A 57,671-nucleotide genomic window follows, 5' to 3' on the forward strand; every position below is an offset into this window, starting at 1 on the left:
GAGAAATTTCGATGAACGTCCGACATACATTTTTCGATCTGAGCGGTCGCCACGCCGTCCTCACCGGTTCGAGCCGCGGCCTCGGCCTTGCCATGGCACGCGGACTTGCGTCCGCCGGAGCTCGGGTCACGCTGAACGGACGCGACGAGGCGACGCTTTCCGCAGCGGTGAACCAGTTGAAGACGGAGGGGTACGAGGCCTCCGGGCTGGTCTGCGACATCACCATGGCCGATGAGACGGAGGCAACGTTCGCCGGCCTCGACGGCGTCGATATCCTCGTCAACAATGCCGGCATTCAAATCCGCGCACCGTTCCTCGAGCACAGTGCCGAAACGTGGCGGCGGATGTTCAACACCCACGTGATGGGCGCGGTGTTTCCCTCGCAAGCGGTGCTGCCTGGGATGATCGAGCGCGGTGGCGGCAAGATCATCAACATCTGCTCGCTGATGAGCGAAGTCGGCCGCAAGACCGTCGTGCCCTACACGACAATGAAGGGCGCGCTGAAGATGCTGACCCGCGGCATGGCGACGGAACTGGCTCACCACAACATTCAGGTCAACGGCATCGGCCCTGGCTATTTTGCCACCGAGATGAACCGCGCGCTGATGGACGATCCGGCATTCGACGCCTTCGTGAAGAACCGCACGCCCGCCGCCCGCTGGGGCCAGCCGGAGGAACTTTCCGGTGCAGCGATCTTTCTGGCCTCTCCAGCATCGGATTTCGTCAACGGCCAGGTGCTCTATGTCGATGGTGGCATCCTTGCGGCTCTTTGAGCCGCTTCGCTTCCGCAATGTCCGGTGGGCGTTGAAGCCGCCAGGCGTCAGTTCTTTGCAGGCTGGTAGCCGAGCCCGGCGGAGGCGGTGAGCCCTGCCGTGCGCAGGAGGTCGACATATTCGGATTTCCTGCTTTCATCGAAGCGGAACATCGGAAAGGAAATCGACAGCGCAGCAATCGGTTTTCCGAGGTAGTTGAAGATCGGCGCCGCCATGCATCGCACGCCCGCCTCGCTCTCTTCCACCTCTTCGGCAAAACCACGACTGCGCGCCATCTGCAACTGGGCAAACAATTCCTGCGGATCGGTAATAGTGTGCGGCGCGAGCTTCGTCAGTTCCATCTTGCTGATCCGCTCCCGGATCTCGTCGTCGTCGCGCCATGCAAGAAGCGCCTTCCCAAGCGAGGTGCTGTGCAGCGGATTACGCAGCCCGAGCGTCGATTTCATCGAGAGACTGTAGGCGGAATCGTATTTGTGAATGTAGACGACCTTCTGGTCGCGATCATCGAGAATGCCCAGATTGACGGACTCGCCGGTCACCCTGGAAAGCTTTCCCATGGCCTGATCCGCCACACGCAGCAGATCCGTCTGCTCGGTCAGCGATCGCGCGCCGAGGCTGAACAGCTTCAGCGTCAATCCATATTTTTCCGTCTCCGCATCCTGCTCCACATAGCCGAGTTCAACCATGGTCTGCAGCAACCGATGCGCCGTGGTCTTCGACGTCATGGCTCGTTGAGCGAGATCGGCCAGGCTCACCTTCTTTCCCTCGACCAACGCCTCCATCACGGCGAAGACCTTAAGAACGGCGGCGACATTTTCGGTTTTTGGGTTCAGCTCTGACATAGCATGTTCTATTTTTTTTGAAACCTCATTCTGGAATTTGCAGAAACCCGTGTCAAGATAAAGGATGGGCGTTAGGAGATCCTGCCTCGCCAGAAGAAAACACGGAAAAACACAGTTGAAAAGCCGCATGGAGTGTGATTTCCTAAAATCCGGAATAACGTTCCGAATATTTGGGAGGACGGCGGCATGCATCCGCTGCTGCGGCAAAAGCAACACCTGATCCAGCGCAGCGACGTCTGCGGTCTCATCGATCGGCTGATCGATAACCTTATCCATATCGAGGATCGCACCGGTGAGTTCCTTCTGCGCCTCGATGACGGCCGGGTTATCGACACCAAGGGCTGGGCGGGCTGGGAATGGACCCATGGCGTCGCGCTGTTTGGCCTTCTCAAATATTGGCAGCTGACCGGCAATCAGAAGGTGATGGAGATCATCGTCGACTGGTTCGAAGCCCGGCTTTCCGAAGGTACCCCCACAAAGAACATCAACACGGTCGCCCCGTTCCTGACGCTTGCCCATCTCTATGAACTTACGGGGGATCCTCGGTGGCGGCCCTACCTGGAAACATGGGCCGAATGGGTGATGCACGAGATGCCGCGGACCCGCGAAGGCGGGCTGCAGCACATCGTCTATAACAGCGTCAATGACCAGCAGATGTGGGACGACACGCTGATGATGAGCGTGCTGCCGCTTGCCAAGATCGGCCTCGTGCTCAAACGGCCGGAGTTCGTGGAAGAGGCAAAATACCAGTTCCTGGTCCACGCCCAATATCTCTGCGACACGCAGACCGGCCTCTGGCTCCACGGCTGGACGTTCGACGGCAATCATAATTTTGCCCGCGCCAGATGGGCACGCGGCAATAGCTGGATCACCATCGCCATTCCGGAATTCATCGAACTCCTGGACCTTGCCGAAAACGATCCCCTCCGCCGCCATCTCGTGTCCCTGCTCGGCCGGCAGGCAGCGGCGCTGAAACTCCACCAGCACCCATCGGGCCTGTGGCACACGCTGGTCGATGATAGGTCGAGCTATCTGGAAGCTTCGGCGACCGCCGGCTTCGCCTATGGTTTGATGAAGGGCGTACGCAAGCGGTATCTGGGCATCGAGTATCTGGAAACCGCCGAGCAAGCCATGAAAGGCGTGATCGACAACATCAGCCCCGAGGGAGAGCTCCAGCAGGTCTCTTTCGGCACAGCGATGGGCGGTGATCTCGATTTCTACCGGCAGATCAAGCTGACGTCCATGCCCTACGGGCAGGCGATGGCGATGCTCTGCCTGACCGAGCTTTTGCGCAGCTTCATCTAGCGAGCTGCGCCGAGGAAGAATGGGCGTGTCCGGCAGGAGGAGCCGGCATGCAACAAGCCATGAACAACCGCATCCGGCGCCCACGAGGCGATACGGGTTAGAAGGAGGAGGACGAAATGACCAAACTGACAAGACGAGCATTGTTGGGCACCATGGGAGCGACTGCCGCCGCTGCCACGCTTCCGGCCATGCCGGCGTTTGCTGCCGATCGCTCGATTCGGCACTATTGGTGGGGCAATCCGGAGCGCGACAAGCGCACCTTTGCCGTCATCGACACATTCCAGAAGAAAAACGCCGGCATCGCAGTTTCCGGCGAAACGATCGGTTGGGGCGACTACTGGACCAAAATGGCGACCCAGACCGCCGGCCGGAACATGGCCGACCTCGTGCAGATGGACTACCGGTTCCTGTTCGAATACGTCAATCGCGGAGCGCTGAAGCCCCTCGACGAATTCGTCGGCAAGAGCCTGATGATCGCCGACTTCGACAAGGGGCCTCTTGATGGCGGCAAGGTCGATGGAAAGCTTTATGCTCTCAACATCGGCTCGAACAGCCAGGTCATGGTCCACAATAAGCGCGCCTTCCAGGAAGCGGGCATCGATGCCGACCTGATCAACTGGACCTGGGACGACTTCGCCAAGGCATGCGAAAAGATTACCGCCAAATCCGGCGGCAAGATGAAGGGGTCGGACGATCTGTCCCTGATGATCGAGACCTTCGAATCCTGGGTTCGCCAGAACGGTCGGGAATTCTACAGCCCCGACGGCAAGGTCACGGCGACAGCCGGCGACGTCACCAGCTGGTGGCAGATGTGGGCCGATCTGCGCAAGGCGGGGGTCGTTCGCGACAAGAACAAGACCGTCATTCTCGATCCGCCGATCGCCGAGTCGGGCATTGCCGTCGGCGACACCGCCATGTCTCACTACTGGTCCAACCAATTGGTCGGCATCCAGGCTGTGGCAAAAGACAAGATCGGCGCCGCCATGGTGCCCCACAAGGCGGGCGGCAAGCCTGGCCAGTTCATCAAGCCCTCGATGTTCCTGTCTCTCAGCCGGGACGCCAAGGATACGGAGGCCGCAATTGCCTATATGAATGCCTGGGTCAACGATCCTGAAATTACCGGTATTCTCGGCCTCGAGCGCGGCATTCCTTGTTCGCCGAAAATCCGTGAAGCGCTGGCCCCGAAGCTCACGGAAGTCGAGAAGCTCTCCGTCGACTATTTCACCGCGATCCAAAGCAAGGTCGGCCCGCTGCCGGTCCCCGCCCCCAAGGGAGCGGGAGAGGTGCGAGACGCCTTCATGCGTATCGGCACCGATGTCGTGCTTGGCAAGGTGGAAGTCGCGAAAGCCGCCAGCACCTTCATCGAGGATGCCCAGGCAATCATCGAGCGCGCCCAGTAATCGGCGCGGGAATATCAAGGCCCCGGCGGCACCTGCCGCCGGGGCCTCTCTTCCGACAACAAGGTCGTTTCGATGAAACGTTTTTTTGCCCGCAATGCACCGGCCTATGTGTTTCTTCTTCCATGGCTGATCGGATTTTTCCTGCTCGCGCTTGGGCCTATCCTTGCGTCGCTTTATCTTTCCTTCACCCGTTATGACATGGTGAGCGCGCCGCGATGGATCGGCTGGGGCAATTACGAATACATGTTCACGCGGGACCGGCGCTTCTGGAAAGCGCTGGAAGTGACGTTTACCTATGTTGCGCTGGCCGTGCCCGCCCGCCTGATCATGGCTCTCGGTGTCGCAATGCTGCTCGACAAGGGCCTGCGCACGATCGGCCTTTACCGAGCCATCTTCTATCTGCCGTCCCTGCTGGGCGCTTCCATTGCCATCGCCATCCTGTGGCGCCAGCTTTTCGCTGCCGACGGTGTGGTCAATCAGGTTCTGGCGATGGCGGGAATTCAGGGAGCCTCGTGGATCACCGATCCCGATACCTCGCTTTACACGCTGGTGGTGCTGGCCATGTGGCAGTTCGGCTCGCCGATGCTGATCTTCCTGGCGGGCCTGCGCGGCATACCGCGCGATCTTTACGAGGCAGCGGAAATCGACGGGACGCCGGGCTGGCGGCAATTTACCCGCATCACCTTGCCGCTTCTTGCCCCGGTGATCTTCTTCAATCTGGTGCTGCAGACCATCGATTCCTTCAAGACCTTTTCCAGCGCCTTCATCATCTCCAACGGTACCGGCGCTCCGGCGGACAGCCTCCTGTTTTATACGGTCTACCTGTTCAACGAAGCCTTCAAATTCTTCCGCATGGGTTATGCATCGGCGCTTGCCTGGTTCCTATTGGTCATCATAGCCACCTTCACCGCGATCGCTTTCTTCACTTCCAAATATTGGGTGCACTATGAAAACGAGCGCGACTGATCTGGAGCTCGCCATCCAGATGGACGAGGCCGCGGGCGTAGCTCACGAGCTGCGGCTGAAGCGCGACCGACAAAACCGCAACGGCCGGATCCTCAAGCATATCTTCCTGATCATCGTGTCATGCGTCATGCTCTATCCGCTGTTCTGGCTGCTCGCGTCCTCCTTCAAGCCGGAAAACGAGATCTTCGGCAGCCTGACGCTCTGGCCTTCCGAGTTTCGGTTCGAGAACTACACCAAGGGCTGGTACGCCCTGCCGATCTCTTTCACCGTCTTTTATGTGAATTCGGCGATCGTCACGGGCCTGTCGGTGATCGGAAATCTGGTTTCCTGCTCGTTCGCGGCCTACGCCTTTGCGCGATTGAGTTTCACCGGGCGCAGCTTCTTCTTCGCGCTGATGATGATGACCCTGATGATCCCCTATCACGTGGTTCTCATCCCTCAATATGTTCAGTTCCTGAACCTCGGCTGGGTCGACACCTATCTGCCCTTGGTGGTGCCGCGGTTCCTCGCCTCCGATGCCTTTTTCATCTTTCTGATGGTGCAGTTCTTTCGGCAATTGCCGCGCGAGCTGGATGAAGCGGCCATGATCGACGGCTGCTCGCCCTTCAAGATCTATTGGGCAATTATATTGCCGCTTTCGCTGCCGGCCATGGGCACGGCCGCGATCTTTTCGCTGATCTGGGTTTGGGAGGATTTCCTCGCCCCGCTCATCTACCTCAACGACATCAAGAGCTACACCGTGCCCCTGGCGCTTCGCCTCTTCCTCGATCAGGAAGGCCAGTCCGCCTACGGCCAGATGTTCGCGATGTCGGTTCTTTCACTGGTCCCGGTCGTCATCTTCTTCGTCCTGTTCCAGAAACTCATCGTGCGCGGCATCGCCACCTCCGGAATGAAATAGGGAACAAGACGCATGGCAGGATTGACGCTTCGAAACGTCGGCAAGCGCTATGGGGCGCTGTCCATCATCCAGGGGCTGAATCTGGACATCCACGACGGCGAGTTTCTTGTTCTCGTCGGTCCATCAGGCTGCGGAAAGTCGACGCTCCTTCGGATGATCGCGGGCCTCGAAGACATCAGCGAAGGAACGATCTCGATCGGCGGAAAGGTCGTCAACGATCTGCCCGCCTCGAAGCGCGAGCTTTCCATGGTCTTTCAAAGCTACGCTCTCTATCCCCATATGAGCGTTCGCAAGAACCTGGCCTTCGGTCTTCAGAACTTCAAGGTCTCGCGCACCGAGGTGGAGCGGCGGGTGGCAGAGGCCGCGCGCATCCTGCAAATCGAGCAGCTCATGGACCGCAAGCCCCGCCAGCTTTCCGGTGGCCAGAAGCAGCGGGTGGCAATCGGCAGGTCGATCGTGCGCGAGCCGCAGCTTTTCCTGTTCGACGAGCCGCTTTCCAATCTGGACGCTGAATTGCGCGTGCAGATGCGGGCGGAACTGGCCTCGCTCTACGCCCGCCTCGGCACCACCATGATCTATGTGACCCATGACCAGGTGGAAGCAATGACCATGGCAAGCCGGATCGTGGTCCTGCGGGGTGGCCAGATCGAACAGCTCGGCACACCCCAGGAACTCTATACCCGGCCGCAAAACCTCTTCGTAGCCGGCTTCATCGGCTCTCCGAAGATCAACATGCTGCAGGCGAAAGCAACGCGCCAAGCGGGCAGGACCGTGGTGTCGGTGGCCGGCATGCCCGATTTTGCGATTGCCGAGCTTCCGACCGACGATCAGGCGCTGACTTTATGCGTGCGGCCTTCGTCTCTGCGCGTCGGCAATGGCGATGTCACAGGCGAAGGCACGATCCGGCTGGTGGAATACCTTGGCAGCGAGACCTTGCTGCATATCACCCTGTCTTCAGGCCAGGTCCTGCTGGCCAGCGACAATGGGCGAGTGCCCTACCGGATGGGTGACCCGGTCAGCATCGGGTTCGACCTCTCCGACCTCCACTATTTCGATGGCGCAGGCAAACGCATCGAACCCACTCAGAAGGAAAGCCAGGCAAAGTGAAGATAGCCATTGTTGGATGCGGTTCACGGCATCAGATGTTCCGCAATTCCGTTGTTGAAGATTATGCCGACAAACATGAGATCGTTGCACTTTGCGACAGCAACGCGCATCGCCTCAGCGAAGCGGCGCGAGCGGCTTCAAAGCCCGGAACGAACGGCGTCGCCACCTACCTCGCCGCCGATTTCGACCGGCTGATTGCGGAGCAGAAGCCGGATACGATTGTCGTCGCGACGCCGGATTTCCTGCATGCCGATTATATCGTTCGTGCCTTCGAGGCCGGCTGCGACGTCATTTGCGAAAAGCCGCTGACGATCGATCTCAGCCGTCTCAAGCAGATCGTCGATGCCCAGGCGCGCACGGGCCGGAAGGTGACCGTGACCTTCAACTACCGCTATTCGCCGGCGCGCACCCAGATCAAGGAACTGATTTCGTCCGGGGCGATCGGCATGGTGACGGCGGTCGATTTCCGCTGGCACCTCGACCGGGTTCACGGCGCCGATTATTTCCGCCGCTGGCACCGCCAGAAGGAGAATTCCGGCGGGCTCCTGGTCCATAAATCAACCCACCATTTCGATCTTCTCAACTGGTGGCTGGGGACCGCGCCGACGGAAGTGCTGGCCTCCGGCCGTCGGGTCTTTTATCGACCGGAAACGGCGGTCGAACTTGGTCTCGCGGGCCGTGGGCCACGCTGCAGCGACTGTCCCGTGGCCCACAAGTGCGATTTCCGGCTCGACCTTGCCGCCGACGAAAACCTGCGTAATCTCTACGTCGAGGCTGAACACGAAGACGGCTATTTCCGCGACCTTTGCGTATTCGACGAAGATATCGGCATCGAAGATACGATGCAGGCGCATATCCGCTATGCGTCGGGCGTCACCGCCAATTACACCCTGACGGCCTATTCACCCTGGGAAGGGTTGGAGATCAAGTTCCAGGGCACCAAGGGCGACATCACCCATCGCCATGTCGAGGTCCATGGGGTGTTCGGCGGCAAACGCGCCCATGCAGATGAAGACGCGATCACCACGGAACTTCACCTGGCCGGCGAGCCTCCGCGCCAGCTTGCAGTTCCGAAGGCTGCCGGGGATCACGGCGGCGCGGATCCGGTCATGCTGGGTTATATCTTTGATCCGGAAAGCATGCAGCCCGATCCCTACGGCCGTGCCTCCGATCATGTTGCCGGCGCCTGGTCCATCCTCACCGGCATCGCCGCCAACGCTTCCATAGAGACGGGTTCGCTCGTCAACATCCAATCCATGCTTCGCGCTCGCGGCATCCACCTGAACGGGTAGTTCCCATGGCTTTTAACCTTCGCATCGGCGTCATCGGTATAGACCACGGCCATATCTACGGCATGATCAACGGCATGCTGGACGCCGGCGCCACGCTCGTTGCATGGACGACCGGCGACGAGACGCCGGAGGCGGTCCGCAAGACATTCCAGGAAACCTATCCGGATCTGCCCGCCCGGCCGATGCAGGCCATCCTCGAGGACGAGAGCATTGGCCTTGTCCTGTCGGCCGCAATCAACAGCGAACGCGCCGATATCGCAGTGGCAGCAATGGGCCATGGCAAGGACGTTCTGGTCGATAAACCCGGCTGCACCAGCCTGGAACAGCTGGCAGACATCCAGCGCACCGTCTCGGAAACCGGGCGGCGCTGGGTCGTATCCTTTTCCGAACGCGTCTCCGTCGAGAGCGCCACCCTGGCGGATCAGCTGGTCGCCGAAGGCCGGATCGGCAAGGTCGTTCAGACGGTCGGTCTCGGACCGCATCGCTTGAATGCGCATCTCAGGCCGGATTGGTTCTGGGACAGGACCCGCTGCGGCGGGATTCTTGCCGATATCTGTGCCCATCAGTTCGACCAGTTCCTGCATTATACCGGCTCGACCGACGCACGCGTTGTTTCCGCCCATGTGACCAATGTCGCAAATCCCGACCGGCCCGGATTTCAGGATTTTGGCGAGGTGCTTCTGGAAGGCAATGGCGGCCGGGGTTATGCCCGGGTGGATTGGCTGACGCCCGACGGTCTTCCCGTTTGGGGCGACGGCAGGATGACCATTCTGGGGACGGAAGGTTATATCGAGTTGCGCAAATACATCGATATCGCCGGTCACGACGGCCAAGACCACGTTTTTCTGGTCGATAAAAGGGGCGTGCAGCGTTTCGAGGCGAAAGGCGCCGGAAAACCCTTCTTCGCCCGTCTGGTTGCCGATGTGGAAAGGCGCACCGAGGTAGCCATGCCCCAGTCCCATGCGTTGCTTGCGACGCGGTTGGGACTGCAGGCGCAACTCCTCGCCGAAGAGAAAAAAGACCGATGACGAAGCGCATCCGTGTCGCCGTCATCGGCGCGGGTATAGGCAAGGCCCATATCGCCGCTTATGTGCAATTGGCCGATCTTTTCGAGGTCCGTTACGTCTGTGATCTCAACCGGCCTCGCGCCGAGGACGCGGCGCAACAAGCTCCGGGCAGCCGGGTGGTTGCCGACATCAGCGAGGTCTTCGCCGACCCCTGCGTGGATCTGGTCGACATCTGCCTGCCGCCACAGCTGCATGCGCCGATGACGCTTGCCGCACTGGAGGCAAGAAAGCACGTGGTCTGCGAAAAGCCGCTTGCCGGTTCAATAACCGAGGTGCGCCGGATCGCTGAGCTTGCCGCACGAACGGGGCGGCAGGTCTTTCCCGTATTCCAGTACCGTTATGGCGCCGGCTACCGGGCAGCACACGAATTGAAGGTCCGGGGTCTCCTGGGCCGGCCTTACGTGGTGGCACTGGAGACACACTGGCAACGCGGATCCGATTATTACGCAGAGCGCTGGCGGGGCACCTGGAAAGGCGAGCTCGGCGGCGTGCTCGTCAGTCATGCGTGCCATATCCACAACCTGACGACCCATCTCGCGGGAGACGTCGTGGAGGTTGCCGCCTTCCTCGATACGCGCGTCAATCCCATCGAGACCGAAGATTGCGCCGTGCTTTCGATGCGCACCGCAGCGGGGGCGCTGATCACGTCCTCGGTCACCTTGGGTGCGGCCGGAAACAGTTCGCGGCTGAGGATGTGTTTCGAGCATGTCACGGTCACCTCGGGCACGGAACCCTATCAGATAGGGGCAGGACCGTGGAAGTTCGAAGCCACCGCCCCGTCGCGGCAGCCCGAGATCGATGCGGTAACACGAGATATACCCGACATCCTTCCGCGATTTCCGGGACTATTCGCGGATGTCCATGCACGACTTGCCGGCGAACCTGACCTTTACCTGCCGTCGCTTCAGGAAAGCTATCACTCGATCGAGCTTGTCACGGCGATCTACGCATCGGCAAGGGAAGGCCAGGTCGTACGCCTGCCGCTTTCCGCAGATCACCCCCTCGCCGCGGGCTGGCTGCCGGCCTGAACAGGACAGACAGTCGCGAAGCCCGAAAGGGTCGCTCAGGCGGCCGTCGCCCGCTCAGCCACCGCGCGATGCACTGCCGTCTGAAGTTGCTCTTGAGTGAAGGGCTTCATCATCCGCGGCAGATCTGAAAGCCCGTGATCTTCGTGCAGTTCAACATATCCGGAGGCGAGGATCACCGGCAAACCCGGATAGGAGGCGAGGATCCGGCGCGCCAGTTCCGCGCCTGTCATGCCCGGCATGGCGTGGTCCGTGATGACAAGGTCGAACTTCTGGTCAGAGCCAAGAATTTCGAGCGCCGCGGCGGCCGAGGATGCCTCCGTGGCGACATGGCCAAGATCTTCCAGCATTGCCGACGTTCCCATGCTGACAAGCGTATCGTCGTCGACCACAAGCACCGTCAGCGCATGCGGCACATTGGGAGCAGCGTCTGGCGGTGTAGCCTCCGGTGACACCGCCGCCACCGCAATATTTTCGGCGACCGGCAGCCACAGCGATACCGTCGTTCCCTCTCCTTTCACGCTCGACAGATCCAGGATGCCACCCGATTGAGCCGCCAGGCCGTGCACCATGGAGAGGCCCAGACCTGTCCCCTTTCCAGGCCCTTTCGTTGTAAAAAACGGCTCGGCCGCGCGGGTGACGGTCGCTTCGTCCATGCCCTCTCCGGTGTCGGAAACCGAAATCCGCACGTATCGACCCGCGGCCAGGCGGCCGTGCCTCGATACATCTTTCTCTTCTGCGGACACCATGATCGTGCCGCCCTCGATCATGGCGTCGCGCGCGTTCACGAACAGATTGAGGAGAGCAAGTTCGAGCTGATTGCTATCGACCAACAACTGTGGAAGCCGTGGCGGAATATCTTTTCCGATATCGACCCCAGGTCCCAACGCCTTGCTCAGGAGGTCCTGAATGTTTTCGAAAAGTTCGGCGAAATCGACCGCGTGCGGCTTCAATTCCTGGCGGCGCGCGAAGGCCAGCAGCCGTTGGGTCAAAGCCGCGCCGCGCTCGGCTGCCTGTATCGCATTGGCGATCAGCCGTTCGCTTTTCTCATCGATTGGAAGCCGCTTCTTCAGGAGGTTCAAGCTACCCAGCACCGCCATCAGCAGGTTGTTGAAATCGTGGGCGACGCCGCCGGTCAGCTGGCCGATCGTGTCCAGCTTTTGCGCCTCGAACAATTGCGCAAGCGCTTCTTCGCGCTCGCGCGTCCTCTGGTCGATCCGCTCTTCGAGCTCTTCATTGAGCTGACGGAGCTGGTTCGAGGACGCTTCGAGTTCGGCGGTGCGTTCCCGAACCCTATCCTCGAGTTCGGCATTCAACCGCTCCAGTTCCCTCGTCTTCCGGTACAGGTCGGCGAATACCCGAACCTTGGCCCGCAGAACCTCCGGAACGATGGGTACGGAGACATAGTCGACGGCACCCGCCGCATAGCCCCGCAGCCGGTCCGGTTCCGCCATCATGACGGCCGACACAAAAATGATCGCCGTATGCTGGTATCGGGGATGTTCCCTGATCATGCTGACGAGCTCGAAGCCATCCTGCTCCGGCATGCAGACATCCACGAGAATGACCGCGATATCGTTGCGCAGGAGATGCTCCAGGGCCTCCCTGCCCGACTGGGCCTTGATCAGGTTTTCGCCAAGTTCCTGCAGCACGACTTCATAACTCAGGAGCTTTGCCGGCTGATCGTCCACGAGAAGGATATTGACGGGGTTCATGGCCATATCCCTAACGATGCAGCCACATGCGGAGCGCGGAAAGCAATTGCTCCGTATTGACCGGCTTTGCCAGATAATCCGACGCACCCGCCTCCAGGCACTTTTCGCGGTCTCCCTTCATCGCCTTTGCGGTCAGCGCAAGAATGGGCAGGCGCCGGAACCTGGGGTCTGAACGGATCACCTGCATTGTTTCGTAACCGTCCATTCCAGGCATCATGATGTCCATCAGAACGATCGCAACAGCCGGCTCCCTGTGAATGACGTCGATGGCTTCGCTGCCGGTCGTCGCTGTCAGAACCCTCATTCCGCGCCGCTCCAGAACGCTGCTGAGAGCAAAGATATTGCGGGCGTCGTCGTCCACCAGCAGAACGGTCTCACCAATCAGATCCTCGTCGGAACTGTGAAGTTCTTCCAGCATCGCTTGCTTGGCGGCCGGCATATCGGCAACGACCCGGTGGAGGAACAATGCAGTCTCATCCAGGAGACGCTCGGGCGACTCCACACCTTTCACGACGACGCTGCGCGCCATCGTGTGTAGCTGGGCGTCCTCTTCTAGCGAAAGCTCGCGGCCCGTGAATACCACGACCGGAACCTCGGCAATGTCACTGTCGTCGCGGATTTTTTCGAGAACTTCGAAGCCTGACATGTCCGGTAGGGTAAGATCGAGAACGACGCAGTCGGCCGGGTCCTGCTTGAGCGCAGCCAGCGCTTCGGCGCCCGAGCCTACACTTTCGATGTCGATGTCATCATGGCTGAGCAGGGCAGTCACGCTCAGCCGCTCCGCCTCGCTGTCTTCCACGAGCAGAAGCCGCTTGCGACGAGGTTCGGCATAGTTCTTCAGCCGCAGGAATGCCTTCCCGAGGCTGTCGGTAGTTGTTGGCTTGCTCATGAAGGCGAAGGCGCCGCGCGTCAGGCCATGCTGACGGTCTTCATCAAGGCTGATGATCTGGACCGGAATATGCCGCGTCGCCGCGCTCTGCTTGAGCTGGCTCAGCACCGTCCAGCCGAGCATGTCCGGCAGGAAGATGTCGAGGGATATCGCGGCGGGTTTGTATTCCTGCGCAAAATCCAACGCTTCGCTGCCGCGCGCGGTCACCAGGACCTTGAACCCGCTGTCATGAGCCAGATCGACAAGCACGCGGGCGTAATGAGGATCATCCTCGACGATCAACAAAACCGCGTCCCCGGGGTTTATTGCGCCACGATCGTCTTCGACCTGTTCCATGGATTTGTCGGCACGCCGTGCCGCGGCCGCTTCCGCGAGCTGAACCACGTTGCTTTGTGCCGGCAGGTATTTTGGCGCGGGGGAAGCGCCGACATATGTCAGCGGCAGGAAGAGTACGAACGTGCTGCCGACGCCGGGCGTGCTGCGCAGCTGGATTTCGCCGCCAAGCAGGCTCGCGAGCTCGCGGCTGATCGCAAGACCTAGCCCGGTGCCTCCGTATTTCCGGCTGGTCGAGGCATCCGCCTGTTGGAACGCCTCGAATATGATGCGCTGCTTTTCGGGCGGGATGCCGATACCGGTATCGGAGACTTCGAAGGCAATCACCGACGGGGCATGTTTGAGAGAAGGATGATCCGGAGACCACCCTTCCGTGACCGGAGCGACTTTCAGCGTGACGCCGCCCTGCGCGGTGAACTTGAAGGCGTTGGACAACAGGTTCTTGAGGATCTGCTGCAGCCGCTTGGAGTCGGTGATGATGCTTCTCGGCACCTCTTCGCCGATCTCGACCATGTAGCTGAGATCGCGGTTTTCCGCCTCATGCCTGAACGGCCTCGACATCATCTCCAGCAAGTTGGTGATGAATATCTCCTCCGCATCGACCGAAACGGTCCCCGACTCGATTTTGGAGAGGTCGAGAATATCGCTGATCAGGTTGAGGAGATCGGTGCCCGCCCCATGGATCGTCTTTGCAAACTCCACCTGCTTGGCGGAGAGGTTGCCGTCGGGATTTTCTCCCAGCTGCTGGCCGAGGATCAGAATCGAGTTGAGCGGCGTGCGCAGTTCGTGCGACATGTTGGCGAGGAATTCGGATTTGTATTTCGATGTCAGCGCCAGCTCGGTCGCCTTTTCTTCGAGTGCGCGCCGCGCTTGCTCGATTTCCTGGTTCTTCGCCTCGACCTCGACATTTCGTTCTTCGAGCTGCTGCGCCTTTTGCTCAAGCTGCTCGTTGGTCTGCTGCAATTCCCTCTGCTGCGTCTGAAGCTCGGTCGCAAGCTGTTGAGACTGCTTGAGCAGGCCTTCCGTCTGCATCGTCGCCTCGATCGAGTTGAGCACGATGCCGATCGAGGTCGTCAACTGGTCGAGGAAGGAAAGCTGCAGCTCGGTGAATTCGCCGGCCGAAGCAAGCTCGATCACCGCCTTGACCTGTCCTTCGAAGTGAACCGGCAGAACGATGGCGCTCTTGGGAAGGGCCGAGAAAACCCCCGAGCTGATGGGAACGACGTTGTCGGGAAGATTGGTAACCAGAATGCGACGGGCATCGATCGCGCACTGCCCCACCAGGCCCTGACCGAATTCCAGGCGCCGGGGATGGGCCGCACCGACCCCGTCCGCGTAGCTGGACAGGAGAGACAGGGTTGGCTGGCGATCCTCCGCGTCCACCTGGTAGATCACGCCTTGATGTGCCCCGACGAGGGGTGCCAGTTCCGAAAGCAGCATTTTCCCGACCAGCGTCAGGTCGCGCTGCCCCTGGAGCATGTTGGTGAACCTCGCCAGATTCGTCTTCAGCCAGTCCTGTTCGGTATTCTGCTCCGTCGTCAGGCGCAGGTTGCCGATCATCGTATTGATGTTGTCCTTGAGTTCGGCAACTTCACCGCGCGCTTCCACCTGGATCGACCGCGTCAGGTCGCCCTTGGTCACGGCGGTTGCGACCTCGGCGATAGCCCGGACCTGGGTGGTCAGGTTGGCCGCCAGCAGGTTGACGTTGCCAGTCAGGTCTTTCCATGTACCGGCGGTGCCCGGCACGTTCGCCTGACCGCCAAGGCGGCCTTCCACGCCCACTTCGCGGGCCACCGTGGTGACCTGGTCGGCGAAGGTCGCGAGTGTATTGGTCATGTTGTTGATGGTTTCCGCAAGCGCGGCGACCTCGCCCTTGGATGCGACGGTGAGGTTCTGCTTGAGGTCGCCGTTGGCAACCGCCGTCACCACCTTGACGATGCCGCGCACCTGTTCGGTCAGGTTGGCGGCCATGACGTTGACCGTGTCGGTCAAGTCTTTCCACGTCCCCGCGACGCCCGGCACCTGCGCCTGGCCGCCGAGCTTGCCCTCGGTGCCGACTTCGCGGGCCACGCGCGTGACTTCGCCCGCAAAGGCGTTGAGCTGGTCAACCATCGTGTTGATGGTATTTTTGAGTTCCAGGATTTCGCCCTTCACATCCACCGTGATCTTGCGCGACAGGTCGCCTCGCGCGACGGCAGTCGTCACTTCGGCGATGTTGCGGACCTGTGTGGTGAGATTGGCGGCAAGCAGGTTGACGTTGTCGGTCAGATCCTTCCAGGTTCCCGCGACGCCCGGCACGACCGCCTGGCCGCCAAGGCGCCCGTCGGTGCCGACCTCGCGCGCCACGCGCGTCACTTCACCCGCGAACGACCGTAGCTGGTCGACCATGGTGTTGAGCGTGTCCTTCAGCAGGAGGATTTCGCCGCGAACGTCGACGGTGATCTTGCGCGACAAGTCGCCATTGGCGATCGCGGTGGCGACCTCGGCGATGTTGCGGACCTGGGCGGTCAGGTTGCCGGCCATCGAGTTCACGCTGTCGGTCAGGTCCTTCCATGTGCCGGCGACACCCGACACCTGCGCCTGGCCGCCGAGCTTGCCTTCGGTGCCGACTTCGCGCGCCACGCGCGTCACTTCACCGGCGAAGGCGTTGAGCTGGTCCACCATCGTGTTGATGGTATTCTTCAGTTCGAGGATTTCACCCTTCACGTCGACGGTGATCTTGCGCGACAGGTCTCCTCTTGCGACCGCGGTCGTCACTTCGGCGATGTTGCGCACCTGACCGGTGAGGTTGGAGGCCATCGAGTTGACGTTCTCGGTCAGATCCTTCCAGGTGCCGGCAACGCCCGGCACCTGAGCCTGGCCACCGAGTTTGCCTTCGGTCCCCACTTCGCGCGCCACACGGGTCACTTCCGAGGCGAACCGGTTGAGCTGATCCACCATCGTGTTGAGTGTTTCCTTCAGCTGAAGAATTTCACCCTTCACGTCGACGGTGATCTTGCGTGACAGGTCGCCGTTGGCGATCGCCGTCGAGACCTCGGCGATGTTGCGGACCTGGGCCGTCAGATTGCCCGCCATCGAATTGACCGAATCCGTCAAATCCTTCCAGGTGCCGGCAACACCAAGAACGTTCGCCTGGCCCCCAAGTCGCCCTTCCGTCCCGACCTCGCGCGCGACACGCGTCACCTCGCCGGCGAAGCCGTTGAGCTGATCCACCATCGTGTTGATGGTTTCCTTCAGCTCCAGTATTTCTCCGGATACCGTCACGGTAATCTTCTTCGACAAGTCGCCCTGGGCGACGGCGGTCGCGACTTCGGCGATGTTTCGCACCTGGCCCGTGAGGTTGGAGGCCATCGAGTTGACCGAGTCGGTCAAATCCTTCCAGGTTCCGGCGACACCGCGCACATTCGCCTGGCCACCGAGCCGACCCTCGGTCCCCACTTCGCGCGCGACACGCGTTACTTCCGATGCAAACGCATTGAGCTGGTCGACCATGGTGTTGATGGTCTGCTTCAGCTCCAGGATTTCACCCTTCACATCGACGGTGATTTTCTTTGACAAGTCGCCATTGGCAATTGCCGTAGAGACCTCGGCGATGTTACGGACCTGTGCCGTCAGGTTCCCGGCCATGGAGTTGACGTTCTCCGTCAGGTCCTTCCAGGTGCCGGCGACGCCGCGAACGTTGGCCTGGCCGCCGAGTCGTCCTTCCGTTCCCACTTCGCGGGCGACGCGCGTTACTTCCGAGGCAAATGCGTTGAGCTGATCCACCATCGTGTTGATGGTTTCCTTCAGCTCCAGGATTTCTCCCGAAACCGTGACCGTGATCTTTTTCGACAAGTCGCCATTGGCGATCGCCGTCGACACTTCTGCGATGTTGCGGACCTGGGCCGTAAGATTGGATGCCATGGAGTTGACGTTGTCGGTCAAGTCTTTCCAGGTTCCGGCGACGCCCGGCACCTGGGCCTGGCCGCCCAAGCGGCCTTCAGTGCCGACTTCGCGGGCAACGCGCGTCACCTCGCCGGCAAAACCGTTGAGCTGGTCCACCATCGTATTGATGGTTTCCTTCAATTCAAGGATTTCGCCGGACACATCGACGGTGATCTTGCGTGAAAGGTCGCCGCGGGCGACGGCGGTCGTGACCTGGGCAATATTTCGCACCTGCGCCGTCAGGTTACCGCACATTGCGTTGACCGAGTCGGTCAAATCCTTCCAGGTGCCGGCGACACCCGGCACGAGCGCCTGGCCACCCAACTTTCCTTCCGTACCGACCTCTCGGGCAACGCGCGTCACTTCCGATGCGAAGGAACGGAGCTGGTCGACCATCGTGTTGATGGCTTCCTTCAGCTGCAGAATTTCACCGCGAACGTCGACGGTGATCTTTTTGGAAAGATCGCCGTTGGCGACTGCAATCGTGACGTCTGCGATATTGCGGACCTGAGCGGTCAGGTTGGAGGCCATCGAATTGACGCTCTCGGTCAGGTCTTTCCAAACGCCGGTGACTTCCGGAACCTGAGCCTGCCCACCCAATTTTCCGTCCGTCCCGACTTCGCGGGCGACACGCGTCACTTCGGACGTGAACACGCTCAGCTGCTTGATCATCGTGTTGACGATCTCGGCCGAACGCAGGAACTCCCCTTTCAGCGGGCGCCCATCGACGTCAAGCGGAACCGTTTGCAGCAGGTCGCCTTTGGCGACCGCCGTGATCGTCCGGGTAACCGCCGTCGTCGGCCACAGCAAGTCGTCGATCAGGGTGTTGATCGACCCTTCCATGTCCGCCCAGGCCCCATCGGAAAGGCCAAATCTGACGCGCGTGCTGGTGCGTCCATCCCGCCCGACCACCTGACCGACATTTTCGAGCTGCGCCGCCATCTTCTGGTTGGCCGCGATGATATCGTTCAATGTATCTGCAATTTTTCCGGTGACGCCGGTCATGTCGGACCGCATCCGCACCGAAAAGTCTCCTCGCCTCATCGCCAGGAGGGCTTCAAGCAGGGCGCGGGCGTCTTCGTCCGCCATCACCGCCACATCTACATCCGAAAGGTCATCCGAATCCACGCCGCTGCGCTGAAGGTCATTGCCCTGTCTACTCACCGAAGCCCCCTGCCTTAAAGTGCAATTTAATCTAGCGCAGGATTTCAAAAAGACTACAGGCCGGGCGCACCCCGGCCCCGTTGTCAAACGGGAAATTTCGCACCGTTGAGGGACACCGAGTTGCAGCACGGGAAGACCTCGGGAAATATGGCTTGGCCAACCCATCCCGGCGCGCGAGCCACCGCAAAATTTGTCAGACACTGCAGTTATACAATTGACAATACGAGCAAATTCGGCTCAAAAAGATAACAACAGATTATGTGGTCCATTATGCTGGTTATTCTTGCCGACGATCTGACTGGCGCGCTTGATTGCGCGGCGCCGTTTGCCGGCAGGGGCTTGCATACCGAAATCGCGTTGAGCGTCGAGGCTATCGAGTCGGCCTTGCAACTGAGGCCCGCGGTTCTTTCAGTTAACCTCGGATCTCGGGAAGTCGGGGCGGAGGCTGCGCGACAGGCGACCGCTGCGGCCCTGTCGTCCCTGCCGTCGGACATCGTTCTGTTCAAGAAGATCGATTCCCGCCTCAAGGGCAATATCGCCGCCGAACTCGACGCCACACCTTTTCATCTGGCGCTTGTCGCACCTGCGATACCTGATTTCGGACGGAATGTCCGAACGGGATTTGTTGAAGGTTTCGGCCTGGACAAGCCGCTGAATGTCGCCTACGCGCTTGGCGTTCACGCGGAACGCGCCATCATTCCCGATACCCTTTCACAGGAAGACATGTCTGCGGCTCTGGCAACTGGCCGCGAGGTTGGGGCAGATCTTCTTGTCGGCGCCAGGGGTCTCGCCGAGGCGCTGGCCTTTCACATGACCGGCCGCCAACGCGCCGAACCGGCCCTCCCTGAACCCGGCCCTGCCCTTTTTGTCATCGGCTCGAGAGATCCGATCACGCTGGCGCAAGTCGAGGAATTGCGGCGGGCGATCGTGCCTGACTACATTGCCGCGCCGAACGGGCGCCTGGAAAGGATAGCACGGCCCCAGCATTCCGTGACGCTTATTCAGGCCACGCCGGATGGAAAGGACGATCCGCCGCTTCTGGTATCGGACCGGCTGGCGGCGAGCATAGTCCCGGTCATGACTGCGCCGGTCGCCACTCTGCTTCTGTCAGGCGGCGCGACTGCCGAGGCTGTCCTGAAGGCAATGAATGTCTCGAGATTCCAGCTTCTCGGCGAATGTCTGCCAGGCCTTGGCTTGGCTTATGTCGATGGCCAATGCATCATCGCCAAATCCGGCGGATTCGGCACACCGGGCACATTGTGCGAGATAGCAAGAATAGCCATGGGCGAGAAGGTTTGAACGATGGGGCTTGAGAGCGGCACTGCCCGCAAGGGCCTTCCCGATATCGTCTTTGAGCGGATGTTGCGCGCGATCAAATCGGGGGCGTACAGGCCGGACGAACGGTTGCCGACCGAACATGAACTGGCCAACGAATTCGAAGTGTCTCGGCCGATCATTCGGGAAGCGCTGAGACGGTTGCGCGAGCAGGGACTGATCTATTCGAGACGCGGTGCCGGCAGCTTCGTGCGTGCGCTCGGCCTGCGTGAGCCGCTCGGATTCGGCCAGTTGGAAAACGTTGCCGATCTCCTCAACTGTTATGAGTTTCGCATGACGCTTGAACCTGCGGCTGCGGCAGCAGCGGCAGTGCGTCACGACAAGGAAAGCCTGGCGGCCATAACGCGGGCCCTGGAATTGCTGCGCGATGCCACGAACCGCCAGGCCCATCGCGAAGACGCCGACTACCAGTTCCATCTGGCTATCGCGCGAGCGGCTCAGAACAACTACTTCTCGACGGCGATGGAGGCCCTGAAGGATCACATTGCCGTGGGGATGAAATTCCATGGCGCCTCCGTGAAAAGAGAGGCAACCGGGCTGGCGAAAGTGTTCGGCGAGCACGAGGCGATTGCCGATGCAATCACACGCGGAGACCAGGAAGCGGCGCGGCAGTTGATGCTGGACCACTTGAAAGGTTCACGCGAACGGCTGTTTCAATCGTCGCACCGGTGAAACCCGTAGATGTCATCCGGCAACTCGCAGCCGGATGATCGGCACTTCAAAATGCCGCCTCGTAGATTCCCAGCACATCGCCGACACTCATTTCGGCCGGGTTGTTATCCATCAGCCGACGGATCGCATGCGCCTCCGAAGCGTAGAGGTGAAGCTCCTCCTGCCTGGCGCCATGAGCCGCCAGCGACATCTGGATGCCAAGCGCTCCGCAAAAATCGCATGCTGACGACCGCAATTCGTCGGAGGAGAGATTGTCACCGAGCCCGAGTGCTGCAGCCACTTCCGCAGTCTTCGCGGCAGCGACAGACTGGTTGAAAGCCAGTACATGCGGGAAAACGATGGCATTCGCCAGACCGTGCGGCAGGTTGAGCCGCGTCCCCAGTGGATAGGCGATTGCGTGGCCAGCCGCCGTATTGACCGGACCGAGGCAAATGCCGCCGTAATAGGAAGCAAGCATCAGTCCTTCGCGAGCCTCCGTGTCCTCCCCGTCCTTCACCGCCCGCGCCAGATATCGGCCGACAAGCCCGAATCCCATGCGCGCAAAGCCGTCGATCATTGGGTGGGCGCGGCGGTTGGTAAAGGCTTCGACGCAATGCGCCATGGCATCGACACCCGTCGCGGCGGTCACGGCCGGAGGTACCGAATGGGTCAGCTCAGGGTCGAGCACCGCGAAATCCGCAATCATATGCTGGCTTTCGACCGCGATCTTGGTCCGCTTGACCGGATCGGTGATGAGCGAACGGATGCCCGCCTCCGAGCCGGTACCCGCCGTGGTCGCGACCTGCGCAAGCCGCGTGCGGCGACCGGCGACGCGATTGGGACCGGCAACGTCTTCGAGGGTCTGCTCGGAATCCCACAGCACCGCGACAAGCTTGGCGACGTCCAGCACAGATCCACCGCCGAGGCCGACGATCAGTTGCGGTCGAGCCTTGCGGGCAGCCGCCAGCGCAGCGTCCAGCGTCAAGGTATCCGGCTCGCCCGGAATGGCGTCGAATACGGAAAATCGGCCGGGTAACTGCAGACGGTCGGCGAAACCAGCCGTGATCGGCGTCGCGATGACCAGGGTCGAGGCGACGTCGCCAGCCCAGACGCCAACGTGGCTGATCGTGCCGGCCCCGACGGCGAGGCGCAGCGGCTGGTGGAGTGTGATGGGTGCAATGGCCATGACGCTTTCCTTACCGGGCTCCGGCCACGAGCTTGCGCGCGTAGGCGATGGCAGAATTCATGTTGCCGTGATTGGCGATCCCCTTGCCGGCGATATCGAACGCGGTGCCGTGATCGACGGAGGTGCGGTCGATCGGCAGATCGACAGAAACGTTGACGGCCGTGTCGAAGGCGACAAGCTTGATCGGGATATGGCCCTGATCGTGATACTGCGCGACGACCAGATCGAAGGCGCCGGAATAGGCCCGGTGGAAAACCGTATCGGCGGAAATCGGACCCTGAACCTCGATGCCTTCGGCGCGGGCGGCCGCCACGGCCGGGGCGATCTGATCGTCGTCCTCCGTGCCGAAAAGGCCGTTTTCGCCGCAATGGGGATTGATGCCGGCAACCGCAATGCGCGGACGTTCATAACCGATGCGTTTCAGATGCGCGTCACCGGCGCGGATCGTCGCCAAAACCCGTTCCGTCGTGGCGCGCCGGATAGCCTCCTGCAGGGAAACATGCGTGGAGACATGGATCACCTTCAGACGGTCGGACGCCAGCAGCATGTATGCCGCTGCCGAGCCGGTGAGGCTGCGCAACATGCCCGTATGGCCATCGTAGTGATGACCTGCAAGATTGAGGGCTTCCTTGTTGATCGGCGCCGTGACGATGCAACCGATCGAACCGGCCTCGGCATCGCGTACGGCGCGCTCGATGAAGCGGAACGCCGCATCGCCGGCGACCGCTGACAACTGCCCCCAGGGCAGAGGCGCTCCCTCCACCGGGAGATCGACCACGTAAGGCGTGAGGTCGAGCGCGACCCCGACCGCATCGCGGGCCGCCTCCAGCGTCAGCAGATTGCCATAGACCCGTGTTGCGGAGCGATCGGCGTCGGACATCTCGGCCAGCGCCTTGACTGTTACTTCCGGACCGACGCCACAGGGGTCTCCCATGGTGATACCAATGATATTGCTCATCAAATTCTCCCGTCAGTCGCGTCTGCCCAGCCCGAAGCCAGGCTCACGTATTTGATTGCCCGCCTGTGATAGGTATAGGTGATATGCAGGGTCCCGTCCGGCGCTTCCAGTAGCCACGGATAGGACATTTCCTTGTTGCGGCCATCGGTGGAATCGTTGGACAGGCAGGTGCCTGGTCCATCTTCAATCAGAATGCGGACTGGGAAGCTTAGACCACCATCACTCGAAATACAGACACTGACCGGCGCGCGCGGCACGCCCCAGACGGGCACGCAACCGCCCGTGGGATCGGCATCGGGTCTTTCGTCACTCTCACCGAGTTCATCGTAAAGCGAAGCACGGCGATCGCCGGACTGAGCCGCGCTTACCGGATTGCAGATCATCGCCAGCCGGCCATCGCTCAGGCGAACAACCGCGATCGAGGAATTGTTGTTCGGCACATCCGTTGTCTCGGGCACCGACCAGGATCGGCCGCCATCGGCGCTTTCGCTCCGGTAGACGAAATCCGCCTGCCTCCGGCGAAAAAATGCCGCATGACCGCCTGCCGGCAAGGCGACGGGACTCATGTGGACGCAGCCGGTCGATTGCGGCAATTCTTCGAGGCGCCAGGTTCTCCCGGCATCTGTGGATATCCCGATTGCCGCCGTGTCATGGCTTCCATTCCACTTCTGGCCCGGCCGCTGAACGCAGCGGAAGATCGGCAGAAGCCATGCGCCGTCATCCCGCACCGTCAGCGGAGCCCGGACAAAACATCCTTTCGGCAGGTCGAGATAAGCCCCCGCCTCCGCGGCCAACCGTGTCGGGTGGCTTTGATTGCGCCGGATCTCGGCCATGCGGATACGGCATTCGTCCTGGTTGCCGGAAGGCTGCGACGTGTGGAAAAGCCAGAGCCGGCCGTCGGGCGCGGCAAACAGAACCGGGTTCTGCTCGGAATGCGCGTCATCGAAGCTCAACCTCTGCGGCGAACCCCAGAGGTCCGAGCCCGGCACCAGGACGGACGCGAAAATGGATATGTCGGACTTGCCTTCCAGCGAGCCCCCAAACCAGGCGCAGATCAACGCGCCGTCAGCCAGGAGATGCAGGAAACTTGCATGGTTCTGCACCATGGGGGAAGGCAGGAAGGCTTCGTGCCTGCCGGCGGTCATTCGTACCTTGCCGGTCATTGCTGCCGCTATTTCATCAGGGCTCATAAAGCTCTCCTCTCGGCGCTGAGAATTGCCAGAAACACAAAGTTGTCAAGTTTTATAATATGCATCAGCCGCAGGCTTCGAGCATCTGGACCAACATAACAATCTGGAAAATAACGGTATTTTTACGAATGAATTTTTCTCGAAAAATTACATTGCAAAATAATTTGACAAAGTGTGCGGGACAGAACATGGTTTGGAGGAGAATAGCACAGGAGGAGGAGGCGAACGCGGTGCAGCGAATATATGGCCCTGCCGTCGGGAAAAATTTTCGGTCCAAGGCCCGAACGCCCCACGATAGAGCCTCTAAATCGCCATCGGTCTTCCTTTGCGGGTCGGCTCGCCAGTCACCAAATCAGCCGTTCATCCACCGGGCCACGGCAGGTCGATAGGAACGGTGTCTGATCAATTTATATTCACTTGGGAGGTGAACCACATGAAGAAGATGCTGATGACCGCGCTGATCCTTGGATCTGCGCTCGCGCCGGCTTACGCGGGGTCCGGTCCTATCAAGATCGTGCTGCCCGAAGAAGCCGATCTGCTGGAGCCTTGCATGGCGACCCGTTCCAATATCGGCCGTATCATCATGGAGAATGTCAGCGAAACCCTGACCGAGCTCGATGTGCGCGGCAAGAAGGGCGTCATGCCGCGCCTTGCCGAAAAATGGGAGCAGACCCAGGACGGCAGCTGGCGGTTCCATCTCCGCCAGGGCGTCAAGTTCTCCAACGGGACGACGTTCGACGCCAAGGACGTGAAGCACAGCTTCGATCGCGTGATGAGCGACAAGAACGCCTGCGAATCCCGCCGCTATTTCGGCGGCATGAAGATCAGCGCCAATGTCGTCGATCCCTACACGATCGATTTCAAGGCCGACCCGGCTCAGCCGATCCTGCCTTTGCTGATGTCGCTGGTGACGATCGTTCCGGAAGAAACTCCGCTCGCATTCATTCGCGAGCCGATCGGAACCGGCCCCTATGCGCTGAAGAACTGGACGCCGGGTCAGCAGATCGTGCTGGCCGCCCGCAGCGACTATTGGGGCGCCAAGCCGCAGGTGACCGAGGCGACCTATCTCTTCCGCTCCGATCCGTCCGTGCGTGCGGCGATGGTGAAGGCCGGTGAAGCGGACCTTTCTCCGTCGATCTCGCAGCTGGACGCAACCGATCCGAAGACCGACTTCTCCTATCTCGACAGCGAGACGGTCTATCTGCGTCTCGACCACAACATTCAGCCGCTGAACGACGTGCGGGTTCGCAAGGCGCTCAATCTGGCCATCGATCGTCAGGCGTTCATCGGCACGCTGGTGCCGGATGGTGCCGTGTTGGCGACGGCGCTGGTTCCGCCGACCACGCAAGGCTGGAATCCGGACGTCAAGGTGTTCTCCTATGATCCGGAAGGCGCCAAGAAGCTTCTCGCGGAGGCCAAGGCCGCCGGCGTGAAGGTCGACACGCCGATCACGCTGATCGCCCGCACGGCCAACTTCCCGAACGTCACCGAAATCATGGAAGCGGTTCAGTCACAGCTCCAGGAAGTCGGCTTCAAGGTCGATCTGAAGTTCGTGGAAGTGGCCGAGCACGAGAGCTACTATTCCAAGCCCTTCAAGGAAGGTCGTGGCCCGATCATCGTCGCCGCCATGCACGACAATTCCAAGGGTGATCCGTCCTTCACCATGTTCTTCAAATACGCATCGCAGGGGACGCAGTCGGGCTTTTCCGACCCCAAGGTCGACGACCTGATCAAGCGCGCCTCGGCAGCAGTCGGCGACGAACGTGCGAAGCTCTGGTCGCAGCTGATCGCCTACCTGCATGACGACGTGGTTGCAGACGGCCTTCTCTTCCACATGGTCGGCTTCTCGCGCGTTTCGCCGCGTATCGAGTTCAAACCGACCATCGCTACAAATTCGATGCTGCAATTGTCCGAGATCGGCATCAAATAGTCAGCGGAAACCGCCTGCCGGATTTCCAATCACGACCCAAAGGCGGCGGGTACCCATCCGCCGCCATAATAGTCGAGGGCGACATGCTCAGTTTCATTCGTAAGCGCTCCGTGGCGAGCTTGATTTCACTGGTCGGGCTGCTCGTGCTGGTGTTCTTCCTGTCCCGCCTGACAGGCGATCCGGCCGCTCTTTTCCTGCCCGTCGAGGCTTCGGCCGAAATGAAGCAGCAGTTCCGCGAGCTGCACGGGTTGAACGATCCGCTGATGGTGCAGTTCGGACGTTATGTCGGCGACGTGGTAACCGGGGATCTCGGTGAATCGCTCCGCAAGGCACGGCCAGCGCTGGGTGTGGTGACGGAAGCCTTCGTGTGGACGCTCTGGCTTGCCGTGATCACCATGTCGCTCGTCACCGCGGCGGCCATCATCGTCGGCTCGCTCGCCGCCTTTCGTTCCGGCGGCTTCTTCGACCGGCTCTCCTCGATCATCTCACTCGTTGGCGCGTCGGTCCCGGATTTCTGGCTGGCCATCGTCGCGATCGTCGTCTTCTCCGTGAACCTCGCATGGCTGCCGACCTCCGGAACCGGCTCGATCCTGCACTGGATCCTGCCGATCGGCGTGCTGTTCGTCCGTCCCTTCGGCATCATCGTGCAGGTGGTGCGCGGCTCGATGATCGGCGCGCTTTCCTCCGCCTACGTGAAGACGGCGCGCGCAAAAGGCGTCAAGGCCGGCCCGATCATCTTCATCCACGCCCTGCGCAACGCCATGCTGCCGGTCATCACCGTCATCGGGGACCAGGCGGCGAGCCTCTTGAACGGCGCCGTGGTGGTCGAGACGATCTTCGGTTTTCCCGGTGTCGGCAAGCTGATGATCGACTCGATCCTGCAGCGGGATTTCAACGTCGTCCTTGCCGCGATCCTGGTGACCGCGCTGGCGATCTTCCTCATGAACCTGCTGATCGACCTTGCCTATGCGCTTCTCGATCCGCGCATCCGTCATTGAGGAGCGCAACGATGAGTGTTTCCACCTCCGATACGACGATCACCCACGAGCCCCCCTTCCCGGTCCGCATGGCGCGGATGCTCTGGGCCGACAAATTCGCGCTCTGCGCAGTAATCTTCCTGCTCGCCATCATCGTGCTTGCCCTGATCGGGCCATCCTGGCTCGGCGAGCTCGCCACCAAGCAGAACCTGCGTGGCCGCAACCTCGCGCCGTTCGACTGGAGCCGTGAATGGGTATGGTGGATGGGGGCCGACGCTCTCGGCCGGCCGCTGCTCGCCCGCATCATCGTCGCGACGCAGAATACGATCATGGTCGCCGCCGGCGCGGTGATCCTTTCGTCGGTCACCGGCACACTGCTCGGCCTCGTCGCCGGCTTTTCTTCGCCGCGCGTCGGGCAGGTGATCATGCGTCTGGCGGACGTGATCATGTCCTTTCCCTCGCTGCTGATCGCGGTGATCGTCCTTTATCTTCTGGGTTCCTCGATCCTGAACCTGGTCGCCGTCCTGTCGATCACCCGCATCCCCGTTTATCTGCGCACCACCCGCGCCGAAGTGCTGGAAATCCGTGAGCGGATGTTCGTGCAGGCGGCGCGGGTGATGGGCGCTTCGCAGAACCGCATCCTGTTCCGTCACATCCTGCCGGTGGTTTTCCCGACGCTCACGACGCTGGCGACGCTGGACTTCGCCTATGTCATGCTTTCCGAAAGCGCGTTGTCCTTCCTCGGTATCGGCATCCAGCCGCCCGCGATCACCTGGGGGCTGATGATTTCCCAAGGGCGCCAGTATCTGACCAATGCCTGGTGGCTCTCGTTCTGGCCCGGACTGGCGATCATCATGACCACCCTGTCGCTCAACCTTTTGTCGAACTGGCTGCGCATCGCGCTCGACCCCGTCCAGCGCTGGCGCCTGGAAATGAAAGGCCGAAAGAATGGCTGAGCACCTGCTGGAAGTCCGCAACCTCTCGGTCGAGTTCCACACGGCCGCCGGCGTCGTGCATGCCGTGCGCAACATCTCCTATCATCTCGACCGCGGCGAGACCCTGGCGATCCTCGGCGAAAGCGGATCGGGCAAGTCGGTTTCGTCAGCGGCGATCATGAACCTCATCGACATGCCGCCCGGGCGGATCAGTGCCGGGCAGATCCTGCTTGACGGCAAGGACCTGCTGACCATGCCGCCCCAGGCCCGCCGCGAGGCAAACGGCCGGCGGATCGCGATGATCTTTCAGGACCCGCTCAGCCATCTGAACCCGGTCTATACGGTCGGATGGCAGATCCGCGAGGCGATGACGACCCATGGCATGCCGGCCGAACAGGCCAGGAGCGAAGCGGTGCGCCTGTTGACGCGGGTCGGCATTCCCGATCCGGAAGGCGCCATGGGCAAATATCCGCACGAATTTTCCGGCGGCCAGCGTCAGCGCGTGATGATTGCGATGGCGCTTGCACTGCGCCCCGACCTGCTGATCGCCGACGAGCCGACCACCGCGCTCGACGTGACCGTCCAGGCCGAGGTGCTGGCGCTGTTGAAGGAGCTGCAGCGGGAAACCGGCATGGGCGTGCTGATCATCACCCATGATCTCGGCGTGGTGGCGGAAATCGCCGATCGCGTCGTCGTCATGGAAAAAGGCGAGCTGGTCGAGACCGGTACGGTTCGCGACGTCTACAAGAACCCGACGCATCCCTATACCAAAAAGCTGATCGGCGCCGCCCCTGGAAAGGGCGAGATGCACATCGCGCAGCTTTCGGGCGAACCGCTGCTCAGCGTCCGGGACATACGCAAGCGCTACGGCTCCTTCGATGCGTTGAAAGGCGTCTCGTTCGATCTCAGGGCCGGCGAGACCATGGCGATCGTCGGCGAAAGCGGCTCGGGCAAATCGACGCTCGCCCGCGTTCTCCTGAGGCTGGACGAGCCGGACGCCGGTACGGCGCACTGGAAGGGGCGCGATCTTTTTCAGCTTTCGCCATCGGAACTCTACAAGCTCCGGCGCGACCTTCAGATGGTGTTTCAGGATCCCACCCAGTCGCTCAATCCGCGAATGACGGTGTTCCAGCTCGTATCGGAAGCATGGGCCATCCATCCCGACATTCTGCCGAAGCGCCAATGGCGGGAACGGGTCGCGGAACTGCTGGTGCAGGTAGGCCTTTCGACCGAACACATGAGCCGTTATCCGCACCAGTTCTCAGGCGGCCAGCGGCAGAGGATTGCAATTGCCCGGGCGCTTGCGCTCGAACCGCAGCTGATCGTCTGCGACGAGGCGGTGTCGGCGCTCGACGTGTCGGTGCAGGCCCAGGTCATCGCGCTTCTCGACAAGCTGCGCCGGGACATGGGCATCTCCTTCATCTTCATCGCCCACGACCTGCCCGTCGTTCGCGACTTCGCGGACTACGTCATGGTCATGCAGAAGGGTGAAGTGGTGGAATTGGGAACGGTCCGGGAAATCTTCGAGACGCCCCGCGAAGCCTATACAAGGTCGCTCCTGGCAGCGAGCCTCGATCCGGACCCGGACGTTCAGGCCGAACACCGGGCAGCCCGTCTCAAACGTGCATGACACACCGCCGAGCGGCGGATAAGCGGAGTTGATTGAATGACTAGAAATGCCTTTGTCGCACTCGTGACCTGCTTCAACGAGGACGAGACGATCAATTTCGAGGCGACCCGCGCCCAGGTGCGCCGGCAGGTGGCGGCGGGCAACAACATCATGTGCGCCGGCACCAATGGTGATTTCACGGCTCTCACCCACGAAGAGAAGATCCGCCTGACCGAACACGTGGTCGAAGAGGTTGCGGGTCGCGCCAAAGTCATCGTCAATGCCGGGATGCCTGCCACCTTCGAAACGGTGCAGCTCGCCAAAGAGTTTGACCGGATCGGCGTCGACGGCATCGCCGTCATCACCCCCTTCTTCATCGCCTGCACGCAGGACGGGCTGATCCGCCATTTCTTGACGGTCGCGGATGCGGTCAAGACGCCGGTCTATCTTTATGACATCCCGGCCCGGACCCAGAACCACATCGAGCCGGCGACGGCCGCAAAGCTTGCCGGGCACGGCAATATCACCGGCATCAAGGATTCTGGTGGCGCTCAGGAAACGCTGGCAGCCTACCTCCAGGTCTCGAAAGAAAACCCGGGCTTCGAGGTCTATTCCGGCCCCGACCATCTCGTCTTGTGGTCGCTCCAGAACGGTGCGGCAGGCTGCATATCAGGCCTCGGAAACGCCCTGCCGCACGTGCTCGCCGGCATCCTTGCGGCCTTCAATTCCGGCGACATCGAGGAAGCGGAGCGTCAGCAGGCGATCTATACCGCCTTTCGTACCGAGCTTTATGCGCTGGGCTTTGCGCCCGCCATGGTCAAGCGCTCGCTTTACCTGCAAGACAAATCAGTCGGCGCGAGCAGGCAGCCTGCCCTGCTTCCAGACGAGGCTCAGGACGAAAAAATAAGAGAAATCCTGAAAAGATACGAGCTGCTGTAGGGTTTGCTGACCTAAGGTGTCGCCAAGTTTACGACTCGCTTCGAGTGCAATCTATTTGGTGATCACGAAGACCGCGTCCGGCGCCCAGCTGATACAGCATTCCTCGCCTTCCTTGATGATCACCACATCGGCCCCGAGCACCCTGACGCGCATCGGAATATCCCCTGCCCGTCCGATCACGAGCGCGTTGTCGCCGTAGTTGACGATCGTCTCGACGATCATGCGGGCGTTCTTGCGGCCCTCGATCGGGCTGCGTGACAGCTTGATATGCTCAGGGCGGATCAGAAGCGTCACCTTCTGGCCGTCGGCAAGAGCATTTACTTCCGAGTATTGGAAGGCTCCAAGCGTCGGGTTTTCGGCCGTTTTGCCGGCCCCGCTGGTAATGATTGCCGGGATCAGGTTGCTTTCGCCGATGAAGGCGGCGACGAACGAGGTCTGCGGGCGATGGTAGATATCCAGGGGTGCTGCGACCTGCTCGATGCTCCCCTTCTCGAATACCACGATGCGATCGGACATCGACATGGCTTCCGACTGGTCGTGGGTCACGAAGATGGTCGTGACGCCGAGGCTGCGCTGGATGCGCTTGATCTCGATCTGCATCTGCTCACGCAGGTTCTTGTCGAGCGCGCCGAGCGGCTCGTCGAGCAGAAGCAGCGAAGGCTCGAAAACCAGGGCGCGGGCAAGTGCTACCCGCTGCTGCTGACCGCCGGACAATTCCTTCGGATGGCGATGACCAAAGCCCTTGAGGCCGACGAGAGACAGCATGTCCTCTGCCTGCCTCAAGCCCTGCGAGCGGCTGACGCCACGCATCTGCAGCGGGAAATAGACGTTTTCGACCGCTGTCTTGTGCGGAAACAAGGCATAATTCTGGAACACGATGCCGATATTGCGCTCGTGTGGCGCAAGCTCGGAGATCGATCGGCCACCGACTTCCACCTTGCCGCCGCTCGCCTTTTCGAAACCGGCAATGATCATCAGGGTCGTCGTCTTGCCCGAGCCGCTCGGGCCGAGGAAGGTCACGAACTCCCCTTTTTCGACCGACAGGCTCACGTCGTCGAGCGCCGTGAAATGTCCGTAGGTCTTGGTGATGTTGGAGAGTTGCAGATAGTTCGTCATGGGAAGTCCTTGGGGAAGTCCTTGCGAGGATCAATGTGCGCCGGCCGGCCGGCTCGGCTTGGGGGCGCGGCTGCGCAGCGCGCTGGCGAAATAGGGAGCCGCTATGCCGAGCAGCACGACGAAGAACAGCAGCGTCGAGATGACGGCGATCACCGGATCGGCCTCCTGGCGGATGCTGTCGAACATCTTGCGCGGCAGGGTCTCGGCATCGCGGCCCGAGATGAAGATCGCCACCACGGTCTCGTCGAAGGACTGGATGAAGGCGAAGAGCGAGCTGATGACCAGCCCCGGTCGCAGGATCGGCAGGGTGACGTGCAGGAAGGTCTTCGCCGGGCTGGCGCCGAGGCTCTGCGCGGCCCGTTCAAGGTTTCGGTCGAAACCCTTGAGGTTGGCCGAAAGGACGAGGAAGGCGATCGGGACCGACAGGCAGGTATGCGCCAGGATGACGCCGAGATGGCTGTGCACCAGCCCGAGATCGCCGAAATAGGAATAGTAGCCGACCGCCATGACGATATGCGGCACCGCCATCGGCATCAGCATCATCAGGTCGGCGAACCCCTTGCCTCGAAACTTGTGGCGCACCAGGGCGAAGGTCGCAGGCACGACCAGGGCCATGGTGAGGATGGTCGTCGCGGTCGCGATCAGGATGCTGTTCCAGGTTGGTATCAACCAATCCATGCTGGTGAAATAAGCCCGATAATACCCAAACCAGTAACCCGGCGGCGGGAATTGCAGGGAGCTCGCGTTCGAAAACGACATCGGCACGACGATGACGAGCGGTGCCGCAATGAAGAGCACGACGATGAAACCGGCCCAGCGCATGAACGTGTTCATGTTCGCTCACCCCCAGAGTTTGTCGAGGCCGAAACGGCGGTGATAGATGGTGAGGATGATGAGTGTCACCACGAGCAGGATCATCGCCATGGCGGAGCCCAGACCGAAGGCGAGAAACTCCTCGATCTGGTGTCCGATCAGGCCGGCGACCATTTGCTCGCGCGGGCTGCCGAGCAGAACCGGCGTCACATAGAAACCGAGGCAGATGACGAAGACCAGGACGGAACCGTTGGCGATACCGGGCGCCGTCAGCGGCAGGTAGACATGCCGGAACAGCGACCAGCCTTTGGCGCCGAGACTTTCCGCCGAGCGGATCAGCGCCGGATCGATCTTCTTCATCACCGAATAGACGTTCATGATCATGTAGGGCGCCAGGATATGCACCATGGCGAGCGTCGAGGAGAAACGGGTAAAGAGAAGTTGCGGTGGTTTGTCGACGCCGATCATCTGCAGCAAGGCAATCAGCGGGCCGTTATTGCCGAGCAGAACCATCCAGGAATAGGTGCGGACGAGGAAGCTCGTCCAGAAGCTCATCGTGACGAGCAGCAGGATCAGCATTGCCGTGCGCGGCTTGGAATGCGCCATCAGATAGGCCAGCGGATAACCGACCAGAAGGCAGCAGAGCGTCACGAAGGCGGCCGTCGTGAAGGTGTTCAGAAAGACGCGCTGGTAAAGCGCGCCGGTGACGACCTTCTGGTAGTTCGCAAGCGAGACCTTCGGTTCGGTGAAGCTCATGATCGCCACTTCGGCAAGCGGCACGGCGAAGAAGATAAGCATGTAGATGCCGAGCGGCGCCAGCAGCAGCCAGGGCCAGATGTTCGTCTTTTCCGTCAGTTTTGAAAGGCTGATGCCCATTGCCGTTCCCTTTTTATGGCAGGCAGGGTCGTTGCGGCATCGCGCGGTCGTTCCGCGCGATGCCGGCCAGCGGGTCAAGTTGATCCAGGAGAGCGGATCAGCTCGCGACCCACTCCTCGAAACGTTCGGCGAGCTCCGCCGGGTCTATGCCCAAATTCGCCATGTCCTGCTCGAAGGTCAGCTTGTAGTTGTCTGGCGAGGTCGGCATGCGCTTGGCATCCGCCGGATCGACGAACTGGTTGGATGCCGGGTTCAGCGCGCCGTAGTCCGCAGCCTTGGAGAAGCCGGCGAGCGGCTTGGCACTGGTCGCGAACTCGACGAATTTCCTGGCGTTCTCAAGGTTCGGCGTTTTTTTGGCGACAACCCAATAGGCGCGTTCGATCTCGCCCTGGTTCCAGGTCATGGCAACCGGAGCGCCAGCCTTCTCCGCCTCGAAATAACGGCCGTGCCAGATGCCGATCATGTCGATCTCCCCGTCACGCAGGATCTGCGTCGACTGGGCGCCGGCAGTCCACCAGACGCGGATATGCGGCTTGATCTTGTCGAGCGACTTGAAGGCCCGGTCCACATCAAGGGGATAGAGATCCTTGACCGCGACGCCATCGGCCAGAAGCGCAATCGGGATGACCCGCGACGCATATCGCTGCAGCGACCGTCCGCCGGGAAACTTCTCGACGTTCCAGAAATCGGCCCAGGTCTTCGGAGTGTCCTTATATTTATCCTTGCGCCAGGCCATGACGGTGGCGAACGCGTGCGAAGCGACGCCGTTTTCGAAGAGGCCGCCTTTGTAGGGCTCGGTGAGCTTTTCGATGATGCCGGCCTGGTTGGCGCGCACCAGTTCGCCGCCGCCGAGCGTGGTGACGTCGAATTCGTAGGTGCCGGTCTTCACCTGCTGGGCGAGTTTGGCGAAAGAGACCGGGGAGACGGTCTTGACCTGAATGCCGGTTTCTGCGGTGAACGGATCGATCAGATGCGCCTTTGCCGCAGCCTCCCAGGGACCGCCCCAGGTGTTCACGTAGAGGATCTTTTCCTGCGCGCGAGCAAGATAGGGGGCGGAAAGCGAAGCAGTCACCGCAGCGCCGGCCGTCTTCAGGAAACGGCGGCGGTCAGGCATGAGAAATGTCTTCATTCCAGTCATTGCAGTTCTCCTCTTTATGATTTTCTGAAGGTGGCTTCGTAGAGCCGCAGCCAGTTCTGGTGGGTGATCTTCGCGACTTCTTCCTTCGAGAAGCCCACGGCGCTGAGACCGTCCGGGATTACCCTGATGTCCTCGACCTTCTGGAACCATACCGGCGGCGCGGCCTTCAGCGGCTTGCCCGGAGCGCTGGCACCATAGTCCTCGCCGCGGGTCCAACGGCCTTTACGCATCCACGCATAATCGGGAGCGCTGAAATTGTGGCTCTTGTCGGTGCCGATGGCGACGGAGTCGATGCCGGCAATATCCACCGTGCGCGCAACCATCGTGCACCAGGCCTCGATCGAGGCGCAGAAGTCGTCGCCGGTGATGTTGCGATAGGCGGCGCAGCCGATCACGCCGCCGGTATCCTTCAGCGCCTTGATGACGTCGTCCGACTTGTTACGCTTGTGCATGAAAAGCGATTGGGCGTTGGCATGGGTGACGGCGATCGGCTTTTGGGAGACCTTGATCGCATCGAGCGTCGTGCGGTCGCCGACATGGCTGCAATCGACCAGAATGCCGGCGGCATTCATCTCACGCACCACTTCCTTGCCGAAGCGCGCCAGGCCCGAATCCTCGGCCTCATAACAGGAGCCACCGAGTTCGTTCTGGTTGTTGTAGGTGAGTTGCACGACGCGCACGCCGAGTTCGGCAAACATCTCGACGAAGCGGATCCGCCCTTCGAAGAGGTTGGCGTTCTGGAAACCCATGATGACCGCGACCTTGCCCGCGCTGGAAATGCGGCTGATGTCGTCGGCGGTAAGGGCGATCTCGGCAATGTCGGAGTTTTCGCGCACCAGGTCGCGCCAGCGGCCGATTGAGTCCATGGACTCGATGGTGCCCTCCCAAAATCCGCAGGTATTGACGACCCCGCCGACATCCCCTGCCCTCAGAGATTCAAAGGCGGCTCGATCGAAATGCCCGCATTGCAAACCGTCGATGATCATGATCTCGCGCCCTCTTTCATACGTTCGGAAATGCTGGACGACAGGAAGGAGACGTCGGTCTCGTCGTCATTGTCCTTGCGGCCGATGACGGTGCCGTCCTCGTTGACGATCATCGGGCCGGCATGGCGGCGCGAGACGACGCTGTCGGTCGCGAGTGCCCGCTTCGCCAGGTGGTAGATGCGCCACCAGAGGTCGCTCTCGATCTCGGCGCCATTCTCCAGAAGCGACCAGAGAAGAGGATCGTCCTTGCGAACGTCGCCGGTGACAGCTGCCGGAACAGCCTTCAATACATTGCCGAATACGGAGATCGAGAGCCCCGATCGACCGCCAAAACGCACAGCAAGCGCAAGTTCCTCGGCATCGGTGGCCCCTGTTATGGTCAGCTCCACCGACCCGAACCGGGCCGTCAGCTCACCGAGAAGATCGATCGCCGTCGGCAGCACGAACCATGCGTGTTCGCCGCAAGCATCGAGCGTCATGCGGTTGCCGGCTTCGGCGGCGATCGCGATACGGGCGGGAGCCGCCGACTTGAAGCTCTCGAACCGCTGGTCGAGCAGCTTGAAGCCGCCAAGACCAAGCTTTTGCGAATACATAGGGATGTCGCCGACTGTCAGGAAGAAGCCCTTGGGCAGGCTGCTCAGCGAAAGGATCCGCTCCGACATCAGCCGCATTTCGCGAGGCATGACACGCATGGATGGAGATGAATGCGAGGATGTCATAGAACAGGCTCCGCCGGGTAATACCAGGTGCCGGTGTAGCCGGCGCGAAGGTCGTCGGGGGTCGGTGCGCCGTGATAGAGCACGCCGCGCAGGTTGCGGTTCAGGAAGTCACGGGTCTTGTCGATGCCGTGGATCCCGACATTCATCAGCCGCACGAGATCGATCGGCACAAAAGCCTCCGCGTTGATGTTGGCGCGCGGCGTATGATAGTCCCGCCCGCGCAGGCTCTGAATGCGCGCCACCATGTAGCGGTGTTCGGGATGTTTCATCAGGAAACGGGCGATGCTGAGCGAACCTTTGGCCCTGCCGAGATCGGCAAAAAGGGATTGGATGCCGCCGCAGACATCGAGGCCGAGGTCGAGCGCATCGGGGACCTCCTCGCGGGCGCCTCGGCGCGGTTCCTCCGCCGTCTCCGACTTGTACCAGACATATTTATAGGCCTCGGGGCCGGCCATGTCGGTGTCGAGTGCCCATCGATATTCGTCCTGGACGAGCGCCTTGAGCTGTTCGACGGTCTCGGCCGGCGAGATGCTGAATTCGTCGGGAGCATCAATGGCTGCCAAGAGCCGGTCGGCTTCTTCCGGCACCAATTCGATCAGCAGCGACAGGAAAGTCTCGAAGGCTTCCGGGATGAGGTCCTCTTCGAATTCTGCGGCAAGCACATCAAGCGGGAAATCCGTGGCACGGCCAAACACCGTTCCGCTTCGGCGGAGCTCTTCGAGCGCCGCCACCACCTTCTCGAGGTCGGCTGCCACGTCGGCGCTGGAGGCAAACGTCTCGTAGACCATCTGGTCCTGGTTGCGGAACACGATTGCCTGGCGGAGAAGTCCGAGCAGCCTGGCGATGCGGGAATCCGACCCATCGAGCTTCAGCGCGCGGGCCATGGCAATGGCGGCTTCGCGTGCGGACAGAAGCCCGTCGATCAGGCGCGGATGTTTGTGGACGAAGAAGATAAGGCCGAGCGCCGAACCATTGCCGACGCCGATATAGCGGCGAAGCTGCGGGTCGAGGCGCACGGCGGTCTCCGACTTCTTGGCAGCCAGATGCTCGACGAGGTCGCAGGAGAATTCCCGCATCAGGTAGGCGGTCAGCAACTGGGCCTGCAGGGCACTACCGAGCGCATGGCGGGCACCGAGCGACGGAAAGGAGCGCGTCCCGAACGTGCCGTTGCCGTCGAGGCCGGTATTGCGCATCAGGTAGCAGACCTTGGAAAGATCGGCGACGGAGGGCTGGCGGCCTTCGGCAAGCGCTTCGAGCGTCTGGTCGAAGACCCGCATCGACCGGTTCGAGCGGCACCAGATGAGCGTGCCGGCCGTCGCCCGGCCCGTATAGAGCTTTGGGATTTCCCGCCGCGCCGTTTCGATCTCGACTTCGGTCGCCGGCCCTTCGATCAGCGCGCCCATCATGTCCCAGGCCTGGCCGATGATACGGCCGGTGCGCGCCGTGCGGCTCGGCGGACGGGAAAAGCCGATGAAGGAGAATTCCTGGTCCGGCGCCTTGATGGAATAAACGACGGTTCCTTCGGCGTTTCCGTCCACGTCGAATAGGACATTGGAGATGTCCCAGCGCTCGCGGATCATCGTGTTCATGAAGGCGCGGGTGCCGCTGAGCCGGCTAGGCTGGATTGCCGCCAGCCGTGAGGTCTTCATCACCTCATGGCTCGGGCGCGGTCGGGGCTTTGCCACCTGTTCGGAAGTCGCGGTCATGACCGTCAACGTTCTCCCTGCTGCATTTTCGTGATGGTACGGGCGGTTTCGAGAAGCGGCTCGCGGAAGCTCTCGAGCTCGAAGCGCATTTCCGGCATGACCAGCGAGATCGTCGAGGTGCACTTGCCATGGAGATCGAAGATCGGCGCGGCGATGGCGACGACGCCGCTATGGGTATAGCCGCTCGACAGCGCGTAGCCGTTCGCGCGCGCCTCGCCCAGGAGCTCTTCGGAAGCCAGCGGCTCGCCGCTTTCCTTCAGGCGGGCCAGCGTCAGTTCGTCTGCAAAGGCGGTCAGGATGCGGCCGGATGCGGAACCCTCGAGCGACATGGTCGTGCCGATCTTCTGTTCCGCCCGCAGCACGCTTTGGGACTCGACACGCGAGACGATGCACGGAAGCCCGCGATCGAGCACCGCCAGCGAAGCCGTCTCCTTCACCCGGTGGACCAGCATTTCGATGATCGGCTGAACCCGCGCACCAAGATTGGCCTGCTCCATGGCCGCCGCGGCAAGCCGGCAGGCATGCATCGACAGCCGGTAGCGCATCTCCTGATCCTGCTCGACCCAGCCCGCTTCGATCAGCGTGAGCAGCCGCTGGTAGGCGGTTGGTCGCGACAACGCCATGGCCGACGCGATCTCCGGCAGCTTCATCCCACGAGCGCTGGAGGCCAGCACGTCCAGCACCGCCATGGTCTTCAGGACCGTGGAGAGTGGGCGGACACCGCCGCTGTCTTCTTGTATTCTATTTGAATATGTCGTATCCATGTTGAATATAATCTGACCGTCATTGATGTATGTCAATCGCGCCGGAGGCGAGTGCGCGCGAAAAACCGCACGTTCATCGCTAAGGTGTTCAGGGTGTTCGGAATTTTCTGCGTTGAATTCAGTGCACCACAGGCATCGACACGGCCGAGTGACGTAAGTCCACAGCCGTGACGTGTATCCACGCGCGAGGACGAAATTCCGGCTGCCGGTTGGCTGCCACCCGTCGTTATCGTTGGGAAAAGGGATAGTGGCGCCCCGCACCTGAGCAAAATATTCGCATTTGCCGGCTTTATTTGCGGTTTTCTTTCAATCGCCGCGTCCTATTTTCTGTCATCTAGTCGCCAGCAAGCACTGCTGAAAGGATGACCTAAATGTTCCGGCTGAAAATGATTATCGCGGCGGCCCTTATTCACGCGGCAGCCCTTACGCCGTCTCTCGCCGGCGAAAATCTCGCTGCCATCAAATCCTCCGGGATCTTCAAGATCGGCACGGAGGGGACCTACGCGCCGTTCACCTTCCATGACGCAAGCGGCAATCTCGTCGGTTTCGACGTGGAGATCGGGCAAGCCGTGGCCGCGAAAATCGGCGTCAAGGCAGAATTCCTGGAAGGCAAGTGGGACGGCCTTATCGCGGGCCTCGATGCCAAGCGCTACGATGCCGTCATCAACCAGGTCGGCATCACCGAAGCCCGCAAGCAGAAATACGACTTTTCCGAGCCCTACATCGCTTCCAAGGCGGTGCTGATCGTTCGCCAGGACAACAGCGACATCAAGGGCTTTGCCGATCTCAAAGGCAAGAAATCCGCCCAGTCGCTGAGCAGCAACTTCGGGAAGATCGCTCAGCAGTCGGGCGCCGAGCTTGTGGGTACGGACGGTTTCGACCAGTCGATCCAGCTTGTGCTGACACGCCGCGCCGACGCGACGATCAACGACAGCCTCTCCTTCCTGGATTTTAAGAAGCAGAAGCCCGACGCGCCGGTAAAGATCGCAGCGCAGCAGGATAATGCCGATTATTCCGGCATCATCATCCGCAAGGGTGAACCGGAACTGCTTAGCGCGATCAACAAGGCCCTAGCGGATATCAAGGCCGACGCTACCTACCAGAAAATCTCGGACAAGTATTTCGGGCAGGACGTCTCGAAATAGGCTGCCAGGTCGTTCCTGAATGCATGAATCCAGCGTCCGGCGCCTGCGCCGGACGTGTCATTTTTTGAGGATCACATCGTGCCGCACTGGCTTCAACTGATGTCGGATTCACTTCCGACCCTCCTGTGGGCGGGCATCCGCTTTACGGTTCCGCTGACATTGCTGTCCTTCCTGTTCGGGCTCATCCTCGGCCTGATCACGGCGGTGACGCGGCTCTTCGGCCCGGCACCGCTTGCGCTGATCGCCCGGTTTTACGTCTGGGTGATCCGCGGTACGCCGCTTCTTGTGCAGCTTTTCGTGATCTTCTACGGCCTGCCGAGCATCGGCATCCTGCTCGATGCATTCCCGGCAGCGCTGATCGGCTTTACCCTGAATATCGGCGCCTATAGTTCCGAGATTATCCGCGCCGTCATCTCCTCGGTTCCGAAGGGGCAGTGGGAAGCGGCCTATTCGATCGGCATGTCGTGGCGCCAGGCGATGAGCCGCACCATCCTGCCGCAGGCGGCGCGCGTCGCCGTGCCGCCGCTTTCGAACACCTTCATCTCGCTGGTCAAGGATACGTCGCTTGCCGCGGCGATCACGGTGCCGGAACTCTTCCAGGCGGCCCAGCGGATCGTCGCGACGACCTACGAACCGCTGATCCTCTATATCGAGGCGGCCTTGATCTATCTGGCCTTGAGCTCGGTGCTGTCGTCGTTGCAGAACAGACTTGAAAAGCGTTTCGCCCGTTATGGCGGCATGATGGAGTCAAACCGATGATCGAGCTTTCCAACATCGAAAAGCGGTTCGGCGATGCGGTCATCCTGAAGGATATCAGCCTCGGCATCCCCGAGGGAAGCGTCACTGCGCTCATCGGCCCCTCGGGCGGCGGCAAGAGCACGCTGCTGCGCTGCATCAACCTCCTGGAGATCCCGACCGCCGGCTCCGTCCGCATCGGCGATGAAAAGCTCGACTTCGAGCCCGGCATGAAGATCGGCTGGAAGTCGATCCAGAAAATCCGCCGCCAGACCGGCATGGTCTTCCAGAACTTCCAGCTCTTTCCGCATCGCACAGCAATCGAGAATGTCATGGAAGGGCTGACGACGGTTCTCAAATGGCCGCGCGAAAGAGCCCATAACCGCGCCAGCGAGCTGCTCACCAAGGTGGGAATGGCGCATAAGACCGATGCCTGGCCGTCAGAGCTTTCCGGCGGGCAACAGCAAAGAGTGGCGATCGCCCGGGCGCTCGCACCTTCGCCTCGGGTTCTCCTCTGCGACGAACCGACCTCGGCTCTCGATCCCGAACTTTCCGCCGAGGTCATCGATGTGCTCGGACGGCTCGCTGCCGAAGGAACGACGATGGTGATGGCGACGCACGATCTGCGCCTTGCCTCGCGGATCGCCAATCACGTGGTTTTCCTCGAGAGCGGAAAAGTGGTCGAGTCCGGCAGAGCGCAAGCGATCTTTGGCGATCCGAAACAGGAACGCACGAAGAGCTTCATCTCATCGATCAACGCGGCGCAGACGACACATATCTGAGCGCCGTTCTTCCCGCCGAACGTGGGCGCCGGGCCTGCGCTTCCACGAGCCGACGGAGGCCAAATCCGGGTGGATTTCCGACGTCCGGGTGACCGAGGCCGTTCAAAGGTAAAGCGCGCGACGACATCGGTGCTGTATTTCGTTGGAATGTTCCAAAGTCCCTTTCTTCCGACCGTGACAATGCTAGAGTTCGATCAGCGCTATCGCTCACGTCGACCGGGGGACGAATGAAGGCTTTTATAACAAAGGCCGCGGCGGCGGCGATCGTCGTATTTGCCCGTGCGGTCACGGCGGTTCGCGCTATCTGGCCCGAAGAGGGCCTGCCCTCCCGCCCTTGCGTTTATTTCGCCAACCATTCCAGCCATGGTGACTTCGTTCTGGTCTGGACGGTGTTGCCGCCAAGGCTCCGTCGTCAGGCTCGTCCGGTTGCCGGCGCTGAATATTGGCTGAAATCGCGGCTTAACCGCTTTATCGGCCGTGACGTTTTCAATGCGGTTCTGATCGCCAGGGAGCGAGACCAGAGGACTGAGGATCCCGTCACCCAGATGGCCGCGGCGATCGACGCTGGTTCGTCCCTGATCCTCTTTCCGGAAGGCACGCGCAACCAGTCTGATGCCCCTCTCCTTCCGTTCAAAAGTGGCATTTTTCATCTGGCGGCGGCACGCCCAGACATAGAACTGGTCCCGGTCTGGATCAACAATCTCAACCGGGTCATGCCAAAGGGTGAGATCGTCCCGATACCGCTGATCTGCACTGTCACCTTCGGCAGCGCCCTGCGCTTGGTACCGGATGAGGCCAAGGACACTTTCCTTGAACGCATGCAGACGGCTCTTCTCGCTTTGTCCCCCAAGCCTGCAGGGAGTGGTGAATGAGTGCCGCGAATTCTGATCTCTTGACGCTGGTGGCCGGTATTTTCGGCGTACTTATTCTCGCATCGGCCATTGGTTACGTGCTGCAGCAGCGCCTCTCGCCAAACGGTTCGAACGCGGCGATCGAAAACCTCAACGCCCGGATCAAGGCCTGGTGGATCATGGTTATCCTGATCGGCATCGCTTTCGTGGCGGGCCGTATCGGGGTTCTCGTTCTATTCGGTTTTTGCTCATTTGCCGCGCTCCGGGAGTTTGTGACCCTCATCAATACCCGCAGGGCTGACCATTGGGCACTGGCGGCCGCCTTCTTCGTCGTGGTGCCGGTTCAGTATTATCTGCTCTGGGCTGAACAATACGGCATCTTCTCGATCTTCATTCCGGTCTATGCGTTCCTGCTGATGCCGATCATCTCGGTGCTCAGGGGCGATACGGAGCGTTTCCTGATCCGCATTGCGGAGGTGCAGTGGGCATTGATGATCTGCGTCTTCTGCGCCTCGCACGTCCCGGCGCTGCTGACCTTGAACATACCGGGCTATGACGGTCGCAACGTGCTGCTGATCGCCTTCCTGGTGATCGTCGTCCAGCTGAGCGACGTGCTGCAATATGTCTGGGGCAAGCTGTTCGGGCGCACCAAGATCGCACCGAAACTGTCGCCATCCAAGACCGTCGAGGGCTTTGTCGGCGGCGTGATCAGCGCCACTCTGATCGGCGCTGCCCTCTGGTGGATAACCCCGTTCACGCCTGTTCAGGCAGGGCTCCTCGCTTTCATCATCACGCTGATGGGCTTCTTCGGCGGCCTGGTGATGTCGGCGATCAAAAGGGACCGCGGCATCAAGGACTGGGGCAATCTCATCGAAGGTCATGGCGGCCTGATCGACAGGCTTGATTCCGTCGTGTTCTCGGCCCCGATCTTCTTCCACATCGTGCGCTACTGGTGGTCGCTGTGATGCCGGATGCGCTGAAACGGCTTGCACGCAGCGGAACGGTGCATGTGCTGTTTGCGTTTCTTGCCATGGGCGGCTGGGCCGTCTTTGCCAATCGCGCCTATGCAACGCCAATACCGCTTTATTCCGGTCTGGTGCAGGGCGTGATGTCCGCCTGCCTGACACTTTTCCTGAAATCGGTGATCGACGGACTTTCGAAGCGCTTTGACGGCCTGACACGGTTATGGGCGCCGCCGCTCATTGCCTGCTTTGGCTCGACCGCGGTTCTCGTCACGATCCACTCGGCGAGCGGTACACCAGAAATCCTCAAGACGGTTGCGGTTCCGCTTCTCGTATCGACGAGCTACGCCGCGATCTACAACTATTCGATCTCCGCAAGACGAGGTGCCGGGACATGACCGAGACAGGCGACAGGCGACCGCTGGCAAGCCGCAATACCCGCTGGGCAGGCTCGATCGCGCGATGGATGGCGTCGAAAACCATCACCCCCAACCAGATATCCCAGGCCAGCATAATCGCCGCGGCCCTTGCCGGTGGCGCCTTCTATATGGCGGGACAGACGGTCGGTTGGTCCCGCATTGCCTGCCTGCTGCTGGCCGTGCTTTGCTGCCAGGGCCGGCTGCTTTGCAATCTGTTTGACGGCATGGTCGCCGTCGAAGGCGGAAAGGGAGCGCCGGATGGGCCGTTCTGGAACGAATTCCCGGACCGCATCGCCGATCTTCTGATCTTCGCGGGCGTTGGATACGGGATCGGCATGCCCGGCCTCGGCTGGGCCGCCGGCGCTTTTGCGGTATTGACGGCCTATGTCCGGGAACTCGGCCGGGCCACCGGCAATCCGAGTGATTTTTCCGGCCCGATGGCCAAGCAGCACCGGATGGCATCGATCACTGCAGCAGGATTGATATCCATCATCGAGCCGTTGTGGGGCGGGTATAATCAGGTCCTGATGATTGGTCTCGGCATCATCGCGCTCGGCGGAGCCCTCACCGCATTCCGCCGCTCAAGGACGTTGATCATACGCCTCAAAACCCTCTGAAAAGGCTATCGCGTGAACCGGGATAGCTGTTCAGGTCGTGCTGATCTGCAGCGCCACCGCCGGCTTCGCAAGCCCGGTCTTGCCATTGGTCCTCTGGTATGGTGTCGCGAAATGCCGCTCGAGCTTCGCCCCCAAGGCAGAGATCGACCAGCAGAGCGCGAAATACACCACAAGGATGGAGCCATAGACCAGATAGGCCGGGCTTCCTCCGCGCGCGATGGTCGTCTGCTCGATGAGGATCTGCGCCGAGCGCAGCAGTTCGTTGACACCGAGGACCGCGCCGAGAGAACTCGCCTGGGTAAGGCTGGTGACGAGGCTGACGTAAGGGGGCAGAATGACAGGCATCGCCTGCGGGACGATGACCAGGAACAACCCTTTCCAGCCGCGCAGGCCGGATGACAGGGCGGCTTCGCGCTGGCCGCTCGGCACCGACAGCAGGCCGGCGCGAATAATATGCGCGCCGTTCGCGCCGCCCCAGACCGACACGCTGAGCGCGCTCGACCAGAACGGATTGAACGACAGGCCCGCATGCGGCAACACAAAATAGACCATCAGCACCGTGACCATCAGCGGAATGTCGCGAAGGCATTCGACGAGGCCGTAGACAGGCCCCCTTAACCAAGCCGATTGGGCGGAAAGACCGGCGGCGAAGATCACCGCGAAGAACGTGCCGCCGGCGATCATGACTGAGGAAAGAAACAGGGTATTCAGGAGGCCGTCCAACAGGAAGGACTGGAATTCCAGAAGCAGCATCGTCTACCTCCCGCCGAAAGGTCGGCTGAGACGCCGTTCGACCATGTAGCCGAAGCCAGAAATGGTGAAGACGCAGATCAGATAAATCACGCAAATCGAGGCGAACATCTCGATTGCCCGGAAATCGTAGGCGATCCGGTCGACGGCGACAAAAGTCAGCTCCACCAGGCCGATCGCCTGCAGGTATGCGGAATTCTTCACCGTCGCCACGATCGTATTCATCGCCGACGGCAGAGCGGCGCGGGTCGCCAGAGGCAGGATGACGAATACCGAATGTTGCCATCGCTTGAGACCAAGCGACGCCGAAGCGTCATGCATTCCCCTGCCAACGGCCGCGAGCCCTGCCCGGAAATTTTCGATCTGAAAGGCACTTGCCCAGGCCGTGAGAGCAATGACCCCGGACCAGAAGATGCTGAAGCGCAGCCCCAGGCTCGGAAGGCCATAAAAGATGAAGAATATCTGCACGAGGTAAGGCGTGCCTCGGATGAATTCGACATAGGCCGTGACAGCATATCGCAGCGGCTTGACCCCGCTTGTCCGCAAAACCGCGCCTAACAGGCCGATAAGGCAGGACAGGACTATTGCGACAAAGCTGACGATCAGCGTCATTTTGAGGCCGGTCATCAGGTCCGGCAGGGCGTCGAGAATATAGGCAAAATCCATGGCCGTCATCCTGCTCGAAAATACCGGTGAACATGGGGTCCTGGCGGTCGAAACCGTCAGGACCGGGTTCGCTCACTTTGCGGCCGGCGGATCCGTTTCGAAGGACTTTACCATTTCAGCCGCGACGACCGGATCCTTGACGAAGGTCGGCACCGTCTTTGAGTAAAATTTCTCGTTCTTCAGCTTCTTGACCACACCATTGACGAAAGCCTTGAGTTCGTCCTCACCCTTGCGCACGCCGACGCCATTGAAGCCGAGATCGACGGGCTCTTCCAGCGTGCGGAATTCCGGATAGTTGGCCGCAAGCGTCGCGATCGTGATCGCATCGCCCACATATCCGTCGGCGCGGCCCTGCTGCAGCGCCTGCAGATTGTCTGCATTGGTGTTGAGCTGGACGAATTCCAGGCTCGGAATGCGTTCCTTCAGCCACTTCAGCTGCGACCCACCCTTGATGATGAGCATCGACTTGCCGTCGAGGTCGGCCAGCTTCTGGACCTTGCTGTCCTTCGGTACGATCACCCGGCTGCTGCCCCAGTAGTAGATATCGGAATAGTCGATCACCTGTTCGCGCGACGGCGTCTTGCCGAGCGTCGCAATGATCAGGTCGATCTTTCCGCCCGTCAGGGAGGGAATGCGGGCGTCCGTCGCCACGCAGCTCAATTCCGCCTTTTCCGCGGCCCCTAGGGCGGCAATGCCGATTTGCTTCGCCATTTCGATCTCGATGCCGGCCGGCTTGCCGTCGGTGCCGGATGCCCCGAATGGAGGAGAATCGCATTTGACGCCGATGCGGATCACGCCGGCATCCTTGATCGCCTTGGGTACGGCCTGAGCCGAGGCGGGCAGCGCCGGAAGCGCAAGGACGGCAAGAGCGCCGAAGGCTACGGCCCTGCGGCGAAGCATGCTGATGGATGTGTACATGACAGTCGTTCCCTTCGTTTCATTGTTTTGCCATCGAACGTTTGCCCGTCCGTATGCTTTTTGCCGCAACCAGTCCGGATGCAGAAAATCAGACCCGCTAGTGCAGTATCTGGCTGAGAAACGCCTTCGTCCGGCTTTCCCTCGGATTGCTGAAGAACTCCTCGGGCGGCGCTGTCTCGATGATCCTGCCCGCGTCCATGAACACCACCCTATCCGCCACCTGCCGCGCGAAACCCATTTCATGCGTGACGCACACCATGGTCATGCCGTCGCTCGCCAGCTGCGCCATCGTGTCCAGCACCTCGCGCACGAGTTCCGGATCGAGTGCGGAGGTCGGTTCGTCGAACAGCATGATCTTCGGGCTCATGCAGAGCGATCGGGCGATCGCCGCGCGCTGCTGCTGTCCGCCGGACAACTGGCTTGGATAGAAATCCGCCTTATCGGGAATTCGCACCCGCTCCAGATAGGCGCGCGCCACAGCCTCGGCATCCTTTCTCGCAACGCCCTTTACCCAGCGGGGAGCCAACGTGCAGTTCTCGAGCACAGTGAGATGCGGATAGAGATTGAAGTTCTGAAACACCATGCCGACATCCTGCCGGACCCGGTCGATGACCTTCCTGTTGTCCGTCAGTTCCGTGCCGTTGACGACGATGCGGCCCTTCTGGTGCTTTTCCAGGTAATTGATGCAACGGATCATGGTGGACTTGCCGGAACCCGAGGGACCGCAAACGACCACCTTTTCACCACACCTGACGGTAAGGTTGACGTCGTGCAGCACCTGGAGGATGGAGAACCATTTGTCGACGCCGGACAATTCGACGGCAATTTCCGGATCGACCATCTTTGAATTCTTCTCATTCGCCGTCATCTGCAATCTCCTCCCTGCAGCTCAGCTTACGATGCCAAAGCGCGGCTTTTCTGCGCAAAACGGGCCGGCCGGAAATTCGCAAGCAGAGGGCTCGCCTCCCCGGTCACCATTTCCCGCGCGATGAGTTCACCGGCAATCAGTCCGAGTGTCGCGCCGCTATGGCTGAAGGCGACGAAATAACCCGGAATACCCTCGAGCGGACCGATCACCGGTTCCCCATCACCCGGCACAGGCTTCGGCCCGCAGTGATAGCTTTCCAATTCCAGCGCTGGGTTACCCTCGAGCACGTTCGAGGCTTCCGAAAGAAGACGACGAAGCGTCTCATCTTTCACCTCGTAGGTCCCATCGGACACGCGATTGAGCTCTTCCTCCGACCATGCGGAATCGCAGACGATCGCACCATCCGGCGTCGGGCGCAGCGCCACGTTGGGCGTATTGAGGACGGCGCGCACTGCGGATCTGAAAGGTTTCGATTTGACAAGAAGGGCGATCGGGGTTCCATCGACAATGGCATGGCCCGCCTGTTTTGCCATCGCCGGCACGGCTGCGCCGCTGGCAACGAGAACGGCATCCGCCTTTATATACGTTCCATTTGCAGTCGAGACCCCGGCTGCCCGACCACCCTTGATGTCGACGCTCGCCTTTCCGACATGGGCCACGGCCTGGCCGCCAAGGGCCTTGAATTCCTTGAGAAGGATATCGATCAGGGATGGCAGATCCACCCAGCCCTCACCCGGATTGAAAATCGCGCCCTGGCGCGAAATCGCGGCCGCGTTGATGCCGGGCGTGACCCTCACCACTTCTGCTGCGGCAAGAAGCTGGCAGTCATAACCGATCGATTGCTCGTGAGCGAAGGCTTCCGCAATCCGGTTCGACGCGTCGTCCGCATCCCATGTCAGGCCACCGTCGAAGCGCAGCCACGCAGCGCCTTCATTACGGTTTGCCAGTGTCCGATAACGATCGATGCCGACGACCCGAAGACGGTGATATTCGGCGGAACGGAAACGCGCCGAGTTGAGCCATGCCAGCGACCGGCCGGACGCCCCGCTGGCGAACGCCGCTTCCGTGACTAGGGTGATCTGCACGCCCAGCCGGGCCAGATGAACCGCCGAGGAAACACCGAAAATGCCGCCACCGATGACGGTAATCCGCTGGTTGGAGGATGAGGTTGTCAACTGCATGTTCCTTCGTCTTGGATTATCGTATGGGCGTCGTCGATCCGAGTGCAAAGCACACGTTTTTGCTTGTGAGACCGGTATCAAGCGTATTTGAGACCGGTCTCACATGTCAATGGTGTGATTTTCTTGACGCCGTTTTTTTCTCAGCCTATGTCACGGAGCATGATGAAAAGAACGACGTCAAAGCGGCTTGTCACCATCTCGGACGTTGCGCAGAGCGCAGGTGTATCCAAGGCGACCGCCGCACGCGTTCTCGGCAGCTACGGGACGGCGAGCCCTGTCGTAAAGGAGAAGGTGCGCGAAGCCGCAAGGAAGCTTGGCTATCAGGCCAACGAGCTTGCGCGCAGCATGACGACCGGAAAGTCGAAGACGATCGGGGTCATCGTCGGCGATATCGAAAACCCGTATTTCGGCCAGGCCGTGCGCGGGATCAGCGATGCGGCACACGCTGCCGGCTTCGATGTCATCCTCTCCAATTCCGGCGAGGATGCAGCCAAGGAAAAGGCGGCCGTACGCGTCTTGCTGGGCAAGCGCGTGGATGGATTGATCGTTACTCCGGCCTCCGTATATGAGACACAGCACCTGCACGAGGTCCAGCGATCCGGCCGACCTCTCGTCCTTCTGGACCGGACCATCCCGGATCTCGCGGTCGATGCCGTCGTTACGGACGACCGGCAGGCGGCCGAGGCCGCCACGCGAGCCCTGATCGAGGCCGGCCACCGCCGCATCGCCTACATCTCAGCCACGGAGTCGGACGACCCGATCTACCGGGGACCGCACCAGATCAATCTGAGCACGGTGATGGAGAGAATAGAAGGCGTCGTCGCGGCAAGCCGGTCTGCCGGTATCGAGCATCCGGAGCGCTACATCCGGCTCGGTGCCAACCGCCGCGGCGAGGGTGACAAGATCATTTCCGAGCTGCTTCAGGGCGCCGACAGGCCGACTGCCATACTCGCGTCGGATAACGTGGTGGCGCTTGAAGTGTTCAAAACCCTTCGCAGGCTGGGTATGTCCATCCCTCAAGACCTGTCGCTGATCGCTTTCCACGATGCCGACTGGACGAGCGTGACCAGCCCGCCGATTACGGTGATTGCCCAGCCGGTCTACGATCTCGGCTTCGAAAGCGGGCAAATCCTCGTCCGGCGCATTACCGGCACTGGCGATGCGCCACGCTGCCGGGTCCTTGCGACCACACTCATCAGGCGACAATCGATAGGAGCTCCGCCGGAGCTTAAAGAGAGCGGCGCCGTTCTTCAGAAGAGTGCCGCGAAAATCGGCTGATGCCGGTTGTTTGATTGCCGTTGAGTCTAACCACATCGCCGGGGCCCCAGCGTGTCTCCGTAGATGAAGATTCCACCTTGAGCGAGCTGCAGGGCCGAACTCGCCGAATGTTGGCAGTCACCCAGCGTTAAACGGCCTCGACGCGAGCCCTGCGCCAAGCCTCGAACCGCTGGAGCGTTTCCGCGTTTGGCGGATAGACGCCAAGTGTCGGTTTGCCGGACTCGATCTCCAGCTTCAGGAATTCCTCCTGCTCCTCCATTGCAACGGCCTCGTCAGCGATCTCGTTCACATATTCCCGGGGGATGACGATGACAGCCTCGGTGTCGCCGAAGATGATGTCGTCGGGATAAACCGCGACACCACCGCAGGCGATCGGCTGGTTCATGTCGGACGCATGGTGGGCAACCAGATTGGCCGGAGCCGCCGGTCCCATGCAATAGGTCGGGAGCCCGAGCTGGGCGATATCGGCCGTATCGCGAACGCCGCCATCCAAGACAAGGCCAGCGCATCCGCGGTAGACAAGGCGCCGGGCCAGCATCGCGCCAATCCCGGCAATCTCCGCCAGCGAACGGCAATCGAATACAAGGACGTGCCCCTCGGGTATCGTGTCGATCGCCTTGCGCTGCTGATTGGACGGATCGGAACTGTAGGTCGAACCGTCGATATCCTCCCGGGCGGGAATGTAGCGGACGGTGACCGCCGGCCCGATCATCGGCTTGTCGGCGCCTGCGAGCGGTCGCACGCCGCGAACCGCAGTGTTCCTGAGCCCACGCTTCAGCAGCAAGCTGCTCAGGGTCGCCGAATTTGTCCGCAAAAGCTTTGCGTAAACCGAGGGGTCCAACGCCGTCATGATAACCTCCGTTTGTCCGGCTGCGAGGTCTAGCATAACGACACGATAGTTCAATAAGGAATTTCTACCTTCTTATTTGGACATCGGATGAGCGCCATTGATAGCCCTCATCACCATGGCAGCGGCGTCGAGGACCTCGCGCTTGATTGATCGAGCGCGCTCCGGCGTCGCCTCGCCGATGAACGGCACGCTGACGGTGGCGACCAGGCGACTTGCTGAATCGAATATGGGAGCGGCGAAAGCTCGAAGGCCGAGATTGGATTCCTGATTGTCTTCCGCACTTCCGCTGCGGCGAATTTCCGCAAGCGCTTCCTTTAACGTCTCAGGATCGGTGATCGTATACGGCGTCCGGGCCTCCAGCCCGCCGGCGCAGTAGACCTCGATCTCGTTGTAGTCGGAATAGGCCAGAGCAAGCTTGCCGGCCGCACCGACATGCTTGCGCGAACGGCCGCCGACCTTGATGAACAGGGCGTAGTCGCCAGGGCTGGAAGCCGCAAATATCGTCATCATTTCATTACCTTCGGGCGCCGCCAGCCTGAAGGATTCGTAGATCCTGTCGGCCGCGGCCGCCAAAATCGGCCTCGCCGCCTCGATCAATGTCACCCTATCCGCGCCGGGCGAAATACGCCGCGCAAGCTGCACGAATTTCGGCCCCAACTCGTAGGAAGCTCCGCCATTCACCCGAGCCACAAGTCCATGTGCGGTCAGCGAATTGAGGATGCGATACACGGTCGAACGAGGCACTCCGAGTTGATCGACCAATGCGCCGAGCGAAATTCCGGTCCTCGCATCGGCGACCGCCTCCAGCAGATGCGCCGTCTTTTCCACCACCGGAGACCCGTGTTTTGGTTCAATCATGAACTTCAGATTCCATATGCGAATTGTTGCCTTGACTCCTTGAGATCGAACGAGCATGTTGGCGTCGCAAGTGTCATATTTGACACTACCCGCTTACAGGAGGAAGTAAAGCCATTTGAGCGCGGGCTGTCCCCGCGGACCCGGATGACTTTGAGGAAGAGATCACCGAAGCGCCGTATGCGGTTCGATTGGATTTGGAGGAGGGCTTTTATGAAAAAGATCATGGGTATCCATGCGTTGAGCATGGGGCTTGCAATGTCGCTGGCGGCAAGCGCCGCAATTCCCGCTCGCGCGGCCTCGGACAAACTAACGGTCGTGGTGACGGATGAGCCGAAATCGCTCGACCCCTGCGACACGGACCTTTCGGGCAATTCACGCATTCTGCACAACAACATCACCGAGGCGCTCGTCAATCTCAGCCCCAAGGATGGTTCTGTCGGCCCAAGCCTCGCCACCAGCTGGCGGCAGGTCGATAGCCTGACCTGGGAGTTCAAGCTGCGCCAAGGCGTGACCTTCCATGACGGCAAGGCGTTCGATGCCAATGCGGTTATCGCGGCTCTGAAGCGCGCCCAGGATCCGGCGCTCGCATGCGAAGTGGGACTTGCCACGCTGAAGGGCCTCAAACTCAATGCAGAAGCCGTGAACCCGACCACCCTCCTCATAAAAACGGACGTCGTCGAGCCGATCCTCCCGAACAAGATGTCCGCCCTGGATATCGGTTCGCCGGCAACCCCGGGGGGCACCAAGACGCGCACGCCGGCCGGAACCGGACCTTATAAGCTGGTCGCGTGGACGCCCGGCCAGTCCGTCGGTCTGGCGGCCTATGAAGGCTATTGGGGCGACAAGCCGGCAATTCCCAACGCGACGATCATCTGGCGCGCAGAGTCCGCGGTGCGCGCCGCGATGGTCGATACCGGCGAAGCGCAGATCGCCTATGAAATCGCACCCCAGGACGGCACGACCGGACAGGATCATGCTTTCCCGAACGCCGAGACTTCGCTGTTGAGGATCGATGCGCAGATCGCGCCCCTCAACGACAAGCGCGTTCGCGAAGCACTGAACCTCGCGATCGACAGGGATGGTCTCATCGGAACGATCTTCCACAAGGACGCTCAAAAGGCGATGCAGGTGGTGCCGCCGTCGGTCTTCGGCTTCAATCCGGACATTCCCGTTTGGACCTACGATCCGGAAAAGGCGAGGTCCCTGCTTGCAGCCGCCAAGGCCGATGGCGTGCCGGTCGACAAGGAGATCGTCATCTACGGGCGCATCGGCATCTATCCGAACTCGTCCGAAAGCCTGGAGGCCATCCAGGCCATGCTGGCAGATGCCGGTTTCAACGCCCGGCTTGAAATGCTCGAGACAAGCCCGTGGCTGAAGCGGCTGCTGAAGCCGTGGAGCAAGGATCGCCAGCCCTCCATCCTGCAGACGCAGATCGACAATGCCGAGGGCGATGCCGTGTTCACGCTGCCGAACCGCTTTACCACCGACGGCAACCAGTCGACCATCACGGACGCTGGCCTCGACAAGCTGATCGCCGATGGCTCGAAGGCAACCGGCGAGGAGCGCAAGAGGCTGTTCCAACAGGCGTTCAAGTACATCGCCGTCGATGCGGTCAACATCGCACCGCTCTTTCACATGGTCACGATCGCCCGTGTCGCCAACAACGTGAACTATACGCCTGATGTGCAGGCCGGCAACGAGATCAAGCTGAAGTCGATCAGCTACCGCTGATCTGCCCGGCCGACGGCTTGTATGTCGCTTGAGGAGAGCGGATGTCCTTCACCTATTTCCTGAAACGTGCGGCCTTCGCAGCGCTCGCGCTTGCGGCGCTGATGACATCCGCTTTCTTCCTCGTGAGATTGACGGGCGATCCCGTTAATCTCTACCTTCCTGTCGACGCCTCGGATGCGGCGCGCGAAGCCATGCGCATCCGTCTCGGGCTCGATCGCTCGCTCCTGGCCCAGTTCTTCGATTGGGCTTGGGATATTCTCAGCCTCGATTTTGGAATGTCTCTCTGGCACAATCGCCCGGCCATGGACGTGGTGCTGGAGGCGCTGCCGAACACGCTGGCGCTTGGCGCCATCGCCTTGGCGCTGGCCTTCACCGCCGCGATCGTCATGGGATCCATTGCTGCCGTCAATGCCGGTGGCTGGATCGACCGGGGCGTCAATGTCCTGTCGCAGGCAGCCGCAAGCGTGCCGGATTTCTGGCTCGGCCTGATGGGCGTGCTTCTGTTTGCGGTCACCTTCCGCATTCTGCCGACATCAGGCTTCGGCGGACCGATCTACTGGGTGCTGCCCGTCGCCTGCCTCTTTGCCCGGCCTTTCGGAACTCTGGTGCAGATCGTCCGCGGCTCGATGATTGAAGCGCTGAATGCGACATTCGTCCGCACCGCACGGGCCAAGGGCGCGCGTGATGGACGGGTCACCTTCGTGCACGCGCTTCGCAATGCTCTCCTTCCCGCAGTCACGGTGACCGGCGACCTTGCCGCCCAGTTCGCCGGCGGTGGCGGCGTCGTCGAGGTGGTCTTCGGCTTTCCCGGCATCGGCAAACTCCTGATCGACGGCATTCTGAAACGCGATTTCGCGATCGTTCAGGCATCGATCTTTGCCGTCGCGGTCGTGATCTTCGTCATCAATATCCTGGTCGACATGCTCTATGCCTCGATCGATCCGCGCGTGAGGGTCGAATGACCGACACGTCCGCCGAATTCCTCCCGGCCCGCGAGCGCCGCAGCCGCCGCATCCTCTGGCTCCTGCGTGCGCTCGCGGGTGACCCGATGGCCGTCGCCGCGGCGATCTGGCTGCTGATCGTCGTGCTGGCCATCTTCACCGATTCCCTGTCGCTCCTGGGCGACAACCGCATTTCGCTGAAGGCGCGCAACCTGCCACCGTTCGACTTCGGCCAGTCCTGGACCTTGTGGCTGGGTGCCGACGCACTCGGACGGCCGCTGCTCGTCCGCCTCATCCAGGCGGCTTCGACGACGATCGGTATCGCCGTGGTGACCGTGCTGACAAGCCTGATCGGCGGAACGCTGCTGGGCGTGATCGCCGGTTATTTCGGCGGCATCGTCGGAAACGTCATCATGCGGATCTGCGATATCATCCTCGGTTTCCCGACCCTGCTGGTGGCACTCTTCGGCCTCTATCTGTTCGGTCCGAGCGTCAGCAACCTGGTGATCGTGCTCGCCGTCACCCGCATGCCAGCCTATATCCGCGTCGCAAGAGCCGAAACGCTCGAGGTCCGCGAACGACTTTTCGTCGATGCGGCGCGCGTCTTCGGCGGGGGACCGACCTGGATCCTGCGCACCCACATTCTCCCCAGCGTCGCACCCACCATGCTGACGCTCGCCTCGGTCAATCTTGCCATGGTCATGTTGTTCGAATCCGGCCTGAGCTATCTCGGTCTCGGCATCCAGCCGCCTTCGGTAAGCTGGGGTCTGATGGTCGCCCAGGGCCAGGGCTATCTGTCGTCCGCCTGGTGGCTCGGCTTTTTCCCCGGTCTCGCCGTCATGCTCACCACCATGTCCTTCAACCTGCTCGCCAACTGGTTCCGGATCGTCAACGATCCGTCGCAGCACTGGCGTCTTGTGAGCCGGAGACGCTGATGGCTCTTCTCGAAGTCAAGGACCTGCAAGTCAGTTTCGATACGGCGTCCGGCCGCATATTCGCACTCAATGGCGTCTCCTTTTCGCTGGAGCGCGGTGAAGTCCTGGCACTTCTTGGCGAAAGCGGCTCCGGCAAGTCCGTGACTGCGTCTGCCATCATGGACCTCGTTCCCAATCCTCCGGGCGCGATCGACCGGGGGTCGATCCGGTTCGACGGGGCGGAATTGCTGCAGCTTTCGCGCAACGAGCGGCGGGATCTGTGCGGCAGCCGGATCGCCCTCATCTTTCAGGATGCGCTTGCGGCGCTCAATCCCGTCTATCCCGTCGGCTGGCAGATCGCGGAGATGTACCACATCCACGGCCGCAACCCCGAAGGCGGCGTCGAGAAGGCCGTGATCGACCTCCTGACCGCAATCGGCATTCCCGATCCTGAACGTCGGGCGCGGCAATATCCGCATGAATTTTCCGGTGGCATGCGCCAGCGCATCATGATCGCCATGGCCGTAGCACTCGAACCGGATGTCATCATCGCCGACGAGCCGACGACGGCGCTCGACGTCACGATCCAGGCGCAGGTGATTGATCTTCTGGCGACAATCCGTAAACGCAGCGATGCCGGAATGATCTTCATCACCCACGACCTCGGTGTGGTCGCCGAACTCGCGGACCGCGTGGCCGTCATGTATGCCGGCCGGATCGTCGAGACCGCAAATGTCTTCGAACTTTTCGAAGATGCGCGACATCCCTACAGCGTCGGCCTGCTCGCCTCGCAGCCGCGCCTGGATACCGATGACGACGAACTGGTGCCGATTCCCGGTTCGGCGCCCAATCCCGTCGCCCTTCCTTCAGGCTGCGCGTTCAGGACGCGCTGTCCGCGCGCCGAAGGGCTCTGCGCCGAGGTAATCCCTCCCCTTGAAACCGTGGGGCCGGGCCGCCAGGCCGCCTGCCATTTCCCGGTATCGCCAGCATGAACCAGCCTCTTCTCAAAGTCGAAAACCTTTCTCGGCACTTCGGCAGCGGCGCGACGCCGGTGCGCGCAGTCGATGACGTCAGCTTCGAGATCGCCCGCGGAGAGACGCTCGGCCTTGTCGGCGAAAGCGGCTGCGGCAAGACTTCCCTGGTCAGGACGCTCCTGAAGCTGGGGCCGGCGACCAGCGGCAGCGCCGTTCTCGATGGCGTGGAAATCACCAAAGCGAGCGGAAGGGAGCTGCACGAATTGCGCCGCAAGATGCAGGTCGTCTTCCAGGACCCCTACCAGTCGCTTAATCCGCGCATGCGGGTTGACCGGCTGATCTGCGAACCATGGGCGCTGCATCCGGGCGCCGTGCCGAAGGCCCGCTGGCGGGAAGAGACGGTCAAGCTGCTTGAATCCGTTGGGCTGCGTGCGGAACATGCGGACCGCTATCCTTCGGAATTTTCAGGCGGCCAGCGGCAGCGGCTTGGAATCGCGCGCGCCCTGACACTCAACCCGACACTCCTCGTCTGCGACGAACCGGTCTCCGCCCTCGACGTCTCGGTTCAGGCACAGGTCGTCAATCTGCTCGCCAAGCTGAGGCGCGAGCGCAATCTGGCGATGCTTTTCGTCGCTCACGACCTTGCCGTGGTGCGTCACGTCTCGGATCGTGTGATGGTCATGTATCTCGGCAAGATCATCGAGACCGGGCCGAAGCAATCGATCTTCAGCGCACCGGCACATCCCTATACGCAGGCCCTGATGTCGGCCGTTCCGACGCCGGACCCAAGGCTTCGCGGTCATCGCACGCGCATCGTCCTGCAAGGCGATCTTCCAAGCCCTGCCAATCCGCCGAGCGGATGCCGATTTCGGACGCGTTGCTGGAAGGCCACTTCGATCTGCGCGGAACAGGAGCCCGGGCTGACGGCAAGAACCGCTGCCCCGGGATTGCTGACCGCCTGCCACCATGCAGATGCCGAAACCGGACGCTGACGATGGCGGCTGATGTGGCTTTCCGCCTCGGTATCGCATGCGGGCCGACATAGGCTGCTTGCGGCCTGGAGGTCTATCGGGCCGGCTTGACACCCTGGTCGAAGGAGGCACGGTCGATCCCGTGCCGTTGGAGCTTGTCGTAAAAGGTTTTTCGCGGAATTCCGAGCGCCTCGATCGTACGGCGGACATCGCCTGCGTTGCTGGCCAGCGTCTCCCGGAGGATTTCCGCTTCATGCCGGTTGAGACGCTGGGGTAGCGTCAGGGTGGCCGTCTCCGATGGCACCAACGCCCCGTCGTCCTCCCCTGCAAGCCCGAGGACGAAACGCTCTGCAAAGTGAGACAGTTCGCGAACGTTGCCGGGCCAATGATGGGTTTCGAGGTGATGGCGGGTAGAAGATGACAGGGCTGGCGTTTGGCGGTTGAACCGCTTGGCGGCCCGTTCGCAAAAGAAGCCGAAGAGAAGAAGGATGTCGTCGCGCCGTTCACGCAGCGGCGGAATGGAGATGGTGACGACGTTGAGGCGGTAATAGAGGTCTTCGCGAAACGCGCCGCGTTGCGAGGGATCGCCAAGATCGACCTTGGCAGCCGCCACGACCCTCAGGTCGATCGGCCGTGTCTCATTGGTGCCGAGAGGCGCTACTTCACGCGCTTCCAGGACGCGCAGCATATGGATCTGCGTGGCGGGGGGCATGCTTTCGATTTCGTCGAGGA

General features: G+C 61.2%; 51 protein-coding genes (1 of these 51 cut by a window edge). 29 read left to right on the plus strand and 22 right to left on the minus strand.

Annotation, left to right across the window (positions count from 1 at the left end):
* Positions 1–11 precede the first annotated feature (11 nt).
* On the plus strand, positions 12–773 hold the full coding sequence (locus C5L10_RS00275) for an SDR family oxidoreductase (RefSeq protein ID WP_105428027.1): 762 nt from the start codon (positions 12–14) through the stop codon (positions 771–773).
* 47 nt (positions 774–820) lie between these two features.
* On the opposite strand, the gene kdgR is transcribed toward C5L10_RS00275, so the two are convergent.
* Positions 821–1,744, minus strand: coding sequence for a DNA-binding transcriptional regulator KdgR (kdgR, locus tag C5L10_RS00280; protein WP_245447873.1), 924 nt, complete (start codon positions 1,742–1,744; stop codon positions 821–823).
* Between the two features lie 57 nt (positions 1,745–1,801).
* On the opposite strand from kdgR, the gene C5L10_RS00285 reads away from it, so the two are divergent.
* From C5L10_RS00285 to C5L10_RS00320, 8 genes are all read left to right on the plus strand, one after another.
* Positions 1,802–2,920, plus strand: a complete 1,119-nt coding sequence (locus tag C5L10_RS00285; RefSeq protein ID WP_105428028.1) for a glycoside hydrolase family 105 protein — start codon at positions 1,802–1,804, stop codon at positions 2,918–2,920.
* A 116-nt stretch (positions 2,921–3,036) separates the two neighbouring features.
* On the plus strand, positions 3,037–4,320 hold the full coding sequence (locus C5L10_RS00290; protein ID WP_105428029.1) for an ABC transporter substrate-binding protein: 1,284 nt from the start codon (positions 3,037–3,039) through the stop codon (positions 4,318–4,320).
* Between the two features lie 72 nt (positions 4,321–4,392).
* Complete coding sequence (locus C5L10_RS00295; protein WP_105428030.1) at positions 4,393–5,286, plus strand: carbohydrate ABC transporter permease; 894 nt, start codon at positions 4,393–4,395, stop codon at positions 5,284–5,286.
* A gap of 19 nt (positions 5,287–5,305) precedes the next feature.
* Positions 5,306–6,184: a carbohydrate ABC transporter permease gene (locus tag C5L10_RS00300; protein WP_371411901.1), complete on the plus strand. Its 879-nt coding sequence runs from the start codon at positions 5,306–5,308 to the stop codon at positions 6,182–6,184.
* A gap of 12 nt (positions 6,185–6,196) precedes the next feature.
* Complete coding sequence (locus tag C5L10_RS00305; RefSeq protein WP_105428032.1) at positions 6,197–7,291, plus strand: ABC transporter ATP-binding protein; 1,095 nt, start codon at positions 6,197–6,199, stop codon at positions 7,289–7,291.
* Positions 7,288–8,583 carry a Gfo/Idh/MocA family protein gene (locus tag C5L10_RS00310; protein WP_105428033.1) on the plus strand — a complete coding sequence of 432 codons (1,296 nt, stop codon included), beginning with the start codon at positions 7,288–7,290 and terminating at the stop codon, positions 8,581–8,583. The genes C5L10_RS00305 and C5L10_RS00310 overlap by 4 nt, the downstream gene beginning before the upstream one ends.
* A 5-nt stretch (positions 8,584–8,588) precedes the next feature.
* On the plus strand, positions 8,589–9,611 hold the full coding sequence (locus tag C5L10_RS00315; RefSeq protein ID WP_105428034.1) for a Gfo/Idh/MocA family protein: 1,023 nt from the start codon (positions 8,589–8,591) through the stop codon (positions 9,609–9,611).
* Entirely contained in the window at positions 9,608–10,678 is a 1,071-nt protein-coding gene (locus tag C5L10_RS00320; protein WP_105428035.1) for a Gfo/Idh/MocA family protein, read from the plus strand. Before C5L10_RS00315 ends, C5L10_RS00320 begins: the two co-directional genes overlap by 4 nt.
* A 35-nt stretch (positions 10,679–10,713) precedes the next feature.
* Here C5L10_RS00320 and C5L10_RS00325 read toward each other — a convergent pair whose 3' ends face one another.
* Together C5L10_RS00325 and C5L10_RS00330 are read right to left on the minus strand one after the other, a co-directional pair.
* Positions 10,714–12,390 carry a response regulator gene (locus C5L10_RS00325; RefSeq protein WP_105428036.1) on the minus strand — a complete coding sequence of 559 codons (1,677 nt, stop codon included), beginning with the start codon at positions 12,388–12,390 and terminating at the stop codon, positions 10,714–10,716.
* Positions 12,391–12,400: 10 nt separating this feature from the next.
* Positions 12,401–18,625 (minus strand): HAMP domain-containing protein, encoded by a 6,225-nt coding sequence (locus C5L10_RS00330; RefSeq protein ID WP_172716881.1) that lies wholly within the window; start codon positions 18,623–18,625, stop codon positions 12,401–12,403.
* Between the two features lie 345 nt (positions 18,626–18,970).
* Here C5L10_RS00330 and C5L10_RS00335 point away from each other — a divergent pair, with 345 nt between their 5' ends.
* Positions 18,971–19,999, plus strand: coding sequence for a four-carbon acid sugar kinase family protein (locus C5L10_RS00335; protein WP_105428038.1), 1,029 nt, complete (start codon positions 18,971–18,973; stop codon positions 19,997–19,999).
* 3 nt (positions 20,000–20,002) lie between these two features.
* Positions 20,003–20,707 (plus strand): FadR/GntR family transcriptional regulator, encoded by a 705-nt coding sequence (locus C5L10_RS00340; RefSeq protein WP_046605933.1) that lies wholly within the window; start codon positions 20,003–20,005, stop codon positions 20,705–20,707.
* A gap of 46 nt (positions 20,708–20,753) precedes the next feature.
* Here the strand turns inward: C5L10_RS00340 and C5L10_RS00345 are convergent, their stop codons facing one another.
* Genes C5L10_RS00345 through C5L10_RS00355 form a run of 3 tightly spaced genes read right to left on the minus strand, consistent with a single transcriptional unit; the run spans position 20,754 to position 24,020 of the window.
* Positions 20,754–21,872 (minus strand): iron-containing alcohol dehydrogenase, encoded by a 1,119-nt coding sequence (locus C5L10_RS00345; RefSeq protein ID WP_105428039.1) that lies wholly within the window; start codon positions 21,870–21,872, stop codon positions 20,754–20,756.
* Positions 21,873–21,882: 10 nt separating this feature from the next.
* A complete protein-coding gene (gene pdxA, locus C5L10_RS00350) occupies positions 21,883–22,830 on the minus strand; it encodes a 4-hydroxythreonine-4-phosphate dehydrogenase PdxA (RefSeq protein ID WP_046632351.1) in 948 nt (315 codons plus the stop codon).
* A complete protein-coding gene (locus C5L10_RS00355) occupies positions 22,830–24,020 on the minus strand; it encodes an exo-alpha-sialidase (RefSeq protein WP_105428040.1) in 1,191 nt (396 codons plus the stop codon). The genes pdxA and C5L10_RS00355 overlap by 1 nt, the downstream gene beginning before the upstream one ends.
* Before the next feature lie 433 nt (positions 24,021–24,453).
* On the opposite strand from C5L10_RS00355, the gene C5L10_RS00360 reads away from it, so the two are divergent.
* From C5L10_RS00360 to C5L10_RS00380, 5 genes are all read left to right on the plus strand, one after another.
* Entirely contained in the window at positions 24,454–25,950 is a 1,497-nt protein-coding gene (locus C5L10_RS00360; protein ID WP_105428041.1) for an ABC transporter substrate-binding protein, read from the plus strand.
* Positions 25,951–26,033: 83 nt separating this feature from the next.
* Positions 26,034–26,948, plus strand: coding sequence for an ABC transporter permease (locus tag C5L10_RS00365; RefSeq protein WP_046605928.1), 915 nt, complete (start codon positions 26,034–26,036; stop codon positions 26,946–26,948).
* An 11-nt stretch (positions 26,949–26,959) separates the two neighbouring features.
* Positions 26,960–27,883, plus strand: coding sequence for an ABC transporter permease (locus tag C5L10_RS00370; protein ID WP_105428042.1), 924 nt, complete (start codon positions 26,960–26,962; stop codon positions 27,881–27,883).
* Positions 27,876–29,492, plus strand: coding sequence for an ABC transporter ATP-binding protein (locus C5L10_RS00375; protein ID WP_105428043.1), 1,617 nt, complete (start codon positions 27,876–27,878; stop codon positions 29,490–29,492). The genes C5L10_RS00370 and C5L10_RS00375 overlap by 8 nt, the downstream gene beginning before the upstream one ends.
* Positions 29,493–29,528: 36 nt before the next feature.
* The gene (locus C5L10_RS00380; RefSeq protein ID WP_105428044.1) at positions 29,529–30,410 is read left to right on the plus strand and encodes a dihydrodipicolinate synthase family protein; all 882 of its coding nucleotides are present in this window, start codon (positions 29,529–29,531) and stop codon (positions 30,408–30,410) included.
* Between the two features lie 51 nt (positions 30,411–30,461).
* Here C5L10_RS00380 and C5L10_RS00385 read toward each other — a convergent pair whose 3' ends face one another.
* The 8 genes from C5L10_RS00385 to C5L10_RS00420 form a co-directional block, all read right to left on the minus strand.
* Positions 30,462–31,526, minus strand: coding sequence for an ABC transporter ATP-binding protein (locus tag C5L10_RS00385; RefSeq protein WP_105428045.1), 1,065 nt, complete (start codon positions 31,524–31,526; stop codon positions 30,462–30,464).
* Positions 31,527–31,556: 30 nt separating this feature from the next.
* Complete coding sequence (locus C5L10_RS00390) at positions 31,557–32,360, minus strand: ABC transporter permease (RefSeq protein WP_105428046.1); 804 nt, start codon at positions 32,358–32,360, stop codon at positions 31,557–31,559.
* Between the two features lie 6 nt (positions 32,361–32,366).
* A complete protein-coding gene (locus C5L10_RS00395; RefSeq protein WP_105428047.1) occupies positions 32,367–33,215 on the minus strand; it encodes an ABC transporter permease in 849 nt (282 codons plus the stop codon).
* A 97-nt stretch (positions 33,216–33,312) separates the two neighbouring features.
* The gene (locus C5L10_RS00400; RefSeq protein WP_105428048.1) at positions 33,313–34,353 is read right to left on the minus strand and encodes an ABC transporter substrate-binding protein; all 1,041 of its coding nucleotides are present in this window, start codon (positions 34,351–34,353) and stop codon (positions 33,313–33,315) included.
* Positions 34,354–34,367: 14 nt separating this feature from the next.
* Complete coding sequence (locus tag C5L10_RS00405; protein WP_105428049.1) at positions 34,368–35,339, minus strand: dipeptidase; 972 nt, start codon at positions 35,337–35,339, stop codon at positions 34,368–34,370.
* The gene (locus tag C5L10_RS00410) at positions 35,336–36,058 is read right to left on the minus strand and encodes a hypothetical protein (protein ID WP_105428050.1); all 723 of its coding nucleotides are present in this window, start codon (positions 36,056–36,058) and stop codon (positions 35,336–35,338) included. Before C5L10_RS00410 ends, C5L10_RS00405 begins: the two co-directional genes overlap by 4 nt.
* Positions 36,055–37,764 (minus strand): hypothetical protein, encoded by a 1,710-nt coding sequence (locus C5L10_RS00415; RefSeq protein ID WP_245447874.1) that lies wholly within the window; start codon positions 37,762–37,764, stop codon positions 36,055–36,057. Before C5L10_RS00415 ends, C5L10_RS00410 begins: the two co-directional genes overlap by 4 nt.
* Positions 37,765–37,769: 5 nt before the next feature.
* Positions 37,770–38,528 carry an IclR family transcriptional regulator gene (locus C5L10_RS00420; RefSeq protein WP_245447875.1) on the minus strand — a complete coding sequence of 253 codons (759 nt, stop codon included), beginning with the start codon at positions 38,526–38,528 and terminating at the stop codon, positions 37,770–37,772.
* Positions 38,529–38,899: 371 nt separating this feature from the next.
* Between C5L10_RS00420 and C5L10_RS00425 the strand changes: the two genes are divergently transcribed.
* The 7 genes from C5L10_RS00425 (at position 38,900) to C5L10_RS00455 (ending at position 44,039) form a co-directional block, all read left to right on the plus strand.
* Complete coding sequence (locus C5L10_RS00425) at positions 38,900–39,673, plus strand: amino acid ABC transporter substrate-binding protein (RefSeq protein ID WP_105428051.1); 774 nt, start codon at positions 38,900–38,902, stop codon at positions 39,671–39,673.
* 78 nt (positions 39,674–39,751) lie between these two features.
* Positions 39,752–40,432 (plus strand): amino acid ABC transporter permease, encoded by a 681-nt coding sequence (locus tag C5L10_RS00430; RefSeq protein ID WP_046669184.1) that lies wholly within the window; start codon positions 39,752–39,754, stop codon positions 40,430–40,432.
* The gene (locus tag C5L10_RS00435) at positions 40,429–41,190 is read left to right on the plus strand and encodes an amino acid ABC transporter ATP-binding protein (protein ID WP_105428052.1); all 762 of its coding nucleotides are present in this window, start codon (positions 40,429–40,431) and stop codon (positions 41,188–41,190) included. Before C5L10_RS00430 ends, C5L10_RS00435 begins: the two co-directional genes overlap by 4 nt.
* Positions 41,191–41,417: 227 nt before the next feature.
* Positions 41,418–42,062: a lysophospholipid acyltransferase family protein gene (locus C5L10_RS00440; RefSeq protein ID WP_105428053.1), complete on the plus strand. Its 645-nt coding sequence runs from the start codon at positions 41,418–41,420 to the stop codon at positions 42,060–42,062.
* Entirely contained in the window at positions 42,059–43,006 is a 948-nt protein-coding gene (locus C5L10_RS00445; RefSeq protein WP_105428054.1) for a phosphatidate cytidylyltransferase, read from the plus strand. The genes C5L10_RS00440 and C5L10_RS00445 overlap by 4 nt, the downstream gene beginning before the upstream one ends.
* Entirely contained in the window at positions 43,006–43,401 is a 396-nt protein-coding gene (locus tag C5L10_RS00450) for a hypothetical protein (RefSeq protein WP_105428336.1), read from the plus strand. The genes C5L10_RS00445 and C5L10_RS00450 overlap by 1 nt, the downstream gene beginning before the upstream one ends.
* Complete coding sequence (locus C5L10_RS00455) at positions 43,398–44,039, plus strand: CDP-alcohol phosphatidyltransferase family protein (protein WP_105428055.1); 642 nt, start codon at positions 43,398–43,400, stop codon at positions 44,037–44,039. Before C5L10_RS00450 ends, C5L10_RS00455 begins: the two co-directional genes overlap by 4 nt.
* Before the next feature lie 30 nt (positions 44,040–44,069).
* Here the strand turns inward: C5L10_RS00455 and C5L10_RS00460 are convergent, their stop codons facing one another.
* From C5L10_RS00460 to C5L10_RS00480, 5 genes are all read right to left on the minus strand, one after another.
* Positions 44,070–44,792 (minus strand): amino acid ABC transporter permease, encoded by a 723-nt coding sequence (locus C5L10_RS00460; RefSeq protein ID WP_105428056.1) that lies wholly within the window; start codon positions 44,790–44,792, stop codon positions 44,070–44,072.
* A gap of 3 nt (positions 44,793–44,795) precedes the next feature.
* Entirely contained in the window at positions 44,796–45,455 is a 660-nt protein-coding gene (locus C5L10_RS00465) for an amino acid ABC transporter permease (protein ID WP_205837000.1), read from the minus strand.
* Between the two features lie 72 nt (positions 45,456–45,527).
* Entirely contained in the window at positions 45,528–46,373 is an 846-nt protein-coding gene (locus C5L10_RS00470; protein ID WP_105428058.1) for a transporter substrate-binding domain-containing protein, read from the minus strand.
* A 97-nt stretch (positions 46,374–46,470) separates the two neighbouring features.
* Positions 46,471–47,241, minus strand: a complete 771-nt coding sequence (locus C5L10_RS00475) for an amino acid ABC transporter ATP-binding protein (RefSeq protein WP_105428059.1) — start codon at positions 47,239–47,241, stop codon at positions 46,471–46,473.
* A gap of 26 nt (positions 47,242–47,267) precedes the next feature.
* On the minus strand, positions 47,268–48,416 hold the full coding sequence (locus C5L10_RS00480; RefSeq protein ID WP_245447876.1) for an FAD-binding oxidoreductase: 1,149 nt from the start codon (positions 48,414–48,416) through the stop codon (positions 47,268–47,270).
* A gap of 165 nt (positions 48,417–48,581) precedes the next feature.
* Between C5L10_RS00480 and C5L10_RS00485 the strand changes: the two genes are divergently transcribed.
* Positions 48,582–49,700: a LacI family DNA-binding transcriptional regulator gene (locus tag C5L10_RS00485; protein ID WP_105428061.1), complete on the plus strand. Its 1,119-nt coding sequence runs from the start codon at positions 48,582–48,584 to the stop codon at positions 49,698–49,700.
* A 127-nt stretch (positions 49,701–49,827) separates the two neighbouring features.
* On the opposite strand, the gene C5L10_RS00490 is transcribed toward C5L10_RS00485, so the two are convergent.
* A complete protein-coding gene (locus tag C5L10_RS00490) occupies positions 49,828–50,550 on the minus strand; it encodes a ribonuclease activity regulator RraA (RefSeq protein ID WP_105428062.1) in 723 nt (240 codons plus the stop codon).
* 72 nt (positions 50,551–50,622) lie between these two features.
* Complete coding sequence (locus C5L10_RS00495) at positions 50,623–51,408, minus strand: IclR family transcriptional regulator (RefSeq protein ID WP_105428063.1); 786 nt, start codon at positions 51,406–51,408, stop codon at positions 50,623–50,625.
* A 210-nt stretch (positions 51,409–51,618) separates the two neighbouring features.
* Between C5L10_RS00495 and C5L10_RS00500 the strand changes: the two genes are divergently transcribed.
* The 5 genes from C5L10_RS00500 to C5L10_RS00520 are packed head-to-tail and all read left to right on the plus strand — an operon-like array spanning position 51,619 to position 56,960.
* Positions 51,619–53,139, plus strand: a complete 1,521-nt coding sequence (locus C5L10_RS00500; RefSeq protein ID WP_105428064.1) for an ABC transporter substrate-binding protein — start codon at positions 51,619–51,621, stop codon at positions 53,137–53,139.
* Positions 53,140–53,180: 41 nt separating this feature from the next.
* Positions 53,181–54,101, plus strand: coding sequence for an ABC transporter permease (locus tag C5L10_RS00505; protein WP_041364102.1), 921 nt, complete (start codon positions 53,181–53,183; stop codon positions 54,099–54,101).
* Positions 54,098–55,015, plus strand: a complete 918-nt coding sequence (locus tag C5L10_RS00510) for an ABC transporter permease (protein ID WP_105428065.1) — start codon at positions 54,098–54,100, stop codon at positions 55,013–55,015. Before C5L10_RS00505 ends, C5L10_RS00510 begins: the two co-directional genes overlap by 4 nt.
* Positions 55,015–55,986 carry an ABC transporter ATP-binding protein gene (locus C5L10_RS00515; protein ID WP_105428066.1) on the plus strand — a complete coding sequence of 324 codons (972 nt, stop codon included), beginning with the start codon at positions 55,015–55,017 and terminating at the stop codon, positions 55,984–55,986. The genes C5L10_RS00510 and C5L10_RS00515 overlap by 1 nt, the downstream gene beginning before the upstream one ends.
* Entirely contained in the window at positions 55,983–56,960 is a 978-nt protein-coding gene (locus tag C5L10_RS00520) for an ABC transporter ATP-binding protein (RefSeq protein ID WP_105428067.1), read from the plus strand. The genes C5L10_RS00515 and C5L10_RS00520 overlap by 4 nt, the downstream gene beginning before the upstream one ends.
* Positions 56,961–57,033: 73 nt before the next feature.
* On the opposite strand, the gene C5L10_RS00525 is transcribed toward C5L10_RS00520, so the two are convergent.
* On the minus strand, positions 57,034–57,671 hold the 3' portion of the coding sequence (locus C5L10_RS00525) for a sigma-54 dependent transcriptional regulator (RefSeq protein ID WP_105428068.1). 724 nt of this gene lie beyond the right edge of the window; 638 of the gene's 1,362 nt are visible here — the last part of the coding sequence; the start codon falls outside the window, past its right edge; its stop codon occupies positions 57,034–57,036.

It is taken from the genome of Neorhizobium sp. T6_25 (genome assembly GCF_002968555.1).
GTDB lineage: Bacteria > Pseudomonadota > Alphaproteobacteria > Rhizobiales > Rhizobiaceae > Neorhizobium.

Coding starts and splice junctions, on each gene's coding strand:
- C5L10_RS00275 (WP_105428027.1), top strand. CDS start 12: ATGAACGTCCGACATACATTTTTCGATCTGAGCGGTCGCCACGCCGTC.
- kdgR (WP_245447873.1), bottom strand. CDS start 1,744: ATGCGGCTTTTCAACTGTGTTTTTCCGTGTTTTCTTCTGGCGAGGCAG.
- C5L10_RS00285 (WP_105428028.1), top strand. CDS start 1,802: ATGCATCCGCTGCTGCGGCAAAAGCAACACCTGATCCAGCGCAGCGAC.
- C5L10_RS00290 (WP_105428029.1), top strand. CDS start 3,037: ATGACCAAACTGACAAGACGAGCATTGTTGGGCACCATGGGAGCGACT.
- C5L10_RS00295 (WP_105428030.1), top strand. CDS start 4,393: ATGAAACGTTTTTTTGCCCGCAATGCACCGGCCTATGTGTTTCTTCTT.
- C5L10_RS00300 (WP_371411901.1), top strand. CDS start 5,306: ATGGACGAGGCCGCGGGCGTAGCTCACGAGCTGCGGCTGAAGCGCGAC.
- C5L10_RS00305 (WP_105428032.1), top strand. CDS start 6,197: ATGGCAGGATTGACGCTTCGAAACGTCGGCAAGCGCTATGGGGCGCTG.
- C5L10_RS00315 (WP_105428034.1), top strand. CDS start 8,589: ATGGCTTTTAACCTTCGCATCGGCGTCATCGGTATAGACCACGGCCAT.
- C5L10_RS00320 (WP_105428035.1), top strand. CDS start 9,608: ATGACGAAGCGCATCCGTGTCGCCGTCATCGGCGCGGGTATAGGCAAG.
- C5L10_RS00325 (WP_105428036.1), bottom strand. CDS start 12,390: ATGAACCCCGTCAATATCCTTCTCGTGGACGATCAGCCGGCAAAGCTC.
- C5L10_RS00330 (WP_172716881.1), bottom strand. CDS start 18,625: ATGGCGGACGAAGACGCCCGCGCCCTGCTTGAAGCCCTCCTGGCGATG.
- C5L10_RS00335 (WP_105428038.1), top strand. CDS start 18,971: ATGCTGGTTATTCTTGCCGACGATCTGACTGGCGCGCTTGATTGCGCG.
- C5L10_RS00340 (WP_046605933.1), top strand. CDS start 20,003: ATGGGGCTTGAGAGCGGCACTGCCCGCAAGGGCCTTCCCGATATCGTC.
- C5L10_RS00345 (WP_105428039.1), bottom strand. CDS start 21,872: ATGGCCATTGCACCCATCACACTCCACCAGCCGCTGCGCCTCGCCGTC.
- pdxA (WP_046632351.1), bottom strand. CDS start 22,830: ATGAGCAATATCATTGGTATCACCATGGGAGACCCCTGTGGCGTCGGT.
- C5L10_RS00355 (WP_105428040.1), bottom strand. CDS start 24,020: ATGAGCCCTGATGAAATAGCGGCAGCAATGACCGGCAAGGTACGAATG.
- C5L10_RS00360 (WP_105428041.1), top strand. CDS start 24,454: ATGAAGAAGATGCTGATGACCGCGCTGATCCTTGGATCTGCGCTCGCG.
- C5L10_RS00365 (WP_046605928.1), top strand. CDS start 26,034: ATGCTCAGTTTCATTCGTAAGCGCTCCGTGGCGAGCTTGATTTCACTG.
- C5L10_RS00370 (WP_105428042.1), top strand. CDS start 26,960: ATGAGTGTTTCCACCTCCGATACGACGATCACCCACGAGCCCCCCTTC.
- C5L10_RS00375 (WP_105428043.1), top strand. CDS start 27,876: ATGGCTGAGCACCTGCTGGAAGTCCGCAACCTCTCGGTCGAGTTCCAC.
- C5L10_RS00380 (WP_105428044.1), top strand. CDS start 29,529: ATGACTAGAAATGCCTTTGTCGCACTCGTGACCTGCTTCAACGAGGAC.
- C5L10_RS00385 (WP_105428045.1), bottom strand. CDS start 31,526: ATGACGAACTATCTGCAACTCTCCAACATCACCAAGACCTACGGACAT.
- C5L10_RS00390 (WP_105428046.1), bottom strand. CDS start 32,360: ATGAACACGTTCATGCGCTGGGCCGGTTTCATCGTCGTGCTCTTCATT.
- C5L10_RS00395 (WP_105428047.1), bottom strand. CDS start 33,215: ATGGGCATCAGCCTTTCAAAACTGACGGAAAAGACGAACATCTGGCCC.
- C5L10_RS00400 (WP_105428048.1), bottom strand. CDS start 34,353: ATGACTGGAATGAAGACATTTCTCATGCCTGACCGCCGCCGTTTCCTG.
- C5L10_RS00405 (WP_105428049.1), bottom strand. CDS start 35,339: ATGATCATCGACGGTTTGCAATGCGGGCATTTCGATCGAGCCGCCTTT.
- C5L10_RS00410 (WP_105428050.1), bottom strand. CDS start 36,058: ATGACATCCTCGCATTCATCTCCATCCATGCGTGTCATGCCTCGCGAA.
- C5L10_RS00415 (WP_245447874.1), bottom strand. CDS start 37,764: ATGACCGCGACTTCCGAACAGGTGGCAAAGCCCCGACCGCGCCCGAGC.
- C5L10_RS00420 (WP_245447875.1), bottom strand. CDS start 38,528: ATGGATACGACATATTCAAATAGAATACAAGAAGACAGCGGCGGTGTC.
- C5L10_RS00425 (WP_105428051.1), top strand. CDS start 38,900: ATGTTCCGGCTGAAAATGATTATCGCGGCGGCCCTTATTCACGCGGCA.
- C5L10_RS00435 (WP_105428052.1), top strand. CDS start 40,429: ATGATCGAGCTTTCCAACATCGAAAAGCGGTTCGGCGATGCGGTCATC.
- C5L10_RS00440 (WP_105428053.1), top strand. CDS start 41,418: ATGAAGGCTTTTATAACAAAGGCCGCGGCGGCGGCGATCGTCGTATTT.
- C5L10_RS00445 (WP_105428054.1), top strand. CDS start 42,059: ATGAGTGCCGCGAATTCTGATCTCTTGACGCTGGTGGCCGGTATTTTC.
- C5L10_RS00450 (WP_105428336.1), top strand. CDS start 43,006: ATGCCGGATGCGCTGAAACGGCTTGCACGCAGCGGAACGGTGCATGTG.
- C5L10_RS00455 (WP_105428055.1), top strand. CDS start 43,398: ATGACCGAGACAGGCGACAGGCGACCGCTGGCAAGCCGCAATACCCGC.
- C5L10_RS00460 (WP_105428056.1), bottom strand. CDS start 44,792: ATGCTGCTTCTGGAATTCCAGTCCTTCCTGTTGGACGGCCTCCTGAAT.
- C5L10_RS00465 (WP_205837000.1), bottom strand. CDS start 45,455: ATGGATTTTGCCTATATTCTCGACGCCCTGCCGGACCTGATGACCGGC.
- C5L10_RS00470 (WP_105428058.1), bottom strand. CDS start 46,373: ATGTACACATCCATCAGCATGCTTCGCCGCAGGGCCGTAGCCTTCGGC.
- C5L10_RS00475 (WP_105428059.1), bottom strand. CDS start 47,241: ATGACGGCGAATGAGAAGAATTCAAAGATGGTCGATCCGGAAATTGCC.
- C5L10_RS00485 (WP_105428061.1), top strand. CDS start 48,582: ATGATGAAAAGAACGACGTCAAAGCGGCTTGTCACCATCTCGGACGTT.
- C5L10_RS00490 (WP_105428062.1), bottom strand. CDS start 50,550: ATGACGGCGTTGGACCCCTCGGTTTACGCAAAGCTTTTGCGGACAAAT.
- C5L10_RS00495 (WP_105428063.1), bottom strand. CDS start 51,408: ATGATTGAACCAAAACACGGGTCTCCGGTGGTGGAAAAGACGGCGCAT.
- C5L10_RS00500 (WP_105428064.1), top strand. CDS start 51,619: ATGAAAAAGATCATGGGTATCCATGCGTTGAGCATGGGGCTTGCAATG.
- C5L10_RS00505 (WP_041364102.1), top strand. CDS start 53,181: ATGTCCTTCACCTATTTCCTGAAACGTGCGGCCTTCGCAGCGCTCGCG.
- C5L10_RS00510 (WP_105428065.1), top strand. CDS start 54,098: ATGACCGACACGTCCGCCGAATTCCTCCCGGCCCGCGAGCGCCGCAGC.
- C5L10_RS00515 (WP_105428066.1), top strand. CDS start 55,015: ATGGCTCTTCTCGAAGTCAAGGACCTGCAAGTCAGTTTCGATACGGCG.
- C5L10_RS00520 (WP_105428067.1), top strand. CDS start 55,983: ATGAACCAGCCTCTTCTCAAAGTCGAAAACCTTTCTCGGCACTTCGGC.